Below are 57,671 nucleotides of genomic sequence, written 5' to 3'. Positions count from 1 at the left end.
GACAGCGACAGTCCTAACGCCTTTGCGACGGGTCCGACTAAATCCAGGGCCCTTGTGGCGGTGTCAACAGGTCTCCTGCGCAATATGCAAAAACAAGAGCTGGAGGGTGTGCTCGCTCACGAAGTGGCGCACATCGCTAATGGCGACATGGTCACGATGACATTGCTGCAGGGCGTGGTTAATGCATTTGTGATGTTCTTTGCCAGGGTCATTGGTTTCGCGGCAGGACAGCTGGTTGACTCCGAAAAACGGGGTCTAGTTCGTTACGTAACGGTGATCCTTTTTGAAGTCGTGTTTAGCCTCCTCGGTATGATGGCGGTAGCAGCATTTTCGCGTTACCGCGAATACCGTGCTGACGGTGGTGGTGCTGATCTCGTAGGACGCGGCAAAATGATTGCAGCTTTGCAGTCTTTGCAACGCACGGCAGAAGTGCCGGAGGGCGCACCACAGTCGATAGCTGCGTTTCAGATTTCTGCTGGAGGCCGCGCAGGAATACTGGCGCTGTTCTCGACGCATCCGCCGCTTGCTGAGCGCATCCGTAAGTTGCAGCAAAATTAAACGGTGTATCGAACTTAGATCAAACTCCTGCGAGATAGCATCTAATGTCTCGCAGGAAACCATGATTGCCTAGTGTGTCGGTATCGAAAAAAAATAAGTTACAGTTTTGGTTTTTTAACTTTTGCGGGAGCTATTGCTTTGCTACATCACCGCCACGTTTTAAAGAAAGGCGGTAAATCATGGTAAAAGATTTAGTTGTTGTGGCATCGATGGCGAGATTAGTTAAGGGCGCACTAGTATCTTCGGTCTTTGTGGCCGGGATGGCTCACGCGCAGGAATGGTCAGAAGAGTGCCTCTGGCCAGGTAGCTGGGATTCGGCCTACGTCCCATGCGTATCGGCAGTTGACTACGGTAACGGTCATGTAGATCCAGGTTGGACAGGCGGTGGGTCATCAGGTGGATCGTCAGGATCGGGCAATAACTGCTACGCTTACAACCGCGACGGCAGAACATGTTCCTTCGTCGGTTACTCCGAGGGCCAAGTTGGTACGCCGTGGGGTCAGGGTGCTGGAACATTCCGTTGCACCAATGGTTGTCTGCAGTACGTTAATCAGTGAGTGAAAGCGCCTCAGGGATGAGGCTTTGCCAAGCTCGTGGTCAATCGCCTCCTTTTTCGAGTGGTCTAAGTGCCCGAATTTTTGAAGAATTTTGAGTTTTCTGCAACCCTCTGACTTTGCTCGGACTTTATCTCTGGCCAAAACAATCCCTGCCTACAAAAACTAGCGATCGCAAACAGCGTTGTAAGCTGCTGAAATCATAGGGTCAAAAAAATACTTTTAAAGATCCGCTCAAGCAGCGTCGAACCCCGCTTTTGAGGGAAAAGAGGGACATTTCGTCCACCTCTCAAAGTGTTTGGTTGGATCGGATGGGCACTGTAAACGCCAAATCGCAGAGTACGATCGCTGCCGCTGCGCGCGGTATTGCGTGCCTCGTTGGTGTTGTGTTTGTTGCTCTCCTTGCGGAATCATCTCGCGCAGTTGGAGAAGAAACTTTTAGCATGAATTACGCAGGACGCCTCACGCAAGCCAACGGCGCTCCCGTTGAGGGCGCGGTAGATATCGAGGTGAGCTTCTGGAGCGCTGCCACTGAAGGCGAGCAGCGCGGGCGCAGCATCAGCAAGCCTGGCATCAATCTAAGCAACGGCCTCTTCGCCATCGATCTTCCCTTTTCAGGCCCCGATCTTGCTGCAGTGTTTGGTAACGGTACCAGCGCAGTCTATATCGAGATTAGTGCTGGCGGTAAAACTTATCCCCGCCAACGCTACATATACACGCCATTGGCGCTGCGCATCCCGGTGGACGAGAGTCATTTTGACTATAGTGACACGAGTGGCAAGCTCCGCATTAAAATGGATAGCGGAGCGACCGACGGCAGTGTCATGACTAGCGATGGTCGCGGTGGCTTTACTTGGAAAAAAATCGACGCCACCCAGTTAGTCGCCAAGAACGAAGCTAATGCTGCACCGACTGATAAGCAGGTACTTACATATAGCAACGGCAAGTGGATCGCCGCTGATGTTGCCCAGGCTACGGGCTTTGTGACCGAACTAAGCGGTGTCGCACCCATCACCGTCGCGGGGGCAGGAACAGCACCCAATATTAGTATCGCTAAGGCTAGCGGCACAGCTTCGGGTTATTTGAGTTCAGGAGATTGGAGTAATTTCAACACAAAACAAGATGCTCTTGGATTCACGCCGATAAACAAGGCTGGCGATACTCTCGGTGGCACAATCAATATGAACGGCAAGACCCTTACTGGTCTCGCCACGCCTGCTGACGCGAGTGATGCAGCATCCAAGAGCTACGTTGATACGTCAGCGCTCCGCCAAGATGGATCGGTGCCACTTATCGGAGCGTGGAATGTCGGTGGCAAAGACATCGTCAATAGCGGCAACTTAGGCATCGGCTCCACTGAGCCCTCAGCTAAACTCGACGTCATCGGTCAGATCAAAATCCAAGGTGGCTCGCCCGGTGCGGGTAAAGTCCTCACCAGTGATGCCAACGGTCTAGCCTCGTGGACTGCGCCTGCAGTTGGTAGCGTCACATCAATCAATACCGGTGTGGGTCTTACTGGTGGCCCTATCACTGGATCGGGTACCATCGAACTTGCAAACACTAACGTCACACCTGGCACCTTCAACCGAGCAACGATTTCCGTCGATCAACAAGGACGACTCACGGCAGCAAGTAGCGGCCCTGCCATTACGGACGCAGATATCGACGCAGTAGCGAACATCGCCCAGACAAAGATTAGCGGCCTAGGCACATCGCTGGCCAGCAAAGAGCCAACCATTGCCGGTGGCACGACGTCACAATACTGGCGCGGTGATAAATCTTGGCAGGCACTTGATTCTGACGCTGTCACTGAGGGGACCAATCAGTACTTCACCGCAGCCAGAGCTAAAGGCGTATTCACGGCCACAGCACCAGTGAGCTACAACTTCACCACTGGTGATATTGCGATTTCTCAAGGTAGCGGTACTACCAATGGGTATTTGAGCTCAGCCGATTGGACCACGTTTAACAATAAGCAGAATGCGCTCGGTTACGTTCCGCTAAACAAAGCCGGCGACACAATTTCTGGCAACCTGGTCATGGCCAGTGCCAAAGTCTTTGGTCTCAGCCCCAACGCCTCGGATCCAGCACTAAGTGGTGACGCTGACGAAGGCAAAATGTGGTTTAACAGCACCAGTAACGAGCTCAAGTATTGGGACGGAGCCACTGTTAAAACGCTTGGCGTAGCAGGATCAGGGCTGCAAAGCTTCAACGGGCAGACAAATAATAGCCAAACCTTGGCCACCGGGTGGTCTTCGGGCACTGCACCCAACTGGGTCTCCAGTGCTGGGACTCATACCTTAAACATCCCCCTTGCCTCAAGCGCTGGGGTGGCTGCAGGTCTTATTTCGACAGCAGACTATACGACGTTTAATACTAAAGTCGGCAATGTCACCGCTGGAAACGGCATGCAAGTATCCACCGTGGGTACAACGGCAACGGTAAGTCTGCCAGTCACCGGCACAGTAGGCACCTATACAAAGGTGACCACCGATGCTTACGGCCGTATCACCACCGGAACATCGCTCGCTGCGGCGGACTTACCACCTCACAGTGCAGGCCTCATAACTTCTGGGACTCTGAATGTCGCTAACGGTGGTACGGGTCTTAACACCGCGCCATCTAACGGACAGTTACTCATCGGTAACGCAGGTAACTTTGCTCTCGGTACTTTGAATCAGGGCGCCAAAGCCGGTGTTAGCATTGCAAGCGGGGCCGGGTCCATCACGCTGGATACGGCTCAGGATATCCGCACCTCAGCATCGCCTACGTTTAATAGCCTATCGGTCTCGTCACTGACAGCTCCTGTGATTTTGCAAGCAGCAAGTGCAGCGCCCAATTTGAGCGCTGCGGGCCAAGGCAAAATCTACTTCGACCAAACCGACAACGAATTCAAAATCTCGCAAAATGGTGGCGCCTACACCAAATTAGCCTCCGGCGGCACCGTCACCAATATCACTACAGGCACTGGTCTCACTGGTGGACCTATCACGGCAACAGGCACCATCAGCCTCAGTGACACTGCCGTCATACCAGGCAGCTACACACGCGCCAATATCACCGTCGATGCGCAGGGTCGGCTCACTGCGGCACAAAGCGCTGCGACCATTGTCGATGCTGACGTCGCCGTTGGTGCTGCCATCGCTCAGTCCAAGATCAGCGGACTCACCGCGGATCTCGCCGCTAAAGAATCTACTGTCGCTGCAGGCACCAACACGCAGTATTACCGCGGTGACAAGACCTGGCAGACGCTGAATACGACTGTAGTGACTGAGGGCACCAATCAGTACTTTACACCAGCGCGGGCCATATCTTCACTTTCTGGCAGTGCGCCGATCACTTATAGCACCGTCACTGGAACGATCGGCATTGGTCAGTCTAGTGGATCAAGCAGTGGGTATCTAAGCTCCGCAGATTGGAGCACATTTAACGCTAAGCAAAACGCTATTGGTTATACGCCGTTCAATAAAGCGGGTGATACCTTAACTGGCGCACTAAACGCTGGCGGATTTGATATTAACAGCACCGGTAATATTCAGATGGCTGCGTCGAAGACCTTGGCCTTTAGCAACAATACAACTGACCCGGTAGGCCTTACTGTCGCGGATAAAGGCAAAACATGGTTCAATGCGACATCTAACCAGTTGAGATACTGGGATGGCACTGCCGTCCAGACAGTCGGTGCCGTGGGTGCCGCTATCGCGACGCTCAACGGGCTGAGTGGAGCTAGTCAGTCCTTTGGGAACCCTGGTACCACTGGCACGGTCCCTGCCTGGGTATCCACGAGTAACATCCATACACTTAATATCCCGATGGCCTCGGCGGCTAACGTCACAGCTGGTTTGATTTCAAACGCAGATTACGCAGCATTTAATGCAAAACAGCCGGCAGGCAGTTATATCACCTCGCTCAGTGGAGATATCACTACCTCGGGTTTTGCCGCAGGAACTGCCACTGCGACTCTATCAACGGTTGCAGCCGCAGGTACTTCGACCAAAGTGACCTATGACGTCAAAGGGCGCGTCACTTCTGGCACTTCCTTAGTCGCGGCTGACATTCCGCCTCACAGCGCGGCGATGATAACGTCGGGGACTCTAGCCGTAGCTAACGGTGGTACGGGCGTGTCAAGTTTAGCGTCTAATTCAGTTGTTTTGGGTAACGGCGGAAGTGCATTGCAAACCGTTGCACCAGGCAACTCTGGCAACGTTCTGACCTCTAGCGGAGGCACTTGGGTAAGTTCTCCGGTTCCCTCAATCAACTGGGCGGCGCCAGGAGCGATTGGTGCCACGACCGCAAGCTCGGGCGCGTTTACTACCCTGACGACCAGTGGCAATGTAGGCGTCGGGACCACGGCATCAGCGTCGTCATTGCAAGTGGCCTACGATTACACCAGTACCAATATTGACTATGCTCAGCTCACGCTGACGGGGTCCACCAACTCTGCTCGTGGCCTGACTTTGGGGTTCGACACGACCAATAACTTTGGGTGGATTTACGCGAGAGAGAGCGGCATCAACGTCAGGAATTTGATTCTTCAAGGCCCAGGTGGGAGCGTAGGGATTGGGACCACGAATCCAGGAGCCTCGCTGCATGTCCAGAGAACAGGCACATCGAATCCCACCTTTGTCTCTGGCGATGCTTTAGTCGTGAGCAGCACCGGTGGAGCTGGCTATTGGAATGCGATCAACGTAGTGAGCGGCGATAGCGGTGCATCACAACTGAAGTTCAGCTCGGCAACCAATAACGGTTACGGTGTGATACATTACGACAATGCCAGTAACGATATGGCGATTAAGACAAATAATACCGAGCGCCTGAGGATTACCGGTAACGGCACTATCGGCATCGGTACAGCGACTCCCGGAGACTACTTGCATTTATACACCGGCGTGACCAACTCAGGTCTGACATTGACCGGGAACAACAGCGCTTTTGTTGCACTTCGCGCAAATCTTAGCCAAGGTGCCTTTAACAGCATGACTACCTTGGGTGACAGAGGTTTGATTTACGGCGGCGGTTCGATTGGGAATCCCGGTGGTGGATTTGTCATTGTGCCTTGGGCTAATGCCTCTAGTGGTATCAGACTGGATGCGAGCGGCAACTTGGGAGTCGGTTTTGCCTCTCCCACGGCCAAGCTCCATGTGTCCGGCCAGGTTGCTGTGGCAATGCCGGCCAATAGTGTACCAACCGCAACCACGCAAACATTAGATTGGAATGCAGGTAACCTGCAGGTAGTCGACCTCGCGAGTGCGACGGGTAATGTGACTCTCACGATGTCCAACCCGGTTGCAGGCGCATCATACGGTATTAAGATTATTCAGGGCGCCAATGCTCGCAATATTGTGTGGCCGGCTAGCGTAAAATGGCCTGGCGGAATCCCCTACTCCGTGAGTACGATTTCGGGTGCGGTTGATTTTGTGACTATGTTCTATGACGGGAGCGTCTACTATGCGTCTGCGGGCAAGAATTACCAGTAATTGGTGGCCGTCTCGGCGCTGGTTACTAGTTGCGCCGCCTTTGGTTGTGGCTGCCACCGCATTGGCTTTCCCGCAGCTTGGACTGATGCATGGCGCAAACGCGACTAATGGCGACAACTCCACTACGATGCCTGTACTTATGTTGCACATGGACGGTGCCAATAACGCTACGACTGTGCTCGATTCTGTAGGAGGGATGATCACTACCGTCGGTACGGCGAAATTGTCAACGGCCACGGCTGTGCAAGGGACGGCCAGTTTGAGTCTACCGGGCACCTCCGGCAATTACGTCAAGGCAAGCCAAAGCGATGTCTATGCGATGGGGACTAATGACTTCACTATCGAAGCCTTTATCAAGACCTCGTCAGCAACTAGTCAGACTATAGTGGGTATGTGGGACGGCAGCAATACGGCATCACATACCATATTTGGTGTGGAGAGCACAGGCAAGTTAGCTTTAGCTCTCGCAGATCTAAATTTGAATGATTTTGCACTCACTGGAGGTAGTGGGGTTACCGATGGTCGTTGGCACCATGCCGCTTACACTAGAATGGGAAATACCCATACTTTGTGGTTAGATGGCAACAACGTAGCAAGTATTGTATCGTCAGCGGCTCGCTTTGCAAGCAACGTCGACCTCTACATTGGGCAGTATCAGTGCTGTTACTACTATCCATTTAACGGCAATATCGACGATCTTCGGATTACTAAGGGCAAGGCCCTTTATACGACGTCATTTGTACCACCTGTGCAGCAATTTTACGATGTGGCGGGACCAGCTTCGATTCCAAATTTAAAGCTATGGTTACGTGCCGACGGCATCAGCGGAGTTGCAGATGGAAGCCCGGTTGCAACTTGGACCGATGCGAGTGGCAATGGATTTGCAGTATCTCAAGCCACCGGATCTAGCCAGCCTATTTTTAGGACTAATCAAATTAACGGTAAGCCAGTACTGCGTTTTAATGGCGCCGGACATTTTTTGCAGGGCAACTATACGGGCACGGTAACAGGAAAGACTATGGTGGTCGTCACCACTTTGGCCACGCTAACACCAACTGGCACGGCCAGTGCGGGATGTCCTCTGTCTGTGCAGAGTGCAGATGGCTTTGTGTTCGACGCGATTGACTACAACGAATCGGCAGCCAAGCGGTGGCACAATGGATCCGACTTTGGCTATAGGAATGCCGCCACGGTATCACCAGTTGATGAGACAGTGCTCGGACCTCACGTGATCGCCATTCGGTCCACCACCTCGAGTTACGTACTTTATCGTGATGGCTTGGTGCTTCAGTCGACTACAGCCTACTCGCCTCCGTCTATAAGCTCGGGTAAATTCAACGTGGCCTACCGTCATACGGGGGGTGGTAATCCCTATTATTACGGTGATATCGCCGAGGCAATCATTTACGACCGCGCTATCACCGATGCCGAGCGTCACCGACTCGAGTATTACCTTAGTAACAAATACAATCTTGGCATGCCGGCAAAAACCTGTGCCGAACTTCTCAACACCGGTAAATCTGTGGGCGACGGTGTTTATACCGTCGATCCGGATGGCATTACCGGTACCTTAGGGGCGACGAGCGTCTACTGCGATATGACGACTGATGGTGGGGGGTGGACGCTCGTAGCGGCCACAAACTCAAATGCATCGACCCCTGTAGCAAGTAGCCTGCTTGCGCCAACGACCCCTGGACTTTTAAACGCGACCATACTTCCAGCGCTCGCTCAAAATAGCAGCACGGTGCGTATCCTGGCACCAGCATACTCTGTAAACATAAAGAGTACCGATACATTTCCAATTTCAAGGCTTCGGAGCTATTACGGCCTGTCTGACGACGCAACTATGGGCAATGCTGGGGCACACTGGAGTCCAGGATACTCCAACCTTGCTTATACCTGTGCTTGCACCGGCAATCAGACGCTATCGGAGAATATATACCACGCGTGCTGTAACGGTACGAACGGCTTCCATTGGCATCCGTTAAGCACTGTCTCGAGGTGGTCTTGGCCTGATGCAAGTACGACGCTCACCCTGTGGGTGAAATAAGCAAATTAAACGTCTAAAACATCCATCCGGCGCGAAACGATAGAAAAGTTGGGTTTATACTCTTCGCTGATTGCTTTGCATCATTATGAAACTTATCCTCTTCAGCTGTATGGGCATCTGGATGTGCGTAAGTTTCCTTAATCACGGCACCGAACGGAACATACATCCTGATCCAGTCCACGGCCATGATAAATCCATTCTCCCATGACCACGCATTGCCAATCAAAGCTGACGTGTAAAGATAACGTCCAGCCACTTGACCTGACGCTTCATCGTTCGTAGTGCGGTAACTCGCTATTTCACTGGCGGCTCCGAATTCAAGGGCTATGTTTGCTGAGTTGCCTATAAAGTGACGCGCCTCAATCCTGGTGTCTCGATAAGAGAGGCGTGTGTCGGAAAGTTTAGCCGCACTTTCTGCGTCCAATATACCTCTGCGCGCTGCTTCTCCGCTGCTATCGTTTGCGGTGAATGCGAGGCCAATATTTGTTTGTGGCGTTATGAATCGCGTCAATAGAATTCCAGAATCGGAAGAAATGGAGACCGCAAACCTTTTTCCCTCGCGGGCCTTGGCGGAGCTTCCTTCATCTGGTTTGGTCTCTTCGGGAGATGGCTTTAATACTGAGAGGCTTCTCATAAGCGAGGCGTCAAGCGGCACATCAATTCCAAATTGAGCGTAAAGGCCACTGTCGTGTTCGCCGATGATGGTGTCATAATAGTATCCATCATTGCCGAGGACACCACGTTGTTGCCCGATAGTCTCGTCGCCGGCTTCGTTTTCGACACCGATATGAGCACGAGCTAAGTAGGAGTAACCTAGGGTCGCCGCGATTTTCACACGGTTTTCAATCTCGTGCTGGATGCCAAAGCCAATGTGCGTATAGAGCAGAGCGAAGTCGGTCTTACGGTCTAGGACTACTGGCGACACGCGGCACTCGATGTCATTGCATTTAGGGGCACCAAAACGACTTCGTTCCTCATCTGACAAGGTCTCATTGGTGCGTGTGTAAGCAATAGGTCGCTTGCCCAGACCTCGATGGTAGGATACTCCCCATTCGACGCGTCCAAAGCCAATGTCAACGGCTTGCATGAACACTGCGGGGGGCGAAAAAGCCCATACCCTGGGACCAACCAGACCCACGCCTAGCTCGACCGGCGTAAAGATGCCGTACTTCCAGCCTGCCCGTAACCCAACGAGAGTGTATGGTGCACGACCGATACCACCTGCGGTACCAATATAAAGGCGCGAGAGATTCTTAGCGCTCTTTGTGGGAGTCTTCAGCCTGAACCTGCATCGACGCGAGTAAAGCAGCAAAGATGACAAGTAACCTAAGGATGTCTTTTGCAGCTGTCAATTAGGCCACCAATCGTCGCAAGTCAGGGTTCCTTAAGTAAAGTCCTGCCCATAGTAGGATGCCAAATACGACGGGTAGGCTGAGTTCAAATGGGCCGTGGGCGTTGCGTAAGTGAATACACACAACTCCTCCCAGATAGCCCGTAAGTAGAATAGCTCCTATGAACGAGGTGCGCGGTACGAGATAAAGCAAGGTGCTTAGTAGGAGAACGACGCCCAAAGGTAGGATGGTGGATTCCGTCAGTCCCAGCGCTAGAGTTGCATCCACCACTTGCGCTGGTTTTACGAATTTCATCACAGCGTCAAGGAGTAATAGAATTCCGACAGAACCAGAAAAAAAACGTCCAACCCAAAGAGCCGGTCTTGAAATCTCAGCTGTCATTGCAGCTCCCGTATGTTTCCGAATTTTTTTAGATTAAAACATGGTGGGCCGGGATCATCAAGGCGCCGCTACGATAAACACCTTACCTGCCGTGATGTGATCATAAAGCATCGGACCGGCAAATGCTTTCGTTACCTGGAAGGTGACGGAAGTACCCGGCTTGATAGGATTGCGTGCATGCGGAAACGGGGCACCACCAGTGTGGAGCAAATGATCAACCGTATCCTCGTTGGTGATCTTTAGGCTCTGACCGACTTTGAGGTTTATCGTGGTAGCGGCATCGTTCCATGGTCCATTGCCGGTCCCTGCCTTAATTTTGAACTCTACGACATTAGGTTGCGTGTTGGTAGCGGGCGTAGATGGCGGCGGATTCATGGGTGTTAGAGTTTGTACTGTTGTCTCCGGTGACTTCTCTTTTTCTTTAAATCAACCGGAGCGTCGTCGTGCTCGTGCGGTTCGGCAATACTAGTCTCGACGGTATCGTCTACCGATTTCGAGGCATCTGACGAAGCCGGGCTGTTTACTTTGCGGCCGGAAGCACTGCGCTGCGGCGACTCGGTCTGGGATGCCTGGTCGTAGCAAGAGGACAAAACGGCAAGTCCTAGACTGATCGCCAAGATATGTCTCGTCATGATGCGCTCCGGGAATTGAAGCAAAGCCACCGAGGTCTGCCACTGAGTATATCGGCAAGGGAGAGCGAAAACCTGAGTTTAAGTTTGGGTTAAGTCGTATTGCCCTGTTCTGGATTGGGAGCTAATGTTTTTTCTTAGTGCTTATGGTATGTTGCCAAAGTGGTATCGGTGTACGGTGAATGCTTTTCATGCTGGTAGCGACCGCCGTGAGCCATGACTAAATCACTGATCGTGGAGTTAACATGTTTAGGAATTCGCTCGCCCCCCTGGCTCTAATGACGACTCTTTTCTTGAGTGGATGCGGCTGGCAGCAGATCCCACAAGCCAAGAATGACGTCGAGGCGACGACGGCGGAAATCACAAATCAGTACAAGCGCCGCGCTGACCTGATTCCGAATCTGGTGGAAGTCGTCAAGGGCTACGCTGGCCACGAGCAGGAGACCTTGACGGCGGTCGTTGAGGCGCGCGCCAAAGCTACCGCGGTGAACATCGACCCGAGTCGGGTGACACCACAACAGCTTAAAGAGTTTCAAGACTCTCAGGGTCAACTCAGTCAGGCACTCGGTCGTCTTATGGTGGTGACGGAACGCTATCCCGAACTAAAAGCCAACGAAAACTTTCGCGACTTGCAGGCACAACTCGAGGGTACAGAGAACCGCATTACGATCGCCCGGCAGCGGCACATTGAAACAATCAAGGCATTCAACAACCTAATTACCGTGCCGCCAACGAGCTGGACAAACGCGCTACTTTACCATTTTGAAAAAATGCCACAGTGGTCTCTCAGCGAGTCTGAACAAAAAGCAGTTGAGATAGCGCCGAAGGTTCAGTTTTGAGGGCTTGGTTTTTCTCCATAATGGTGACGATGTTCAGTCAAGTGGCTGATGCGTCTCCGGACTTTGTCGTGCCGCCGCTGACTGGCCCAGTGGTGGATACGGCGCATTTGCTTGAGCCCCAATCGGAAACTTTTCTGTCTCAGAGGCTACGTGCCCTGCGTGAGCAGGGCGGTAGTCAAATTGTAGTACTGACTGTCGATGAGTTACATGGTTTGCCCATAGAACAGGCAAGCATTCAGGTCACCGACGCGTGGAAACTAGGCTCAGCCACCAAGGATAACGGCATACTCTTACTCATCGCTGCCAAAGAGCGTGCAGTGCGTATTGAGGTAGGCCAAGGACTTGAGGGACAACTCACTGACGCCTATTCACGCCGCATTATCGATCGCGTCATAGTCCCCAGGTTTCGGGCATCTGATATCGATGGCGGTGTGATTGCTGGTGTTGGTGCCATACTCCAGTACACCGATCCAGACTTCGTGTTTGGCGGGGAGCCGCAACCCGACGCGTCTCGTCGTGGGTGGTCGATGCCATTTTTGATTTGGCTCGTCATTTTCGTATTTATTTGGCTGCGTTCCCTCAGTGGCGGTGGTCCGGGTGGTGGTTTGCGCTCTGGATATAGACGCTCAGGTCCCACCTCCTGGGGCGGCGGTGGCTTTGGAGGCGGTGGCTTTTCGGGAGGCGGTGGTTTTGGTGGTGGAGGATTTTCAGGCGGTGGCGGTGGGTTCTCTGGTGGAGGTGCGTCCGGGCGATGGTAACAAATGCAGTCCCAAGCATTCCCAAGTGGCTGAAATCAAAACTTGTGCATGATGACATCGACCAAGTGGTTCGTGCTATCCATCAGGCAGAAGCGGACACCGATGGAGAAATTGTACCCTTCATTGTACGGAGATCGGTTCCCGTTAGTCACGGCGGCTCCTTGTGTGTCCTAAGTCTCTGGCTTTTGGCGGCTCCAGTCGCCCTGATTGTGGGTTCGCAACATCACTGGCTCCTGTTGGCTGCCCTTGCAACGGCGCTAGCATGGCTTGGGTTGTGGCTAGGGACTACGGGTTTTGTGATTCGCCTGATTACCCCCAATCCCGAGATTGACCGCCTCGTGTGGCAGCGTGCTAAAGCTGAGTTCTACAATGAGGGTATAGGTCGCACCAAACGCTCCACTGGCATATTGATTTTCTTATCCATGGATGAACATCGTGCCGTGGTTTTGGCTGACCATGCGATCGGGGCGAAACATCCGCCGGAAACCTGGCAAGAGGTCTGTGATCTGGTCACTGGGGGACTACGTAACGGCACCCTTAAAGACGGCTTATGTCAGGCTATTGCGCGCAGCGGTGCTATCATCCGGCCGTACTTTCCCAAGGCTATCGATACCACCAACGAGCTCCCCGATCGGCTAGTGATTCGCGAGTGAACGATAGCGATGCCTGGATACTGCGAGCAAGGAAGCGCGTGTAGATGTTGCAGACCAGCGACTACCGATGGCATGCCAGCACTCATCAATCGTGCGCGCCGTTAGCGCCGGGGTCATAAAATGGAAAGTGATTACTGATATATAGTGCGGGTGGCGGAGAGAGTGGGATTCGAACCCACGTTACCTGTTAGAGTAAACACGCTTTCCAAGCGTGCGCCTTCAGCCACTCGGCCATCTCTCCATCGGAACTAAGTGGTTAATCCAGCAAGGGGCTTCTGCGCAAGTGTAAATCCGAGGCGGAGTCAAAAAGTGATGTCGCAGTGAATTATGTTGACGGTGGGGGGCGACAGGCTTATAAGTACCACCTACTGAGGTCACTACCGCGGGGTGGAGAAGCCTGGTATCTCGTCGGGCTCATAACCCGAAGATCGCACGTTCAAATCGTGCCCCCGCTACCAAAATACAGAAGTCCCTGGATGTGCAAGCAGCCAGGGACTTCTTGCGTTTGACCTCTCTGGTAATCGCCTCATTGGTGTGCGATCGTATCTAGCCTCAGGATTAGATTCTCCCCTCCTGTTCAGAGGAGTACCAGACGTGACTCACCCCAACTCAAATTTGCTTCGGGTTGCTACGAGTGGTGACTATCCGCCATTCACCATGACGACATCGAGCGGCTATCATGGGTTTGACATCGATCTGACCCAACTGATTGCTGCTAAGTTAGGTAAGGGCGTCGAATTTCGTGGTTTCTCCTGGAGCGAGTTCTCAGCACTCGAGCAGATCTGTGCACAGCCAGAGTTACCCTCAGATCTTGCTTTTGACGTCATCGTTTCCGGTATTACCGTCACATCTGAACGGAGAAAGTTTGGACTGTTTACGAGGCCCTATCTTAGGAATCGCGCTGTGGTGCTCGGGCCTAAATCGGTACCGAGACCAGTAGATCTTACGGAGTCGAAGCTAACCCTTGGCGTCAACCATGGTGGTTATCTAGAGGGACTAGCGCGTCGTAGTTTTCCTACAATGAATATTTTAACAACGCGCGATAATCTAAACCTAGCAACTTTAATCGATAACGGCGCTGATTGCATCATGACGGATAGTCTTGAGGCAGCGACGATACTGCGTCATGGTCAATTAGATCTTTGGGCCGAGCTCGCGCGCCATGATATTGCCATTTACATGCCTAAAGTACTTATACAGCTTTGTGCTGAGATTGATGCCATCCTGCACACGATGTTGCGTGACGGTACTTTGGTGAACATCGCTAAACGGCATGGAATCATTGAAAGTCTTTTGCCACAACTCTAAGTTGATAAACAAAAAATCATTATTACGAGGCCTTCCCGACACTCGGTTAGGCCTTTGAAGTTTAGCGAAGGTTAAAAAAATAAGTACATAGTATTTGATAGTTAGCGGCTTTGTGTCCTCGGCGTCTCAAGTCTAAGGCGCTGGCGACGATACCTGCCATAGCTCGCCCACATGTAGGCGGGAATTAAGGAGGCAGGGATCATGGCTGAGAAGAAGAAAAACGAAACCAAGGCGGTTGAGACCACCGAAGAGACTGTAAGCTCCACTCCAGCAGAGCATATGCGACGCGAGAAGAAAAAGAGTCGTTGGACGCTCGAGACCTGTCAGCGCGTGGCACGACGGTTTACCACCCGTGAGGAGTGGGCTTACGGTGCACCGTCGAGCTTTAAAGCCGCTACTGCCAAGGGCTGGGATATTCAGTGCTGCGCACACATGGCGCCGTCACACAAGGCAGCAGCACCGGCCAAGGCCAAGACTCCGGCCAAAGTGGCGGCGAAGTCCAAGGGCAAGTCCACAGGCAAAGTTGCTCGCTCAGCATGAGCCTTGTAGGCATCTGCCTGTAGACGCTCACTTCAAGCTCAGTTACGCTATATAAATCGTGCTTAGTTTTTTGACTAAGCGCGAGCCGCACCGTAAGTGTGGATGTTGGTCTTTCAGGTCCCCCCGCACCAAAGACGAAAGCTACTTGAGGAAGCTACGCTCTGAGGTCGGATGAGGTTGAAGTCTGCCATCCGCACTTGCTCGGTGCGTTTTGCTATCAGCCACCGACGCCTTTGCTCACGGCTGAAATTTAAACTGCTGCATTCTTCCTATCATTGGGACACCGTAGCGATTCCGTGGGGGCCAGTGAATACTGGTTGCGTCGGCACTACGGCCGATAATCGTCCTGCCGTCATCGAGTCTCAGAGCAAAAGACCCGGTATAGAAGTCAAAACTACCGTCTACAATATTGCGGCGGCGGGACTTTTCGTCCGGATCACGTGCCCAGCCAGTGACCTTTAGTGGGTAGAAGTCATTTGGATCTTCCGAAATATTCGCCGTCGTCATGACCTCAAACTCGCTATCTTTATCTTTGTAGCGACCCGAAACACGATTCATTAGGTGGCTACCTCGTGGCAGTGACGGTACGGTGCCGATCTGTAGCTCGATACTTCCAACGCGACCAAATGACTTGGCATACCAGTAGCCACTCAGAATGCCATCCGTCCATGAGTCTATGATCACGAGAGCCTCCCCATTACTATCCAGGATCAGTGGGGCGCGGCTCTCCCAAGTGCTTGGTTTAAAGTGGTAACTGATAAATTCATTGGAATCACCCTCGCCAAAGTAAAGAGTCCCGACCGCGCTCATTTTTTGCCCGCCGCTGACGGCCTGTGTGGCAGCGGCGTGCAGGTTAGCTGTAGGATTTAAATCTAGGGCTACTAGCTGATAAGTGTTGGTGGTCTCGTGATGAAGGAATCCATAATACTCACCAAATTGCGGCAAGTCGGGATCGTCGCCATTGTCACCTCTCGGCTGCACATGCGCCAATCGCGGATGGCGACTGTATTCACCTGAGCCGATGAGTTGCGCATATTGCGAGATAGGATCATATGTGGCTACACAGCCGTCACAAATCAGTTGATTATTGTTGAGGGAGCAGTGACGGCTGAGGCTGTTGTTCCCAAGAGAAACCAAACCTGCAATCGGATCGACGGATCCTGCGGCAAAACTTTCTTTGAGACAGATGCGATCAGCACCACAGACCTCGGTCTCAGGTTTACCGCTGCGACCGGCCAGGCGTACATCAGAGAACAATCCGTCGCCGACCTTTTTGCGCCATTTGCTCGCCTCTATTTGGATGGTGCTAAATTGCCCCGGACAATTAGCTGAGTAGGATCCCGTGATGGGAGGAATGACAGGTAGGCCGGCAAAAATTAAGTTACTTGCGTCCGGCCCTACCATCTGTTGCTCTGGTATGAGCTCGATGGCGACATCTCTTTTCTTATCGCTCATTTTCATCTGGGCACTAAGCAGCTGCTCAGTCGCAGTAGCGCCAGCAATTTCAATGTCGTCTGGACCACCTGAAAATATCAAGGTTCCTGTGACGGGATCGTGAGAGATATCGTTGAAATATAGGGTGTCGTATTCGTGGCCAGAAAAGCCGCCTAGGCTGAGCCGCATGATGCCTCGGTACTTACTGATGTTGCCACTGCTTTGCACCCGTGCCAGGTCGAGAGTTGCGGGGATTTTAACTTGCGCCTCAGCTGGCTTGGCATAGCCAAGCCAGCGCAAATGATCGCCTAGATTGACGCCGACGGTAGCTTCTACAGCCATAGGTTTGCTGGTTGTCGAGCGGCACCCATGAATCGCGAGGCTTAGGGCGCAAATGGCCAGACCACGAATGAGTGGCATCCGCATAAGTCCTGCTCCAACAATTAAAAGGAAAATAAATCCTGGGGATATTTTAAAGGCTGTCAGCCGTTTAGTCGAGTCGACCCGAGCCGATCTGACTTAACTGGACCTGGGCTCATGAGTTCAGCCACTCAGCTTAGCGCTGGTGGCGGCGACTCAAGCGAATCTTATCGATGAGGGCGCGGGCCTCGAGTATCTGTTGATGCTGCAAGATCCTAGCTTGTGCGACGAGGTCCATCTGCAGGTCAATGTGCTCAAGCTGAAGGCGCTCGAAGTACTTGTTTCTGACTTGCAGCTGTGCGACATAGTTTTCTACGTATTGCGCGCGGCTGTCCTGCATCCAGATACGCTTGAAGTAGTTCGGATCCGTAATGATCATCTTGAGCTTCATCTTGGTGTTATGAGTGAGGCGTGCGTCCTCAATCAGGGCCTGCGGGTAGGTCGGCATGTTCGGGACAGACTTCCATTTGACGTCCCAAGGTAGCACGATGGCGTAAGGCTGGTGTTGCAGGTAATTTTTGTTTGCCGCGAAGTCAGTCGCCGTTAGCGAGTGATAAACCTCAATTTCAGGCTCTGGCTCAATCTTTTCCGGTGGCAGTCGCTCGATCTTGTTCAAGCCTCACCTCCCTAGCGCAGGAGGTGCCTGCTGCTAAGGTCGGGTATCGGCAGTATTTATGTTGAACTTTAGCGATTTTTCCAAAGTCGGTCACAGGTGTTTAACCACCCAGAATTGAGGCCTTATTTGCCAGTGGCCGCGGCTTGCTTCGTAACAATGCCGACCGCCCTGCTCAGAGCATCGTTGATTATGCGCTTTTGCTCGGCTTCATGGGCCTTACCTGAGCCCTCAGCAGGTGTGCCGCTGTTCTTACGGCCGACGTAATTCAGCTTTTGATGGGGCTTAAGCACCTCGAGTAGCCTACCGCGGACAAAGTTCCAGCCGCCCATGTTTTGCGGTTCTTCCTGCGTCCAAATGATTTCTTGTAGGCGTGGATAGCTGGCGAGCAGTGATTCCATTTGGCCGTAGGGGAACGGATACAGTTGTTCCAGTCTGACGATGGGAGCGTTAGCAAATTGACTCTGTTCACTGCGGGCTTTGATAAGGTCGTAGTAGACTTTACCGGAGCAGAAAATGACACGCTCGACAGCGCTGTGATTGACCACTGTGTCATCGAGAATCTCTTTGAAGCATCCTGCTTCGAAATCGGCAAGTGCGGAGACGCAAAGCGGCTCCCTAAGCAAGCTCTTGGGTGTCATCACGATGAGAGGCTTGCGGAATTCACGATGTAGCTGACGTCGCAGCGCGTGGAAATGCTGTGCAGGAGTCGTAGGAATCGCCACCTGCATATTCAAATTGCCGCAAAGCTGCAAGAATCTCTCTGGTCGAGCGCTGGAGTGCTCGGGGCCTTGGCCCTCGTGGCCGTGCGGTAAGAGCATTACCAGACTACTTGTTTGTTTCCACTTCGCCTCGGATGCTGAAAGGAACTGATCGATCACGATTTGGGCGCCATTGGCAAAGTCGCCGAATTGAGCCTCCCAGATCACCAGTGACTCGGGTTCAGCAACGGAATAGCCAAACTCAAACCCTAGACAGCCTTGCTCCGAGAGTGGGCTATTGATGACATGAACTGAGGCTTGTTTAGCACCCAGGTGATTCAGCGATTCGTAACGCTGGTTGGTCTGGAAGTCGGTATAGACTGCATGGCGACTGGTAAAGGTGCCGCGCTGAGCATCTTGACCGGTGAATCGTACATGGCGTCCCTCGAGCGCCAATGACGCAAGAGCGAGTAATTCGCCGAGACCCCAATCGATGGCGCCTTGACCTTCGACCATCTTTTGACGGTTTTCTAGTAGCCTTACTAACTTCGGATTGAGTGTGAATCCGCTCGGGATCTTGGTGATGTCGGCGACGATCGCCTTTAGCAAAGCAGCCTTAACTCCCGTGGCTACCGGCTCGGCTACGTCTTCCCGGCTCGCCTTTTTGTAGGTCAGAGTTTTCTGCAAAGAGGCTGGAATCACAGGGGCCGGTACTTGCGGCGCTTTCTTGCCGTGAACAGCATCATAGGCTGCCTGCATACGGTCACGGAACTCGCTGACTTCTTTTTCTACGTAAGCAGCATCGACGGTCCCCTCTTTGATCAACTTATCAGCGTATTGTTTCAGCACAGTGGGATGTGCAGCGATGGTTTTGTACATCAGCGGCTGCGTGAACGCAGGCTCGTCACCCTCGTTGTGGCCGTGGCGGCGATAACCCACGAGGTCAATGATGATGTCACGCTGGAATTTCTGACGGTATGCCAACGCTATCTTGCCACACCATATGACTGCTTCTGGATCGTCAGCATTGACGTGCAATACGGGTGCGCGCACCATCTTAGCAATGTCAGAACTGTAGGTGGTCGAGCGGCTGTCCTGCGGATCCGTGGTAAAGCCAATTTGGTTATTGATGACGATGTGAACGGTACCACCTGTGGTGTAACCGACGAGACCCGACAAATTCAGAGTCTCAGACACCGTGCCTTGACCCATGAAAGACGCATCACCGTGCATCAAGATAGGCATGATTTTGTGGCGTTCGGCGTCATTGAGGAGATGCTGACGTCCGCGTACAAAACCCTCGACGACGGGATTCACAATTTCCAGATGGCTCGGGTTTGGTGATAAATAAAGCCGCATACGGTCGCCGTACATGGTGGCGACTTCGCTCGCGAACCCCATGTGATATTTCACGTCACCATCGATATCGTAGGCATTGTATTCGGTGCCTTCGAATTCTTTCAGCATGAGCTCGTAGCTTTTACCGAGGAAGTTGACGAGCACGTTGAGGCGGCCGCGATGCGCCATACCCAAACAGAATTCGTCAATGCCGGCCTTCGCTCCGTCCGCTGCGAGCAGGTCCAAAAGGGGAATAAGTGTGTCCGCGCCTTCAAGCGAAAATCGTTTGGTACCGATATAGCGACGCCCGAGAAACTGCTCGAAGCCTTCAGCCCGCGTTAATTTGTGCAGAATACGGCGCTTGACCTCAGCACTGACCGGAGGCTGGTTACGACAACCCTCCATCTGCTCCTGCAACCAGGTGACAATGCCAATATCGTTGATTTCGCGGTAGTCAGCACCAATACGTCGGCAATAGGTATCTGTGAGGAGGGTGTAGATATCTTTAAAAGACATCGCAGTTTGAGGCAAATTGGCAGGCGAAAACACCTGTGCTGTATCGACGTCCTTAAGTCCATGTGCTTCCGGTTGCATGTCTTTGGCGATGTCGGGAGCAGGTGCGAGTGGATTTAAGTGTGCCGAGAGATGTCCAAGCCGTCTGTAAGCGTTGATAAACGCCTCGACACGCGCAGTATAAGGACTTTCTCCACCGCCGCCGCCACTTGCGGCGCCTAATTTGTCACCAAGCACCGCAAACTCGTAGCCTTCAAAAAACTGCCGCCAGCTGGCGTCCACGCTCGCTGGATCCTTCTTGAACGCTGCGTACAGCTGCTCGATGTAAGCGATGTTGGTGCCAGTTGCGAAACTGAAGCGAGGTGAGCCCGAGGCGTCTTGTTGCGTCATGACTAAGGTCCTTTAACCCGGTGACGCCTCAGCTACAGGCGTCAGATATGGATACTTCGTTTATCGACACCAAGTGCGGCTTCTTTAATACACTCCGCTAGAGTTGGATGGGCGTGAGTGGACCGGGCAATATCTTCCGCACTGGCCCCAAACTCCACGGCGACAGCGAGTTCGGCGATCAGCTCGGAGGCGTTGGGCCCCAAGATGTGCGCTCCGACGATACGGTCGGTTTTGGCATCGGCCACAATCTTAACGAATCCATCCGTATTGCCAAGAGCTTTAGCCCTTCCGTTGGCTAAAAATGGAAACTTGCCAACTTTGACCGCTAGGCCCTGCTCTTTAGCAGCTTCTTCACTTAGGCCCACGGCAGCAATCTCTGGCCAAGTGTAAACTACCCAGGGGATGGCCTCATAATTGACATGTCCCGCCTTGCCAGCAATCCACTCGGCGACTGCAATACCCTCATCCTCGGCCTTGTGCGCCAGCATGGGTCCTTTGATCACATCACCGATCGCCCATACGTTGGGCACTGGGGTCCTAAGATGGCCATCTACCGGCACTTTTCCACCGGCTTCTAGGGTAACACCAAGGTTCTCAAGTCCGAGACCCTCGGTGTTGGCGCGTCTACCGACCGCCACCAGCATTTGGTCGCCTTTGATTTCTAGCGTAGAACCATCGGGTTTTTGGCAGGTTGCAGTGACACTGTCCTTACCGGTCTTCGTCCCAGTGAGCTTGGTATCCAAATGGAAGGTCATCCCTTCTTTTTGGAGAATTTTCATCAGACCTTTGCCAAGTTCGCCATCCAGCCCCGCTAGAATTGAGCTAGCTGCCTCGATAACCGTCACTTTGGCTCCGAGGCGCATCCACACACTACCCATCTCAAGCCCGATGACACCACCGCCAATGACAATTAGGTGCTTAGGCACTTGCGGGAGCTTCAAGGCGCCCGTAGAGCTTACGATGAGTTTCCGGTCAAATTTAGCCGGTGAGATCTCAATCGGCTTACTGCCCGTTGCAATGACCACGTGTTTGGTTTTGTAATCTGCAGTGCTACCGTCGGCGGCCGTCACTTTGACGGTGGATGCATTGACGAAGCTGCCGCGGCCTTTCAACCAGGTCACTTTGTTCTTCTTGAACAGTCCAGCGATCCCTTGTGTCAGGCTCTTGACGACATCGTCCTTGCGCCCGAGTAGCGTCGGCAAGTCGAGTGTGACGTTGTCAACTTTGATGCCATGCTTACCGAGCTCGTGCTGCGTGTGGGCAAAATGCTCACTAGACTGAAGCAATGCCTTACTGGGAATACACCCAACGTTGAGACAGGTTCCGCCAAGTGTGGCTTCATACTCAACACACGCTGTTTTCAGTCCTAGCTGCGCTGCTCTTATCGCACAAACATAGCCACCCGGCCCTGAGCCGATTACGATGACATCAAAGTCCTGATCCGCCATGGTTCTTTATACTCCTAAGAGGAGACGGGTCGGGTCCTCGACCATCTCTTTGATTTTGACAAGGAACTGAACCGCTTCTTTACCGTCGACGATGCGGTGATCATACGACAACGCTAGGTACATCATCGGCCTAATCACAACCTGACCGTTGAGGGCGATCGGACGCTCCTCAATCTTATGCATACCTAGGATCGCGCTCTGCGGTGGGTTGAGAATAGGCGTGGAGAGCAACGAGCCAAAAGTTCCGCCATTCGAGATGGTAAAAGTGCCGCCGGACAGGTCGTCGACCGAGATCTTGCCGTCGCGTGCTTTGCCCGCATAGTGGGCGATCGACTGCTCAACTTCAGCCATGCTCAGCTTGTCGGCGTCACGGATCACCGGCACAACTAATCCCCGATCACCCGACACGGCAACGCCGATGTCGTAGTAGTCGTGGTAGACGATTTCGTTACCCTCAATCCAGCCATTGATAGCCGGGAAAGTCTTTAGGGCCTCGATCGCCGCCTTGACGAAGAAGCTCATGAAGCCGAGGCCGATCCCATGTTTGTCCTTAAAGCCGTCCTTATACTGCTTGCGCAGGTCCATGACGGCCTTCATATCGACCTCATTGAAGGTGGTCAAAATTGCCGCCGTGCTCTGCGCTTGGACTAGTCTTTCGGCGACGCGACGGCGCAGCATCGACATGGGTTCGCGGCGCTCACCGCGACCATGAGCGGACGACTTAGCTACGGGTAGGTGAGGTGGGGGGGCCACCGGAGCCTTAGCTAAGGTTGGTGCCACTACTTTAGGAGCACTCGCTCCCGATTCCATGTGCTGTAAAACGTCACCTTTGGTCACGCGCCCACCCTTGCCCGTACCGGGGATGGTGTTGGCATCTAGGCGATTTTCCTCTACTAAGCGTCGAGCTGCCGGCATCAACGGGGGCTCTCCACCACTTGCAGCAGTTTGGCTTGGAGGTGGTGTCGATGCTGGCGCACTTTTCACAGCGCTAGCCGCCTTGGTAGGGCTAGCACTAGCATCAATACGTGCCACCACCTGGCCGATAGCTACGGTGTCGCCCTCTTTGTTGAGAATCTCGATCACGCCGTCCGTCTCAGCCGTGACCTCGACGGTTGCTTTATCAGTTTCAAGCTCCATCAGCACGTCATCGCGTTTGACTGCCTCTCCCGAAGCCTTGTGCCACTTATGGATCATCGCCTCTTGAACCGATTCGCCTACTGCTGGCACTTTAACATCGACTGCCATGATTTCTGCTCCGGGAAAAAGTCCAGGCCTTTATTGCCCTGCTGCCTTAGCTACTTAGAGGAGTGTACCGGAGTACATGCGCGTTGCAAAGGCTGCTGTGTTAGCTATAGTCAAACGTCATGAACTCGGCTCGATCTAGTGAGAAGGGTGCCGCTCATGGCTGTTGGTATGCCGCAGAATTTTGCTGAGATCAAGACGCTGCCTGAGACTATTGCACGTCTTTTCGATATCGACTTGTCGAGTCGCTTGCCTTGGTTTGAAACCGAGGTGATGGGCAACGCTCTTGGTGCCTACCTTGTGGCTGCGGTCACTTTCGTCGTCTATGCTCTGATTCTCTATGTAACCTGGAAGCATTTTATCAAACGCTGGGACACCCTGGCCGAAGATCATCCGCGTAGCCTTTGGGCTCACGGTATGCCGCTTGTGCATCGGATTAAGCCGCATTTACTACCATTACTGGCCTTTTATCTAGCAGCTCAGCCACTTGAGCTCAGCCCAAAACTGGACCACTGGATACTCCTGATCACCGTGGGAGCGATGACGCTGCAGGGTATCCAGCTGACTAGTGAGCTCGGCAGGATTTTGATTGAATTCTACCGTGGGGGATTTCGCTCCGATGACCCCGTTGTACGTAATACTAACAACAATCTTGCCACATTAGTGCGCATCGGTGTGTGGATTGCTGGGGTTCTGTTCTTCCTCGATAACGCGGGCTTTAACGTCTCCACTTTTGTCACTGGACTTGGCATCAGCGGTGTCGCTCTGGCGTTGGCTGCCCAAGCCATTCTTGGAGATACCTTTAGCTCCTTTGCCATTTCGCTTGATAAGCCCTTTGAGACCGGTGATTTCATTACGGTCGATAATTTACGCGGTACGGTGGAGCATATCGGGCTAAAGACAACGAGAGTGCGGAGCGTCGGTGGAGAGTTACTTGTTTTTGCCAACTCGGACCTAACGAAATCCCGAATCCGTAACTTTAAAAAGATGCAGCAGCGTTACGTCGAGCTGAAACTGGCGGTACACCCACACACGCCGCTGAGTTTGCTGCGCGAAATCCCTGCACTGATCGCTAATGTCATCACGGCGCAGCCGAAGGTTAGCCTCGATAGCTGTCGTCTAGCTCACATCAGTAATGCTGGCCTGATATTTGATGTGTCATACTTTATTCACAGTCCGGCATTTAACGATTATGCAGATGCAAGGCAGGCGATCAATTTTGCTATATTAGAGTCATTCGCGGCGAAAGGTGTGACCTTGCGCATGGATTCGAATATGCCGATTTCCCTGGTCCCAGGCTGAGTGTTTAGAGGGGGTGTGGTCAGTGATGAGCCGATTTTTTGCATTAGTTTTCGGTGTGACCTCGTTGACAAGCTGCGCTAGTTTGCCCAAGGGGGCCAACCAAGAATTAGAGGTCAGAGATAAGATCAGTGACAATATTGCACCGGTGCCTTTTGTAGCCGGAGGCAGTGTCGTCCCATTTACCTACAAGGGGCAACTGGCCCGTGGCGAGTGGATATCGTGTAAAACCGAGGGTGCCAAGGCCACAGCACTTTTGATGCACTCCGACCGTGCCGGGTTTGCGAAAGAAAAGCTCTGTTCGGGATGGATTGCGCAAACTTTTTTAGCATCTGGATACGACGTCGTGACGGTCAACAGACCTGGCTATGGAGGATCCGACGGTGAGCCCGACTTTATCGGTGCTGAGTCGCTACTTAGCCTCAGTGTCGTGCTCCCAGCGGCGTTAACCGCAGCAGGCATCCCTAACCCTATTAGCGTGGTTTGGGGTTACGATACAGGTGCCACGGCTGCGGCGCTCGCGGCTAAGAGGCTGGGCGGTATTAAAACGGCAATCTTAGGCGGCGGCGTGTACGACTACGACGAAACGCTACGCACCACTAGTGACGAGTACTTGCGCACTGACTTAACGGCAATCAAGCGGGCCGGTGGCGATAAGGCCTTTGAAGACAGGTCGGTGGCCTACGACCTAAACGGTTTACCTGGCAACATTGTCATCTACCACGGGATGAACGATAAAGCGGTTCCGCTAGCCCAGGCTAAAGCTTTTCACGACTCGCTTGTCAGCAACGGTCACTTCCGCGTGACCTACCAGGTCGTTGTGGGGCAAGGACACGACCTGCCGTGGCCTTATCATCGTCATCTGATCGAGGCGATGCTAAAGCAGCCAGTTCAGTAGCTAGGGGCGGTGGCGGCGGTTTTAATCCGCCGCTCGGCTGAATTAATCCTCGTACGGGTTTTCATAGAAGACGTAGTTGGTGGAGTGATCACTCACTTCAAAATAAATGCGCTTCTCGTCTTCGTCCTGCTTGTAGTTGAAATTCTTATCAAATACACCGTACCCAAAGCGATATGGTCGTGACGTTGTCGGGTCATTCGTCGCCGTCGCAGTTGTGAGCTTGTCAATTTTGACAAAACGGTAGAGCACCTTGCCCTCACTGATCACGTCTAGGACGCCATTAGTACCGGTCCAGTTCTGAAAACTCTGGGAAATCCGATTTTGCGTCTCTTTAGTACATGCCAGAGGCAAGACTGCCAGAAATGCAACCAAGGTCAGAGAATGTCGTGTCATACGGCCATGCCTCGTTATGGAAGATTATAGTGTGCGCAATATTTTATAAACCAAGAGCCCACTTCATGCCAGCGCTGCCCGGTACAGTATCAGCGCTGTTAGACCCCAAATCGTGCCTCTAGGTGTTTCGAACATCCAAGAACTACGCCAGTGACCAAACAGGTTGAAGTCGAAAGATTTTGCAGCTTTGCGAGAAACTAGGGGCCAGGGTACCGTAAACACCTCAGCTACCTCGGCCGCCGCAGGCACCAAATGGTTAGGCTGGACGTTCGCCGAGCCAACCACCGGATAAATAGCGGCGCCGTCCAACCCAGTAATAGGCGGTAACATGCCGTGCACCTTTACCAAGTCGGGTGCAAGGCCCAGTTCTTCGTGAGCCTCTCTGAGCGCCGTCGCAGATGGACTCACATCTATCGGATCACAGCGGCCACCGGCGAAGCTAATTTGACCTTTGTGCGACCTCACTGTGGTGCTGCGCCGCGTGAGTACCAACGACGCTTGATCGCGTGGATTTTGTCCGGCAACAAAGAGTGCCAATACAGCACTGGGTCCCCTAGGCGCAGGACTTAACGCTAATCCTGACCAGGGAAGCTCGGCCGACTCTAAATTCCAAATGGTACTTGGGAGAGATTCCGGGGCAAGCCCCGGACCACTGCCCGAGTTACCTTTAGAGGGCTCTAACATTGACTTCCGGAGTTGAGTGGACAGGGACCTCGATACGGGAGTCAGTGTTTACGTCGGGGGTCACGCCATCCGTTTTTTTGTTGGTTCCCTTGCCGCCATTACTCGTGAGCGGGCGCAGCTGTTTACCGTTTCCCGAGACCGGAGCCTCGCGTTTGATCATGGCCGAGTGTCCGTTGAACTGTGCTCCTTCTCGAACCACTAGCACTGGGGTACTGATATCACCGGTAAAAAAGCTAGTCGATGCCAGCTCGACGCGACCCGTGGCTTGCAGTTTGCCCTCGACGCGACCCTGAATGATCACCTCTTCAGCCTTTATTTCAGCCGTTATGATTGCCTCTTCTTCAATAATAAGAAGCCCTTCCGATACCACTTGGCCCTCAATGCGCCCTCCTACCCTAGAAGCGCCGCGGCAGTAAAGTTTACCTGAGAAGTGACATCCGCTTGTCAGAATGGTCACGGCGCCAGTGTCGCGGCCGGTGACAGGCTTTTTGTTGGCCTTGGCAATTGCGGATTTGTCGACCTTGAACAAGGGAGCCTCCTTTGACAAGCTGCGAAAACTCGGGAACGATTGGTCTTGAGATAGATGGTAATACGAAGGTGACTTTAAGCCAATCTATGGATCGGGGTATCAGGAGATAGGATTGCATCCGGATTGGATAGGTTGACATAGCCTAAACTGGGGGTACACATATCTTACCACAAGAAACGGTATTAGGAGTATCTCTCACCACCCGTGACTTCAAGTGGCTACATCAGGAGGCCTGGGAGCCATCGGCAGTTGTTGCCTACGAGGCGCTCAGTCAGTCTGCGGCACTGGGACTATTCGCTCCACCTGCTTTTACACGACGACGAAAAACCGTGAGTCAACTGACTCATGTCGGCCGGTGGGTACTGTGCGGATCTGAAGAACAAGTCCTGGCAGCGGCTGAAGCACAGATGATCGCGACTAATTTTCGGACTGTATGGCTTTTTGTCGGAGCCCACCAGGCTGGATGGTCTAGCCCGGCGGGACAGACGCAACTTAGTCTACTCATTTCGGGTCTATTGCTTTCGACGCGGGCCGATCGCCTATTCCTTGCCAGCTGGGATCAAGAAAGCGGCAAGGAATTAGTAGGTTATTCTCAACCGTCGGAGGCTAAGCTTATTTGGACGCCTCTGCAAAGTTTATGTCGGCTTATGGGCCCGCAAGATGCTGCTAAGGTCCAAACCGTTGTGATCGACCCTGGTGTATGGTGGGTGAGCCAACATGGTGCATCCGATCGCCAACAACTTGGTTACCTAGAGCGCCGTACAGCTGCTGGCGAGGCTCGGCCCGGTAACAAAAAAAACACCCCACGGCGGCGGTCTCTTTTTCGTCCGTGGGGGCGTTAATTGCGGTAACGTCGCATCTTGTTCCGATTAGATGTCGGACTGCTGGGTAAATTCCTCGTCGTCGTCTTGATCATCGGTCTCATCGGTCTCGGGGCCGTTGTGCGCCGGCGCCTGAGCTTTGACCGCCTTGGGTTTGCGAGGCTTCGCCTCGTCAGAGCCCTCAGGGAACCACTTCAGCAATATGTCTGAGATCTCGCGAGCCTGCTTTGCGCTCGAGATGTTGAATTTACTCTGTTGCTTATAGATGCCACCGCGTTTTTGGTAACGACGGATCGACACCTTGGGCGCCTCGTATTCGTTGGTCTTTTTATTCAGTTCCTGAAACAGGAACATAATAGTGGTCCAGTTGCCTCGCGTGAGGACCACTTTGTCTATCTCTTTCAGTACGTTGCGATCGTCTTGGTAAAACGAAATCGTCAGGTCATCGATGTTCTCAGACATGAGAAGTACCCCAAAATTTAAAAAACCGCTCCCCGAAGGGAGCGGTTTTTGATTCGCTATTAGCGTTTGCTGTACTGGAAGCGTTTCCGAGCGCCAGGTTGACCAGGCAACTTACGCTCTTTCTTGCGTGAGTCACGAGTGATCAGGCCGGCTTTCTTCAGAATCTTGCGAGCCTCGCCATCATTATTAGCAAGGGCTCTGGAGATAGCATGACGAATCGCACCTGCTTGGCCCGAAAGTCCGCCGCCCATGACGTTGACGCGGATATCGAACTGGCCAACACTGCCCGTCAACTCTAGTGGCTGAAGAATCACCATCTTAGAGGTTGCGCGGAGGTAGTATTCATCGAGAGAGCGCTTATTGATGGTGATCTCGCCTTTGCCGGGCTTCATCCAAACCCGGGCAATCGCCGACTTACGCTTTCCGACTGTGTGGATATATTTGGCTGCCATGCTATCGTGTCCCTTTACCGTTCAGGAGGAAAATCTACAGTTATTTCTGTACGCTGGACGCGCGGTCCAAGTTAACCTTGACCGGCTTCTGTGCGTCTTGGCCATGCTGATCGTCTGCGTAGACGCGCAGGTTAGTCGTCAGAGCCCTACCCAGCTTAGTCTTTGGAAGCATGCCCTTGACAGCAATCGCTACGAGGCGTTCCGGAGCCTTAGCTAGGATCTCCTGAGCGGAGGCTTCTTTGATACCGCCCATGAAGCCGGTATGGTGATGGTACACCTTGTCCGTCCACTTTTTGCCGGTCAGTTTAACCTTGGCGCAATTAACGACGATGACATTGTCACCGGTGTCGAGATGAGGTGCGTAGGTTGGCTTGTGTTTGCCGCGGAGCACGTAAGCTACCTGCGATGCTAACCGACCTAGAGTCTGGTTTGTCGCGTCGACAATTACCCACTTTTTCTGAATATCTACTGGTCTAATGCTATGTGTCTTCATGTCTCTGCCACTCCCAGAATCATAGACGGCGGACTATATATGAATAAAATTGAAACGGTCAATAGCGTATCTGCCTCAAGTCGCGACTTGTCGGGCGCGAAAGGCTTGACTCTTAATCAGAATCATCGCTTACTAAATGTTAAGACTTAAATTTTTTGTCAAGGCCCAGCCTTGCCGCCCACGGCTTAAGACAGCCCACCCACTCTGAAGGGAACGACGCGCTTGGACCGAAGTCTGCGCATGATTATCGCTGGTTGGCTTCTTTTGAGTCCTCCGGCCTGGTCCAAGACTGAAGCTGTCCGCCCGGTACCAGAGTATGCCCCGACCCCGGCACTGATGCTGTCAGCCGACTTATTTGCGGCCTCATACCATGCCCCAGAACTCATGCAGGCCATCGTTAAGGCTGGAGCGGCCGTCGTCCTGGCAACAACCGCCCCCCAGAGTCGGCGCCAGTTAGCAGGCGCCTTGTTGGCGCAGGGTGTCGACCGGGCCACTGTAGCGCGTTCCTACAGTACGTACCTGCCACACGGGAACATCTGGTTGCGCGACTACGGGCCCATCATCCTGGCGGCGGCGGGCTCTAAGACCGAGTTCGAACTTGCCAGTTTTCGCTACGATGACCCATCAGCTCAGGTGAACAATCAGTTTGCCCAATCCCTAGCAGGTGCGGCGCATTTCAACCTCTTGGCAACACCTTTGGTTTTGGACGGCGGGAATTTACTAGTTGGGGGGGAATACTGTTTTACTTCGACTCAGGAACGGCAGATAACAAATCGGGATGATATCCAAGCGCAATTGACCAGACTTGGCTGCCGGAAGACCGTAGTGATCAGTGACGCCCCCCACGCCCATCTCGATATGTGGATGAAGATCGTTAGCGATCAAGTCGCATTAGTTAACCAGATTGATGATGCGACGATGACGGCGGCCAAACAATTTTATGGTTACATTCCTGATGAGGTAGTGCGACTAAAGCGGCTGCTTGATGCAAAAGCAGACGAATTGAGTCGTTACTTGCAGATTGTCCGTGTGCCCATGCCGCTTCCCTATCGCGGTGTATTTCGGACCTATACAAATGCCGTATTGGTGAATGGACACGCCATCGTCCCAAGCTATCGACGCTTCGGTTGGAACTACGATGACTATCCGGATGCCAGATTACTCTCTGGGTTCGAAAATAAAGTTAAAAAAATTTACGAAAAAGTTGGCTATCGCGTGAGCACTATTGCTGCTGATGGTCTGATTTTCAACGGCGGTGCGTTTCATTGTGTGACGTTACCGTTTCCCTTAACTAGCGGAATTTCGTCACCGCAATCAAATGATCGGAAAGGAAACTGACTGTGGCAGAGCATTGTAACCTCTACGACCGTGCCATGTACTACGATGTGATCTTTAAGCGTGATGTCAGCTCTGAAGTTAAGTTTGTCAACGACGTGTACACTAAATACCACGGGGGGGCTATCAGCTCCGTACTCGATGTTGCTTGTGGTCCTGGTTACCATGCGCGCGGCTTTGCTCGTGATGGTGTCAAGTCTTGGGGCCTAGATCTGCGCGCAGAAATGCTCCGTTATGCCAATGACGAGGCAAAAAAAGAAGGCGCCGCGGTCAGCTGGATTGAGGCCGACATGAGAACTTTCAAGTTGTCTGCACCCGTAGACGTGGCTTTCTGTATGTTCGACGGTCTGGATTGTTTACTCACTAACGATAATTTGGTGAAACACTTCCAGGCTGTTGCCGCCAATTTAACGCCCAAGGGTCTGTACATAGTTGATTTGTCCCACCCGGCAGAAGTGTCGTTTAGCCATTACAAAAAATTCCACTATCACGGTCAGCGTGATGGCATTTCCGTTGATATCCACTGGGCGACCAATGATCCCAAATATGACTTAGCGACGGGCATTGCGCACGTGGCACTCGAACTTCATGTCGATGATAACGGCAAGAAAATTGTCGTCCGTGATGAAGCGGATGAGAGGCTTCTATTTCCGCAGGAGTTAAGTCTCCTTGCCGCTCAGTCCAAGTCCCTAGAGGTCGTAGGCTGGTATGGTGATTTCGCCATTAATCAACCTCTCGATCACTCGCCTAAATCACGGCGCATGATTGGCGTCTTCCAGAAAGTCGGGTGAACACCATGCGGGCGACGAAAGGCAAGACCGCTGTAGCTGCACTAAACACGGAAAAGGTGCATTATGTATCACCGAAGCTTGTCCGTAAGGTGCGCCCACAAAAAGGCGGATACGGTGTCTTTGCTGCTCGTCAGATCAATGCAGGCGAGTTGATGGTGGTTTGGGGAGGGGGAGTTGTCTCGAGAAAAGAACTGGCTGCAATGAACCCCCTGACGCGCCGTCACGCCATTCAAGTTGAAGAAAGTCTTTATTTAGTGTCGCAGGATGGGCCTGAGGTTGGTGATTTCGTCAATCACTCGTGCGCGCCTAATGCGGGTCTTTCCGGACAAATGTCGCTGGTTGCTTTGCGGTGTATTCGCGTCGGCGAAGAAATTTGCTACGACTACGCCATGTCTGATGGTAGCGATTACGACGAATTTTCATGCTCGTGTGGGGCGGAGACTTGCCGTGCCAAAGTTACTGGGCGTGATTGGGAATTACCGGAGTTGCAAGAACGCTATGCCGGGTATTTTTCCCCTTATCTGCAGAGGCGATTGCTTGCACAGAGATTAGTCGAGACGGCTGTTACTGATAAAGTCGATTTGACCGTGGTACCAGACCTTGCAAGTGATCCAGCCTGAATACGAGCCCTTCGTGGTCAACCTGTTGGTCGGTTGATCTTTCAGTCTGGAGATGGTCATGTCTGGCTTTTATACACTCAATCCCTATAGCGCCGAAACTATAAATCATTACGACTACATGACATCTAGTGCTCTGGAGCATCATGTGGCAGTGGCGCAAGCAACCTTCGATAGATGGTCTAAGGAACCACTCGCTAGACGAGTTGAGTTCCTAAAGCGGCTCGCGCAGCTTCTACGAGTCCACAAAACGAGGTTAGCGACTCTCGCCACGACGGAGATGGGTAAACCCATCGCGCAGGCTGAGGGAGAGGTTGAGAAGTGTGCGAAGACTTGTGACTTTTACGCAGCAAACGCTGAGGTCATGCTTGAAGATGAGCTCGTTCGTACCGAACACGCGCGTAGTTTAGTGTGCCATCGCCCCTTGGGAGTAGTGCTTGCCATCATGCCCTGGAACTTTCCCTACTGGCAGGTCATCCGATGTGCTGTACCAGCGACCCTAGCTGGGAACACGGTAATCCTAAAGCACGCCGACAATACCACGGGGTGTGCCCTCGCTCTGGCGGAGCTTTGGCGTGAGGCAGCCGGCCAAGAGGGTCTGCTCTCAGTCTTGGTTGCTGATCACTCGGTCTTGGTGGAGGTCATAGCCGATTCCAGAGTCCGCGCCGTGAGCTTGACCGGTAGTGAACGTGCAGGTTCGGCAGTGGCTGAGCTCGCCGGCAGGCACCTAAAAAAAGTGGTGCTTGAGCTCGGTGGTAGCGATCCCTACTTGGTTTTGAAAGATGCCGACGTAGGCCTGGCCGCGCGTGTCGGCGTTGAGGCGCGGTTTGTCAACAGCGGCCAAAGCTGTGTCGCGGCTAAGAGGTTCATTGTAACATCCGAGGTTTATGAGGAGTTCGTTAGCTTATTCGTGCGCGCAACGAAAGCGCGTAAGGTCGGTGACCCCCGAGATCCCAGTGTCCAAATTGGGCCCATGGCTCGTGATGATTTGCGGCTTAATCTTACCAAACAAGTAGATGAGAGCGTGGCACAAGGGGCCAAGGTAGAACTCGGTGGAAGATCCGAAGGGGGCTCCGGTTTTTTCTATCTACCAACGGTAATGACGGGAATTAAGCCGGTCATGCCTGTTTTTAACGACGAGGTTTTTGGCCCAGTTGCGCCGATCATTAAAGCCGAGGACGAGGCGCAGGCCCTGGCACTAGCCAATCAAACGCGCTACGGACTTGGGGCGGCGATTTTCAGTCGCGATGTAGAGCGAGCTCAGAGCCTAGCGCGCTACGAATTGGATGCCGGATTTGTTGCAATAAATGGCATGGTGGTGTCGGATCCGCGGCTGCCATTTGGCGGTGTGCGCGCATCGGGATTTGGGCGTGAGCTGGCGCGACACGGTCTTTTTGAGTTCCTAAACGTCAAGACCATGGTTGTTTCCTGAATCATGGAACCGTTTAAGCCAAACGTTGCGATTTTCCTAGGATATTGAAAATAAAGGGAAAATAATTTCAAATCGGGCAGGCCACCTACGTGAGCTTGGGCGGTGATGGAGACGGCTACTGAATTAAGTTACAATTTATAAGATAATCATATATCCGGTATGAAGGCGGTCATCGTGGCCACCACCGGGTACCCACAGCGGCATGCTGACGGGTCAGGACGTAAGGGGAGTGCATGGTCGCTAGCCATGCCGATGAGAGGAGCGAGTCAGGATGTCTAAGAAGCTTTTTGTGGGTGGGTTGAGCTGGGGTACGGACGATGAAGGTCTGCGCCAAGCGTTCGCGAAGTTTGGTCAGATCAGCGAAGCAAAGGTCATCACTGACCGTGAAACTGGTCGCTCCCGCGGATTTGGATTTATCACTTTTGCCTCCGATAGCGACGCCCAGTCGGCTATGAGTGAGATGGACGGCAAAGAACTTGATGGCCGTACCATCAAGGTCAACGAGGCGCAAGAGCGTCCGCCACGTAGCGGTGGCGGCGGCGGCGGCGGCGGTGGTTACGGCGGCGGCGGCCGTGGCGGTGACCGCGGCGGATTCGGCGGCGGTGGTCGCGGTGGCGATCGCGGCGGCAATCGCTGGTAATCCAGACACTAAGATAGCGATGAAGGCGCACTCGTGATGGGTGCGCCTTTTTTAATTCCGGCATTTTACTTGCTTTTTGCCGAGTATTTTCGCCATAATCCGCCAACGGTGCATCTGACGAGCCGCGCAAACCTGCCGTATTCGCGGAGTGCCAAGTTCTTTGACGTTTCTTAGAGTCATCAATTTAGATTCAGGAAGAGTGAGGAGACGACGTTATGGCAGCAGACAGTATTAATAATTTTGCCGGTACATCAGGTGCTAAAGATGCTCTAGCGCAGCCTATTTCCGAATATTTCGGCGAGCTGACATTTGGTCTTGGTGAAATGCGCGAGCGGTTGCCGCGCGATGCGTTCAGTGAGCTGATGAAGACGCTTGAGCACGGGCGTAAATTGTCTAAAGAGACAGCCGATGCTATCGCTAAGGCCATCATGGACTGGTCGGTTCGTAAAGGTGCCACCCACTTCTGCCACTGGTTCCAACCGATGACTGGTTTGACCGCGGAGAAGCACGATTCTTTCATTTCGATTCAACACTCCAATCACTCAGAGCTCAAGGTGATTGAGCGCTTTACTGGCAGCATGCTCATCCAAGGTGAGCCGGATGCATCCAGTTTCCCCTCGGGCGGCATGCGCTCAACTTTTGAAGCTCGTGGTTATACAGCGTGGGATCCGACGTCTCCTTTATTTATCGTAGAGAATGCAGCTGGAGCACGCACGCTGTGTATCCCCACGGTATTCTTTGGCTACCATGGCCAAGCCCTGGACAATAAGACGCCGTTACTCAGGTCGGTTCAGAGTTTGTCTCAAGAGGCTTGCGCCTTTCTAAAGCTACTGGGCGATGTTGACGTCAAGTCAGTGATGGCGACCCTGGGACCAGAGCAGGAATACTTCCTAATCGATCGTGAAGTAGCTGCCAAACGTCCGGACTTGATGATGACCGGTCGTACGCTTCTTGGTGCTCCTACCGCTCGAGGGCAGAAGTTGGAGGACCACTATTTTGGCTCCATACCTAGCCGTGTGATTGCTTACATGGAAGACCTAGAGCGAGAACTTTACCGTCTCGGCATTCCGGTCAAGACAAGGCATAACGAGGTGGCTCCCAGTCAATTTGAGATGGCGCCGATCTTTGAGAGCATGTCGATTGCATCGGATCACAACACACTCGCCATGGAGACGATGAAGCGAGTGGCTGCTCGTCATGGTTTTATGTGTCTACTGCACGAGAAGCCATTTGCTGCAATCAACGGCAGTGGTAAGCACTGCAACTGGTCGATGTCCAACGACAAGGGTGAGAACCTTCTTGACCCGGGTCACACGCCACACCAGAATTTGCGCTTCCTTGCGGTTGCAGCAGTAGTGATCCGGGCTGTCCATAAGCATGCGGCCCTGCTCGCATCGTCGATCATGAGTCCGGGTAATGACTTGCGCCTCGGTGGTAACGAGGCACCACCAACTATCATTTCTATCTTCCTTGGCTCTATGCTCGAGAAAATTTTCGAAACGATTGCTCAAGGAGAAGCAGCCCGCGGCTCTGAGCGTGAGATTATCAACCTCGGCGTGAGTCATATTCCCGATATTTCAAAAGACTACACCGATAGAAACCGGACTAGTCCGTTTGCTTTCACCGGTAATAAGTTTGAGTTCCGCGCAGTTGGAGCCTCGGCTAACGTGGCAGTGCCCATGTCAGTCCTTAATGCAGCTGTGACTGATGCGTTGGGGGAGGCTTCGACCCGTCTTAAAGCTCTGATAGCTAAAACTGGTACGCGCGATGAGGCGGTGATTACGCTGGTTCGTGAGCTTATCAGCGAGAGCAAGCATATCCTCTTTAGCGGTAACAATTATTCTGCTGAGTGGCGCGAAGAGGCTAAACGCCGTAGCTTGCCGATTATTGATTCGGCCGCAGATGCCTTTGCGATCTGGAACGATGAAAAAGCGACGGAATTCCTAGTCGCTGCTAAGGTTCTAAGCCGCGAGGAGATCGTCTCACGTTACAATGTACAGCTTGAGCGATACATCAAGACCATGGAGATCGAGCTTGATACTACGGTAGCACTGATCAACGAGTATGTGGTCCCAGCGGTGGAAAAGCAACTGGAGCGAACCTACAACGTTCAACGTGACGTTAAGAATGATAATTTGAAGTCGGCTCTAGGCCGTCGGACTGCTACGCTTGAAACTGCATTTGCGGATCTTCTGCAGCAGTGTGACGCACTTAAGCGTTCGCTCGATAAGCTTGCCGACACGCATGACGAGGCAGCCAAGGTTGCGCACATTGTCAGAGAGTGCAAGCCAGCGGCTGCTAAGCTTCGCGCTGCAGCAGATCGGGCGGAGCAGGAAGTGGCCGATGAGCTCTGGACCTTACCTAAGTACCGCGAGATGCTATTCCACCATTCGGTGAAATGAGCAGAACTCACTAACTAGAGGAATCTCCCGCGGATGGTTGCAAAGCTCTCTGCGGGAGGTTTTTATTTGGCGGCTTTTTCTGCGGTACCCGCGGTAGAGCTAAAGTGGACATTTAACTTTGCCACAGCTCCTTTGTCGTCTGTCATGGTAAAAGATTGATCGGATGATGTGACTCCCGCCCCCGTTTTGACCAAAGGTGTAAAAGAGACGGTGGCGATGACTTGATCATCATTCAGTACGTAGTATTTTTTGCGCTTTGCGATCAAACTGATGTCTGTCTGTATGGCAACTTGATTTTCTGAAATTTGCAGCTCAGACATAGTTTTTGCTACTAGATCGCGCACGGCTTTACCGTCGACGCGTAGCTGTTTAAGGTCCTTGACCTTGCTGTCTTGGCGCCAGTAGGCCAGAGGGTCTAATTTAGTTTCACCGAATGTCCCTAGTTCCGCAGTGACCTTTTTCCTTTCTTTTAGGTCTTTGGCTTTTTCCTCTGGCACATTGCTCAGACCATAAGCCGTAACCTTGAACACGTAGTTATTCGGCTTTTCTCCATTATGGGCACCCGCACGTATGACTGTTACGTCGAGATCGTGACTAAGGAGTGTGTAGTCGGTTGGTTCAGACGGTGACGTTGTTCCCGCTGTACCTGCAGACGCCTCGGAGTCTGGTAGGAGGCCAATCAATATCCAGCACAGGGTTAGTACGAAAACTTTGTACTTAGAACTAGCCAGAAATCTCATAAGGCTCATCCTTAGTGACTGATTGAATCGCGTCCCCGTTTTTCAGCTGCATTCACGATGGCTGCCAACATAGCTTCCAAGAGAAGCCTGGTGCGGGGATCTTCGTGTTTTTGCCTTTGCTCGAGGCACAGGCGACTGACTGCCTCGTGTTGGATGACATGGGTTGCTAGGCTCATCAGAGCTGTTTCACCAATTTCTTGAGCGCTCGGGTCGTCAGCACCAAATAGATGAATCGTATCAACGACGCGCTGCGCGTAGCGAAGATCGCCTGTAGCATTAAAACCCGACCAAAGTAGACTGATTTGGCGGCTTGTGACGACTTCGGCCGTCAACGGGTCTAACGTATGGATGTCGGTCTTGCGTAGACTTATGAGTCTTTGTTGATGGTCACGATCGACTTTATTGAGATTGTCATTCAATAGGCGCATTGCCTGTGGCCTGTCGGCCATGCGCAGGCTGACCAGTATGACGTACCATTCGTTTGGACCCAAGTTTTGCCAGCTTTCCGACCATCTGCTTAGCGATTGATCGTTTGCCGCAAATATCTGTCCCAGAAAGATGCTAGCAATCACTGGTATATCACCGTAGCGTTTTGAGTTCTCGTTGAGGTAACCGTGCCTTTTCATGAAAGACAGAGCCGCGGTGATCCGCTCCGGGTGTGGGTCTTTATAATAGTAGGCGAACCAGGAGCGAAATTCGTTGTCGGTTACGAACGGAGTTGGATCCTGTTTGGCCACAGTCGTGGTGACGCAAGCTAGCAGCAGGCAGCTCAAAAACATACTTGTGATGAGGCGTATATAAATCAGTTGCGGCCCTCTTGGTGAAACGCGCGCAGCTCGTTAGTGGCCCTACTCCCCTTCTTTTTATCGGATTAGATCTGTCGCGCTTGATTTGATGGTAGAATTAAATGGTAGTTTTACTGGCCGATCGAACTAAAAGGCAGGGATTATAGTCACATGCACGCGATTAAGCCGCCGACTGCATTTCGTCCCGTACCAAGAACTGGGGTCATCTATGTGACTACCGAAGCACAGGAGAGGGGATTTCGGCCGCATGACCCGCTCTGGTGCAATCTCGGGCAGGGTCAGCCTGAAACAGGTGCCCTTGCAGGCGCTGCCAAGAGAGTCGAAGAGCTTACGGTGCGCCCCGACGATCAGGAATATGCTCCAACGGTCGGTCTTTGGGAGCTTCGCGATGCCGTTGCGTCCCTATACAATCAACTTTTTCGTCGCGGTATGAGGTCCCAATACAGCGCTGAAAATGTATGTATAGCTGGAGGTGGGCGTACGCTTTTGACGCGAGCCGCCGCCAGTCTTGGGCAGGTAAACTTGGGGCACTTTCTACCCGACTACACGGCCTACGAGGAGCTCCTAGACATCTTCAAGGCTTTTACCGCAATTCCGATATTGCTTGAAGGTGCCAACAAATACGAGTTTTCCTTGGCGGATCTCCGCCGCGAAATCGTTGGTCGTGGCTTATCCGGTTTACTCTTTTCTAACCCATGTAATCCCACCGGTAAGCTTGTCGATGGTGAGGTCATGGCTGATTGGGTGCGGTTATCTCGAGAACTAGACTGTACGTTACTCATCGATGAATTCTATTCGCACTATGTTTACTCGCGCCCAGCTCAAGAGGCCTACATAGCGAGTGCCGCGCGCTACGTCGAAGACGTTGAACGCGATCCCGTGTTGCTATTTGATGGGTTCACCAAGAATTGGCGCTACCCAGGGTGGCGTGTGTCTTGGGCTGTGGGTCCTCGTACAGTTATTGAGGCCTTAGCAAGCGCCGGTTCGTTTTTGGATGGTGGCGGATCGAAGCCACTGCAGCGTGCAGCGTTACCCTTACTCGATCCGACTGTGGTCTACGCCGAGACCTCGGCGATCCAGACCGTATTTAGAGCCAAGCGAGATTATCTACTGAAAGAGCTGAGCCGTCTTGGTGTGCAGTTTGATCACCAGCCCGAGGCCACCTTCTACGCTTGGGGATCCGTAGCCACATTGCCCACCTCGATCAGCGAAGGCATGAGCTTTTTTCGTGCGGCACTAGACCAACAAGTGATTACAGTTCCCGGTGAGTTTTTTGACGTAAACCCTGGCAAGCGCCGCAAGGGAGGCGCTTCCAGGTTTAAGAATTATGTGCGGTTTTCTTTTGGTCCGCAGCTCGAGACGCTGACCCTAGCGATTAATCGTCTCGAACACATGATTGGCACAGCGCGCGGCTAGGGCGCTGGCCAGACCCAGTAGTTCATTTGGGCGGCTTGTTGACGAGGTATTTCGTGGTCAGATAATGCCCGGAGTCCGTAAGTTTAGCCCATTCGCCATTGAGTACGACCTCAACCTTGTCACCTTGGGCGACCCATCCCACGACGGGAGCATCCTTGGATGGGGCCGCTCGGACTTTGATGGCGACGACGCGGACATAACGTGTGACAGTTGGTCCATCAAATCCAGGGTACACCTTCGGTGCGGGCGGCGGTGCGGGAGCCGGCAGCGGTGCTGGAGCTGGGGCCGCAACTGCGGCCGCGGGTGCTACTGCCGCTACGGGAGCAGTGGCTAGAGGTTTTGCAGCAGCAGGTTGCACCGCAACAGGTGCCGCCGCGATTGGTTTAGCCACTGGAGCAGCTGCCGCTGCTGCAACTGGCACGGGTGCAACTGCTGCAGGCGCTGCGACTGGTTTAGCGACTGGAGCTGCCGCCACAGCTGGGGCAGCCGCTGCAACGGGTGCGGTTACCGGTTTTGGCGGTGCAACTGCAACGGGTGCTGCAGGTTTAGGTGCAGCAGCTGGAAATGTCACAGGTGATGGTGCTTTGGGTGCAGCCGGTGGCGGTACTGCGACGGCAGCGGGTGGCGGTACTGGAGCTGGAGCTGGCGCCGCAGCAGCGGCTTGGTCCGATGACCCATCGCCGCCTGACTCAGAGCTTTTATCTTCGCCGCCAGCCTCTTCACCTTCTTTGCCCTCTTCCTCTTCCTCACCGTCCTCGTCGCCTTTTTTGGTGGCGCAACCGGGGATAAGAGCAAATGCTGCGACGAACAGCAAAGCTTTGGTCAACCTCATGGTGGAACTCCTTTACAGCTTTCACCAGCATCTTGGCACAGTCTCTATTGTAAACAAAATCCTTTGGTTGGCACAAGCAAACGCAGAGGCTAATTGGTCGACCAAGTTCTGGTATACTCGGAAGTATCCAAGCAATTGTAAATAATTTGAAGAGGACTCGTTGAGAGCACTGATCAATGACTATCTTAGATCGCCGAGATCTTTAGCCTTAGCATGTTTTTTTGTGATAGCGATGGATGCGGCGCATGCATTTGCGTCTGAGTCGATGCCAACCAATACTAAGTCTGTGGCAGGTGTCCTGGCCGACGTTTTCCAAATCAAGATCGCTACCGATGCTAACTCGCCAAAAGCTGCTTACGGATCTTGCTTTGTTGTTGATGCAGCCGGGATTTTGGCAACTAATTTCCATGTTGTTGCCTATGCGTTGCACGACCCAAAAAAATATCACTTATATCTAATCGATGGAGATAGATCGATTCCAGCGGAAGTTGTGGCTATTGACGCCGTTAATGACCTGGCTCTGGTACAAGTTGACCGTACATTCAACAGGGCGGTTAAGTTTGCGCATGGACTACCTGAAAGTGGTGACAAGATTTACTCCATTGGCTGGCCAGAAGATCTAAACAAAGCCGTTAGCGAAGGCAATTTCAATGGACTGATGCAGGCTGGTCCGTATCGCAAAATTCAGATGTCGATTCCCCTTAATCCGGGGATGAGTGGTGGTCCGACCATCAACGACGCAGGCGAGGTGATTGGTGTTAACGTGTCCCTCCGAGCGGACTCTCAAAGCTTAGCGTTCGCTATACCTTACGAATCACTACGGACTCTCATGCGCGAGAAAAAAGCTTCACTAAGTAGGCCTGAAGATCATGACGATTTCGATGAGACCATGCGAGCACAACTAGAACGAGTACAAGAAGAGATCGCGACGAATGTTTTGCGGGAGAGTGATGCGACGCTGAAAATTGGTAGCTGGAACATCTTCAAACCAACTAAAATTGTCAAGTGCTGGCATTCGCAAGAGAGTGGTCCTCGCGATCAGACGCAGGTCATCACGGAGCAATGTTATTTATCTGGCTCGATGCCTATAAAACGAGATCTCGATGCGGGAACTTTTAGACTGAGATATCAGGCTATAGAGAATAGAAATCTGAATGCATGGCAATTTCTACACCAATTGAACGACGAACTTGAGGACCAGCCTTTTGCCATCGCCGATAAGGTCGAAAGATTTACTACAAGTTTACGCTGCCGCCAGTTAGATCTCGTCAATCCAAAAAATGTTGGTCTGAGAGTTCATTACTGTGTCAATGGTTTTGTGCCTTATGCTGAGGCCTATAACCTTGAGTTCGAGCTTGTCGCGTCCTCTGCTCAGCGCACTGCCCTACTGGTATCCGGGAGCTTCCTCGGATTTTCGGCTCATAACGCTCTCGCTATACTGCGAACGATCATCAATAGCATTGCCTGGGATCACAAATGATACTCGTTAAAGTGCATGGGTCTGATCATGTGGAGACACACAAAGTCGAGGTGTTTCCCTGTGTTATTGGCAGATCGATGCATTGTGGTATTAGGGTTGACGATCCTAGTGTGTCTGCCCGTCATGCCGAGGTGCACCAAACCAGCGACGGCTACATACTCAAAGATCTTTTCAGTACTAATGGCATCTGGCAGGCGGGCGGTAAAGTAAAAGAAGTTAAAATCGGAGCGCGTGAATCGATAGTGTTTGGCGATGTGCAGATCGAGTTTATAACCGCGGATATTCTAGAAAGAACGCATGACAGTAAACTCCTGCCACATGAACACAGCGAACCAGCTCATTGGCTAGCTCTCAAAATAGCTGCCTCGCTTTTAATCGCACTCTTAGTGGGTGTTTTTGTTCCAACGATGGAACAGTACCTGTGGTACTGGCCACCGGAGAAGCTAAGTGAGCTAGCAGGGAGAGCGATCTTGCTGTGGCTACAAATATCTGCCGTTGCCCTGGTGATTTCTGTTTTCTGCAAAGTAAACGTCAAAAGATTTAATTTCCATAAGGTGCTATTGCTGATTAGTCTTAGTCTAGTTGCTGAGAGGTTGGTGAGTCACTTCATGCCGTCTGTGGTTTACAACCTACACAATCTCGCTGGGGCTAAATTTCTAAAACATCTTGGCTACGGTGCCATCATTTACATCCTGCTATTGCGACTGCAGCGGTACGCCTTTCCGAAATGGCAATTGCGATACCGTCGTTGGGTGGCGATAGGTGTCAGTTTGATCAGCATCACGATCATTGAGCTTGTTATCGAAAGGCAACTGGGTGAAAGATCACGCATGGCTGACCTAGGCATGCCGTCATCTGCCCTGGCTCCCGCGCAAAGTAGTGATGACCTTATGTTTGCAATCGGACTGACGATTGCCGCGACAGATCAGGAGCGGATCAGGCAGCTGGAAAGACTGGAGTCGGGGGACGACTAAAGTTTGCCGTGAACACCCTGGCTTATGCAGCTAACTATCTGTAATCGCGGAGCTAAGGAGGTCTTTGGGACGAGAACCGTGGGGGTTTGGCCCAGGGTCAGCGTTTCGAGCATGGAAACGCGGGTGATGGCACATGCATTGAGGGGTGTCTAACCAAGGTGTTCACGTACATTTTGACGACTAACTATCGAATAATATCTGCTCTTCTTGTGTTGCCACGGGGGGCTCGTTAACGTCAAGGATGGTGGTGCGATCACCAGAAGATTAGCCGCCATGGCGTCAAATTGTCGCCACCGTGGTTAATTCGTGCTTGGTATTTTTTTTAAAAATCTGCAAAGTATTGTGATGACTTGAGCAAAGATTTGGATTTATGGTAGTCAGACTAACAGAGGACATTCCAATTCAAAAGTGAGGGGCACCGTGACGACCACGGGAGAGCTTTCAGAAAATTTACGGAATGTTATTGACCGCTACCTGAACGGTCATCGGAGCCGCTCGTTAGCGACCTTGTCAAGAGCCTCGGGTGTCAGCTATACCACGTTGCGTCGATTATACCAGCGGGAAGGTAACCCCACGGCAGAGCCTGTGTTAAAGATTATTGACGTGGCCCTGTCGACTGAGGAAAAACTCGATTTCATTAAGAGGTATTACCCAGAGATCGCAGTTAACCTCAGTGGGATTCAGGCTGATGCCTATCTGAGCGCGGCGCCTCGACAGGAGATACTTAAGGCATTTTATGTACGGGACCCTCACAACTATATTCTCAACTTGGCCCAGAACGACAAGGGCACAACGCGCGAGACCGTGCAGCGGATCACTGGTGAGCGCGGTCTTGAGGCCCTTGACGAGTTGGTGGAGCACGGGATTCTGGAGGTCGAGCGAGTCGGCGGGGACACCGTCTATCGCTTGCCGGCGATGCTTTCGAGTGACTGCGATATGGCTTTAGCGCAAATGAAGCTGTCAGCCGACCACTTCGACCGCAGCCTCATTGGAACGAAAGCAGCCAGGCTATTCCACGCCACTGCCTCGATCGATCAGCGGACATTGGAACGGATTCACGACGTTCTCTCTGGCGCCATCAAAGAAATTATTGAGCTTAAAGACGACCCCCGAAATAGCGGTGACATTCCGCTATTTGTAGACATGATGATGAACATCTACGATAGATCGCCATTGAGACGCGATAGGAGCGATGCATGATTCGGAATTTTCACTTGGTTGCTGGCATCGCAACCTCGATATTTTTCATGATTTTGGCTAGCCCCCGCGTCGCTTTAGCTGACGACCTGTCGCCTCGTGAGTTCAGTGCTGCAGGCTTGACCGAGATTGGGATTGAAAATGGTGGAGTGATCATTCTCCACACCATTTACCGATCATGTGATGGCGAGTGCGGTAAAGGTAAGTTTGTCATGGTTGCGCCTGAAAGTGAGATTGCCGCTCTGCGGGCGGAATTCGCTAACGAGAGCAATCTACGGATTCTCGTCAAGATCTCGGACGAGGATCGTGACATGTCTTTCGATGCTCAGATTACAGCATGTCCTAATGAGCAGGCATTCACGGGCAGGATTATCTCTTCCGGTGAGTCCTTTTACGTCGTCGGCGAGAAATATGCCGTCGAGCGCGGTTGGATTTGACCTCCTTTTGATCCAATTAAGATTTGCCTGTGGCTATGCTATCGCTTGAATACTGCGGTATGATAGAGAGATGCAGGCACATAAGATAACACTCCTGAGGTTGCGCAGGGCGCCGCTAGTAGTCGCATTGGTGACTACTGCGACCATTATGTCTGCGTGTAAACCTCGCTTAGGAATTCGGAGTGAATCAAGCTCCCTTGCATCTGGACCGGATAATCATGCGATTAGTCTCGCGGGTGTTGATTCTCGTGATCGGGAGCAGGTTCATGAGGAACAAACGATCCGCCTAGCGATTGCTAAGACGATCATGGGGCTCGATCCTAAATCAGATGACCGCCATGATCACATAGGACTGATCAACATAGCCGAACTGATGGGATTTGAGTTGCCATTCAATGACTGCGGAAGACCGTGGATTTTCCGTCAGGATGGTGATCAGGTGGTTATCTCTAGCCAACATAGTCGCGGTGTTGGTGCGTCTTGTCGGGTCCGAGACTCAGCTGCGCCTGTAAGTTACAGTTTTAGCCACTGGAGTCTCGAGCCAGAGGCCGTCTATCCGGTGTCGCTGGGTGGAGTGCCTGAAGCAATGGCGTGGCCCAGGGCAGCATCTAGTTCCAACGCCAACACATCCAGTGCGGTGACAGCATCACTAGATGATTCCGGAGCCCTAAAGTTTCTGACGCGAGAGACGGTGCTTGCCAGCGTGTCGGCAACGTCTGATGTCTTTACCCATCGCGTTAATTATGAGCGCACCATTCCCCTGGATCCCAGTTTTACCAAATTGTGGCAGGATGCTGCTCCAGGGTTACAAATAATGCCGGGAGACGGTGGCGGCGCAACTTTTAACTTCGGACCATCGGTGGCAGCCAAGCCACGTATGGCACGCGTCTCTTGCAGCGCCTCAGTGTTGCAAAATCCGGGCTGCAATTACCGTGTATACCTTACGGCCACGCATCTGATTCACCAGCAAAAATATCGTGCCATGGTCAATTTGTATCCCAAGATCGTGAATCTTACAGGACGTTTGAGGGGCGATACGCGATCTATGAGGAAGCCAAACATTGACCGCCAAAGTGACGGTTCTAGGGAAGGTGCTATCGTATCGGAGACTTTCGGTAAAGCTGAGGAACTTGATTTTATCGATGACCTGACGGAGCAGGTAACTACTAGAAGCGGCAATTGGTCCTGGGAGCAAATGCGTGCATTACCTTTAGCGCAAAAAGATGGCGTACCTACTTTAGACTGGGCGCTTCGCTATTTTACTGGTCAAGAATTTGGTGGACTAAGCTATGACTTTCTCCGTAGCGCAGAATCAGTTCAGACCTGTGTCTTGCATGTGGAAGTAATGCCGGACAGTAAGAGTTCGTGTCAAAGCTTGCAAGACGGTGCTGTAGTCGAGCCAAATGTTGTCCCGATTCTCTAGGTTGGTTTTTTGACCTAGACTGCATTTTGCGTTATACATTGGGCATGCTTCATCAGTCCTACGAGTTTTATAAAAATCTATTCTTAAGTCGCAGATTACCACTCGCCTTTGTTGATCTCGATCAGCTAGATATCAATGCCAGCGCACTTCAAGAGCGGGCGGCAGGAATGCCGATGCGGATAGCGACGAAATCGATTCGCAGCGTCGCCATCATCAAATACATATTGGATCGTTTTCCTGGCTTTCGAGGAGTCATGGCCTACTCCCCTGCAGAGGCGTGTTATCTGGTTGAGCAGGGCATAGACGATATTCTGATCGGTTATCCAAGCGTCGAAGCCTCTGAGCTGACGCCTTGCTTGAATCATGTCAAAGCGGGCAAGCAGATCACTTTTATGGTCGATCACCACCGACACGTGGAAATTCTTGGCGCCTTAGCCACGCAGATTGGGACTAAGGCGCCACTGTGCCTTGATATAGATCTATCGACGGTGTTCCCCGGACTGCATTTTGGCGTTTACAGGTCACCGATAACCTGCGCCGATGACGCTCAGCCTCTGATCAAGCGCATTCATACTACGGCCGGAGTTCGCTTAATTGGGGTTATGGGCTATGAGGCGCAGTTGGCAGGAGTGGCAGATGCCGTACCTGGAGCGCCACTCAAGAATATGATCATTAAACTGCTCAAATGGTATGCCAGGCGGGAATGTTTTCCGCGGCGCCGGCAGTTAGTTGATGAACTAGGGCGCCAGGGTTTTGATCTCAAATTTGTGAATGGGGGGGGCACGGGAAGCATTGAGCTGACAAAGCTTGATACCTCGGTCACCGAGTTGACCGTGGGATCTGGGCTTTATGCTCCAGGTCTATTCGATCACTATGCTCAGTTCCGCCACCAGCCGGCAGCGGGTTTTGCGCTACCAGTGGTGCGGATCGCCAGGCCCGGAATCTATGCCTGTTCAGGTGGCGGTTACATAGCCTCCGGTCCAACTAGCGAAGATAAACAACCCACACCGATACTGCCCAAGGGCACACGGCTGATTAAGCTTCTCGGTGCCGGGGAGGTTCAAACCTCGCTTAGGTCATCGGTCCCGTTGCAAATTGGAGATCCAGTCATCTTCAGGCATGCCAAGGCTGGAGAGCTGTGCGAGAGGTTTAACCATTTAAGCTTGGTACGTGGTGATAGGATAGAGGCCGAGGTTTCGACTTACCGTGGTGATGGCCAGTGTTTTTGTTGACCAGGTTAGAACTTCCTCAAGCCCACGATTTTGCCGTGGACACTAAAGTCCTGCGCTATGAATTTGAGCTCCAGGCGAAAGCCCCCGCCTTTGACCAATGGTTGAGCTTGGGGGATGGTCACGCAGCCGCCCCCAGCTGATAGGTCATCTACAAAGCATTTAAAGCTCTGCTCGGGTAGGGTTTTGCCTGGTTCGGTGATCATGGTGCACTCGACATTTTGGAGCTGCACGCGAACGTCCGAGCGCAAGTCTTTGACCCCTTCGGTCAAGGGTTGATCGACCTGGACGTTGCGCCGTATTAGCTCTTCGTTGACCCATTTGCGAATCTTGGCTGATTCATCCTCGGACACAAGAAACTTGAGGGCAATTTGCTTTGTCGTTTGTTGTTCGTCCGCCACGCCAGCATCTCTCGAGTTCATCTCGCATTTTATTTCAAGGGGATAGCCTTCATTTTACCTTTGACCCGCGCGAGCGTCTACTGCCTGCCCCATGCAAAAGCCTATGGCCTAGTGTTTTTGTTATATGATGAAGAAGTTAAGTGCTCATAATTTACGATTCATGAACTCACTAAGCATAAACAATGAGGGCTACAGTGGGCATCAAGTCGCAGGATATACTGATTGTTTTGAAGCTTGTTGCGCTAGGCGATAAACCTTGGAAGCAGGGTGACCTTGCAGATCAACTGGGCCTCAGTCGTGCCGAGGTTTCCAACTCGCTTGCGCGGTCTGTAGCAGTGGGATTTCTGGACGAGCAGAGGCAGCCGCAGCACCAGGCAATTTTAGAATTCCTATTATTCGGCCTCAAATACGTTTTCCCTGTCAGAAGAGGAGCACTCGGGCGCGGCATTTTGACGACACCGTGTGCGGCCCCGCTGTCTGGCAAGCTCGTCGTGACCACGGAAGACCTATCCGTGTGGCCGTGTCCGGACGGACCGGCCAGAGGTCAGGAGGTAGAGCCCCTCTACCGTTCCGTTCCGGAGGCAGTTAAGAACGATCCTGGTCTCTACGAGCTTTTGGTACTGGTCGACGCCCTGCGCCTTGGTCAACCTAAAGAGGTGAAGCTAGCCACAGAGGAACTGCGGCGTAGATTCAAGCCTGAATCTAGGTTTATCAAGGCTTTTGCCTGGTAATTGGACAGAAGCCAAGACTTCAGTGCCGGCCGAACTCTTCAAAAAAGTGAGCCTTGCCCCCAACTCCAAGGGACACATAAAAGCCATCAAGGTCGTAACCTAGCTGTACCACCATGCCCCGAATATGCTGCCGCATCACTTCCTCAGGGACGGCCAACACATAAGGAGCCGGTGGGGCGATGAATCCCGTAACAGCAGTCGCCGGCTCAACGTCGCCTGGTAACAGGATAAAGGTCAGTTCCCCAATGTCTTCAGTCGACGGGGAGCCGTCGCGCGTGATCCCGCGCACGGTCCAGACTTCGGCCTCGTTTGTGAAAACAACGCGAAAGCCCAGAGCGATCCCGATGATCTCTTGCACTGGACCCTCAGACTTGGTGTTATCTCGACCCTGGCTACCGATGGCTCGTAGATTGACGACTCGTTCTCTGGGTTGGCTTTTTCGATCCATGGCGACATCTCAGCTTCTTTAGGGTGATGCCATCCGCGATGCGGATCTGACAATGGCGCGCACCGTACCACGTGCGGCACAGTGCGCAAATGCAAAAGTCAGCCATGCTCTCAGTGGAAGTGAGCACGCCTTTTGGAGGGTCTACCTTTGCCCCTTTGTTTGCCTTGCCTTAGGTCAAACCTTTGATCTTGGCGCTGGTCTCCCCGTTGCTCCAAGCGTTCAGCAACCACGGTGGCTTCTTGGCGGGTTTTCTTTGGCGCTGAATGTGAGTGGACAACTTTCACGGCAGCCAGGGCAATTTGTTTGAGCGTAAGGCCTGTTGTTTCGCCTTCTTTCAGCATGGCATCGATCAGTGCCTCGTAGCTTGCCAAGTGCTCGTCACCTAGTACCGCCATGAGTTTGGACTTGGTGTCATTCCGTCGTTTGTCTTCAAGGTCAGCTGGAGTCGGTAGTCTGCCGACTGGGATCTTTTGTTTTGTAAGTCGCTCGATATTCAGCATCAAGCGCTTATCGCGAGGTTCTGACATGGTGAGGGCGGTACCTTCACGACCAGCGCGACCTACGCGACCGATCCTGTGCACGTAGGCTTCGGGTGCCGATGGAACGTCAAAATTGACCACATGCGAGAGGTGTTCAATGTCAAGGCCGCGCGCTGCCACGTCGGTGGCAACCACTAGCTCAGCATGACCCGCTCTGAGTTTATGGAGCACTCGTTCTCTTTGTTGCTGGCTCATGCCGCCATGCAGCGATTCTGCTCTCATCCCACGCTCTTTGAGTGTGTCGGCCAGCAGATCCACGTCTTCGCGCGTGCGGCAAAAGATGATGGCAGCCTTGGGAGTCTCAAGCTCGATAAGAGAACAAAGTGCCTCAAGTTTGCGTGGACGCGGAACAACAAAAGCCGTTTGTCTGATCTTGGGTAAGGTCGCCGTATCCTTAGCGTCTTTGGCGATACTGACACGTGCGGGATCTTTGAGATGACGTTGAGCAATCGCTGCTATTCTTGGTGCCATGGTGGCCGAGAACAGCATGACTTGACGCGTTTCAGGGGTCAGATCGATGATGGATTCGATATCTTCTAAGAACCCAAGGTCGAGCATTTCGTCAGCTTCATCAAGCACCAGCGCCTTGATCGCGCTCAAATCCATAGTGCCGCGCTCAAGATGGTCTAAAGCCCGACCCGGGGTCGCGACGATCACGTCAGTCCCGCGTTTTAGGGAACGAATTTGCGGATCGTAGGACTGTCCACCATAAATCGCGGTAACGCGCAGGTTGATTCCCTTGCCGTAACGCAGCAAGGACTCGCACACTTGATTGGCAAGTTCTCTGGTTGGGACCAATACAAGCGCGCGAGGTTGATTGGGACGCGATTTCTCTTGGCCAATCATATGCACAACAGGCAGGGAGAATGCGCCGGTTTTCCCAGTGCCTGTGGCAGCCTGACCAACCATGTCGCGCCCAGCTAGTAGGAACGGTATCGCCGCTTTCTGAATAGGGGTAGGTTCTTGGTGTCCGAGACCCTGAAGGATAGATAGCAACCGACTGTCGAGTCCAAGGGATGAGAACCCCGACTGTTGGTCGGTATTTATTTGATTAAGCATTACTATCCTTCCTTAAAAAAATTAAAAATTCGGTCCGGAGCATCATTAAGGTGGGCCTTCTTTATCTTTTAATGTCGCCAATTGCCAGGTTTAAAGTGTATGTATGGATTCTTCTTTGTTTTTTAATTATGAGGCAGCCATGAAAGCTTCTGATTTAATCAGAAAATATAAGTGGGATCTGATACTTATCGCGATCTTCAGTGCGATTGCCATAGCTTTGGCAATCTTGGCTCATGGACAGGTCAAGTGGTATACCGGCCAGGTTGCCATGGTGTCTCCCCTTATTTTCGCCGCACTCATTCTTTTAGGTCTGACTCTCGTTGGGGTGGCGGGGAGCGCCAGATGGTTCCCTCGGGTACTTCGGGTGTTGTTGACCAGCGCGGCCGTTGTTCTGGTGGCCCCAACGCTATTTCTTGAGTTAGAAAAGCTGGTTGCGCCTATTGAATGGGGTCGTGGTACGACGCCTGCCGCGGTGGTTGACCTGATCAAAACTGATTGCGATAGCGACCGTATCAGGGCTTGGGCGAGGATCCTCACGCTACCCAAGGAGCAAAAGGACGACGTGGCTGCCGCATTGGCACCGGTCCTCTTAGGGACTGATGCGAAAGCCCAGCACTCGGCAGCCTTGACACTACAGGTGTCACTCAGAAAGCACACGCTCGCTGCCATGGCAGCGATGCGCAGCGACCTCCGAGAATATTTGGCGACCGTCGCTCAGCACGGTGAACTGAGCGAACGAGAGCGTCGCGCGGGATCGTTCGCTCGGGATTTTATCGGGTCGAATTTAACGGCAGTTCGCAAAGCCTTGTCAAAAAACAAGCGCAAATACCTGCCTGAGGGTGGCCTTGAAGCTCTTTTCCTCGCCTTGGCCGCAGACCCGGGAACGGGTAGGCTATATCTGGAAGAGTTAGCCCGTCATGGTGATCAAACAGAGAAGCCATTGGCCGAAACGGTGATGCGGCTCGCGGCGATTCCACTCCCGACGGCAGCGTCCCATTAACTGAGCCACGTTTAGAGGGTGCCATGAATGCATTAAACTGCAGATTAAATCGAAAATCGTGGCGCACTCTGCGACAGTTGGTATTTGCTCTATCTACGATTGCGTGCTCAGTGATGTCAGTGATGAATGCTGCAACTGCTGTGGCAGCACATGATGGCACTAAGAGTTGCGAAGGTTACTTAGTGGGCGCGGCGCATGGCGACATTACCGGACCTATCGTGGGCGTAGGTATGATGGGATATGCTGAGCTTGGTCAAATTGACGAGGGGATTCATACTCGCCTTTGGTCACGTGCTCTGGTCGTTAGTGATCGCTGCAAGAAGCAGACTGTGGCCTTTATAAACGCCGATCTAGCAATGATTTTTGACGGCGTCAGGCGTGCGGTGATTGAACGCCTGGCCGTGGCCTTGCCAGGCGTATTCGATGAAACGAATTTGATGATAAGTGCCACGCATACCCATGCGGGTCCCGGTGGATTTGCTCATCACGCTCTTTACAACATAACGACGCGAGGATTTAATCCGCAGAACTTTCACGCCATAGTCGAAGGTATCGTAGCATCTGTCATACGCGCTCATCGTGAACAACAGCCGGCACAGCTCTCCATCGCCACAGGACATCTGGTTGGTTATCAATTCAACAGATCTCCCGAGTCATTTGCACGTAATCCAGAATCGGAGCAGCAGTTATTCCCTACTAAAGCTGACACCGAGATGGTTCTGATCAAGGCGATATCTGATGATGGTCGGCCGATCGCTGCGTTCAATTGGTTCCCCGTCCATGGCGTATCTTTACCGATTAGCAACAGGCTAGTGAGTGGTGATAATAAGGGTGTTGCAGCGCAATTTTTTGAGCGTAAGTTTGGTACTACTTATCTACACGATCATGAGTTTGTTGCTGGATTTGTCCAAGCTAATTCAGGCGACATTAGTCCCTATGATGTGTCCCATGGTCCCGACAGCGAGAAGGACGGATTTGGTCGCAACGAGTGGTCTGCTCGCGGCCAATTTCAAAAAGCTTTTGAACTGTACCACAGGCCCGACTCCGAGGTGATGACTGGTCCGGTTGCAGCCGTGCATAGGTACGAGGATCTTGCTTACCGGCAGATTGATGCTGCGTTTACCGGTGACGCGAGCGCCACTACCTGCCAGGCGGTATTAGGTGAGAGCTTTGCTGCAGGCACGCCTAATGGGATGCCGTTTCCAATCTTCAAATCGCACGCAATTTATGGGCAGACCTGGCCCAAGTTTACTCTGATGCCTCGGGAGCAGGAGTGTCACCAAGAGAAGGTCCTGCTGCTGCCAACGGGATTTGTTAAGCCCAATCCGTGGACGCCACGCATAGCGCCCTTCCAAATCATTCGCATTGGCAGCCTAGCCATCATTGGCGCACCATTTGAAGTCACAACCGTTGCTGGCTATCGTCTGAAACAAGAGATCAAGCGGCGACTCATTGCTGATGGAGTGCGCCATGTGGTCTTGAGCGGTCTGACAAATGAATACATTCATTACGTGACCACGCGCGAAGAGTACCAAGCACAGGCCTACGAGGGGGGAGCCAACCTTTACGGGCCGTGGTCGTTAGCTGCATATACGGAAATTTTCGTCAATCTAGCGGATGATATGGTTTCCGGTCGCCAACGTCCGCCAGCTGCTCGGCCGCCAGATTTGTCGTCAAAGCAGCTTGTGATTCCCAAGATCCCCATTCACGACATTGCGCCCCAAAATAGTCGGTTCGGCGATGTGAGGGTGGATGTGGCAGATGAATACCGCGCTGGCGACACAGTAACTGTGGAATTTTGGGGGGCTCACCCTAACAACGCTCACCGGCCTGGATTTTCTCATCTGACCGTGGAGACCCTCAAGGGTGACACTTGGCATCCGGTCTATTTTGATTGGGATCACGAGACGAGAATGCACTGGCATCGGTATGGTGTTGGTAAATCGATCATTCAGATTGCCTGGAGCCCTGCGGAGGACAGCGTTTCCGCAACGTACCGTATCTGTCATCACGGCAAATCCAAATCCCTATTTAGTCAGGGGTTTACGCCGTACAGTGGATGTTCGCGTGCGTTCCGCGTGCTTGCCCGCGATTTAGACATGTAGCTACGTCTTTTTAGACAGTTTTGGCGGTAAAAGCGAGACCATGGCACGATCAGCAAGTCAGCTGGATTTACCGTGCGTACTGAGATATAACCAACACTCAAGAATTCACGTAACGACCCAAAGCATTCAAGAGATTGGCACATTGCCTGCAAAGTCGGTAATTTGGATGTCGGTTGTTTTTGGAGGTACTCTGATGCGGACAGCGCTCTTCCCTCTCGGAATAATGTCATTACTGCTTGCCAATACTTCGTGTGGCAGCCTCAAAAAAGACAAGCCGAACAAAACTATCGCTCCCTCAGGTCAAGAGATCCGCTCGACCGACGCATCTGTCACGACTGGCACCCAAAATCCTTACGCGGGCAGTCATTTTTTCGTCGACCCTGCTTATGCAGCCAAGGTGCGGGGGACCATCCCATTAGCTCCGGATCTGAGCGACAAACTAGATAAAATCGCTAGTACCAGCACCGCGTTCTGGGTCGATCGTAAAGCTGCCATCGCGGGCCTCAAGACTTATCTCGATGCCGCATCGAGCCTGGCCGCGACCCTTGGATCGCCAGTGGCCGCCACGGTTGTGGTTTACAATCTTCCCGATCGAGACTGTGCCGCTGCCGCGTCGAATGGTGAACTAAGTGGTCCGAACGGCCTGGACGAATACCGCGTCTACATCGATGAACTCGCGGCAGTAGTAAAGAGCCACACCAATGTACGGATCGCCGCAGTGGTTGAGCCGGACTCGTTGCCAAACATAGTGACAAATCAAGGTCAGCGTAAATGCACCACTGAAGTTCTGGCAAATTACGAGACAGGTACCGTTTACGCCATTGAGAAGCTGCAGGCAGATCATGTCAGCCTCTACCTCGATGTAGCTCACAGTGGTTGGCTCGGTTGGCCGAGCAATCGCACCGGTGCAGCCCAGGTTATGGCAAGGGTGTTACAAAAAGCGGGTGGCCTGCATAAGATTCGCGGCTTTGCCACCAACGTTGCTAACTACAGCGTCCTCCAGTTTGATTTCAGCCGACCGTCACCATGGTACGATCAATCCAACCCGGCTCGTGACGAATTAACCTACGTTCAGCTGTTAAGCCAGGATCTTACTGCGGTCGGTATTAGCAATCCTCGGTTTATTATCGACACTGGACGCAACGGATCCCAAACGGCACGTCAAATCTGGGGCAGCTGGTGTAACGTAGCTAACGCGGCGATTGGTAAATTCCCTCAAGCAGAGCCGATGACTGGCATCGACGCATTCGTCTGGATCAAGCCGCCAGGGGACTCCGATGGCACAAGCGATAGCGCGGCGGCGCGTTTTGACTATATGTGTCGTTCGGGAGATTCTCTTACGCCAGCACCTGAGGCGGGCGCGTGGTTTCCGGAGGCACTGATCAGGTTCCTACGTAATTCCTAAGGCGCTACCGGAGTGGTGCCACTGTAAAAATAGCTGACCCATGTCCGCTTGTGGTATTGATCGTCGATCATGAACTTAGTACATGATCATTCAGGTACCACCACCACGGAGGCAGTCATGGATCGCAACTTGGCGCTCGAATTTGTCAGAGTCACGGAGGCAGCCGCCCTCGCGTCCGGACGTTGGGTAGGTCGCGGTGATAAGAATGCGGCTGATGATGCAGCAGTCACGGCCATGCGCAGCGCTTTTCAATCTATGGACTTCGACGGTCTGGTCGTCATAGGTGAAGGCGAAATGGACGAGGCGCCGATGCTCTACATCGGTGAGACGGTGGGACGAGGTAGTGGTCCACGCATAGACATAGCTTGTGATCCACTTGAGGGTACCACCATCACCGCAAACGGTGGTAGCGAGGCAATCGCCTGTATCGCGGCGGCGGCTCGCGGCTGCTTCCTCGCTGCTCCTGATATGTATATGGATAAGTTGGCGGTTGGACCCCAGGCTAGAGGGGCCATCGACATTACCAAAAGTGCGACCTGGAACATACAAGAGGTAGCTAGGGCCGTCGGCAAAGCCGTTGAGGATTTGATGGTAATCATTCTCGATCGCGCGAGGCACAGTGAGCTCATAGCAGAAGTTAGAGCGACAGGTGCACGTATCCGTTTGATTAGCGATGGTGACGTGTCTGCGGCTGTGGCTACAGCACAGCCAGAGTCCGGTGTGGACGTGATGATGGGCTCAGGTGGCGCCCCTGAGGGGGTTATTGCCGCTGCCGCATTGCGTTGTTTAGGTGGCGATATGCAGACCAAACTGCTATTTGGCTCGCAGGAAGAGGTGGAGCGAGCCAAAACCATGGGTATCACGGATCAAAACAAAATTTATCAACTCGAGGACATGGCCCGAGGTCATGTGATGTTTGTCGCGACCGGTGTGACCAATGGTAGCTTTCTCTCCGGAGTGCGCTATAGCGGCCGCGGGGCGTTCACACACTCTATAGTCATGCGGTCTGAGACCGGCACAGTTCGGGAAATCAGGACGCGGCATCACTTTGATCGCAAGCCACGCTACGGATGGTAATGTTGGCGGCATGAGTAATGGCGATCTTGATAAGTTAAGCCGCTGGACTAAGTTTAAACCAAGTCTATGTCGCGGCTGTTGGGCGGGTTGTTGTCGTCTACCTGTTGAGGCAAACGCTCAGGACTTAGTGCGGCTTGGATTAATTAGCGCCGATGAAGCAGAGGGTTCACTTAAAAAGATCGCGCGCGTACTCATTGCCGCGGGACTTGTGTATCAGTATCGCGCCTCAACGGGTATCTTTACACTGGCACAAAAGCCAAATGGTGATTGTCAGTACTTAGGTGAAGACCGTTTATGTCAGGTTTACGAAAATAGGCCCGAGGTTTGTCGCCAATTTCCCAATGTTGGGCCACGGCCAGGTTATTGTCCCCATCGTAAATTAAGTAAAAAACTCACATGATGCGAGGTTAACCATGGTTAAGATGAATGTGGTGTATGAGGGAAAAAAACATTGTTCGCTCCGTCACGAACCATCGCAGTCCGTGATTGAAACTGATGCTCCCCGTGATAATCAAGGGTTGGGTGAGCGGTTTTCGCCGACAGATCTGGTAGGAGCCGCACTTTGTAGTTGTATACTTACAACGATGGCATTAGTGGCTGAAAGAGATGGTCTCAACATTGAAGGCGCCACTGGAAGTGTGGTGAAAGAGATGGCTTCGAGTCCCCGACGTATCAAGAGCCTTACCGTTGCCATCACTCTGCCCGCAAAATTGACCGAGCCCCAGCGCCAGAAGCTAGAGCACGCTGCTAGAGCATGTCCGGTCCATGCAAGCTTGCATCCCGACGTAGAGAAGCCAATTAGCTTTAGCTACGCATGATCTGGGGCGGCGCCTCGCGCCGCTTTTACTTTTTGCCGTGAGATCAGTCTCAAACTATGCGGCAAGCTTCATCAAAGCTGAGTCTAGGTAGCCGCGGGTGAAGTTTACCTACGTCACCGTAACCAAGGTTACAGATAAAGTTGGAGCGCCAGCTCGTCCCGGCAAAAAATGCCCGGTCAACTTGCTCGTGATCGAATCCTGACATCGGTCCACAGTCGAGGCCGAGAGATCTTGCTGCTATCATCAGGTACGCCCCTTGAAGCGAGCTATTGCGGAATGCCGTCGACTCGATGAGCGGTTGATTTCCGGCAAACCATGATCTGGCATCTGCATGTGGGAATAACTTGCCTAGGTGTTCGATAAATTCAAGATCATGGGCGACGATCGCAGTGACCGGGGCAGCCTTGGTTTTCTCAACATTTCCGGAAAGTAGACATGGCAACAGCTTAGCTTTGGCGGCGGCGGTCTTAAGGAAGACGATACGACCAGGGTTGCTGTTAGTGCTTGTCGGTCCCCATTTGGCGATATCATAAATTTGCCGCAATAGTGCGTCAGGCACATCTTTGTTTAGCCAGCCGTTATGTGTACGTGCTTTGGTGAAAAGTTGCTCAATACTCTCTTGTGAAGTCTGACCCATCACTTATCCCCGGTAACAGTTGCAGTTGTGAAAAAGTACGGCCGCAGATTAGGCATACTATAACTTTGGTGCCATAGTGTGGAGAATTCTTCGTTTCCTGCAGGTGACAGCTGGCGATTGGTATGCGAAAATTGATGTATCAGCCAGTGATCTAAGGGGAAATTGATGAATCAGCAACTGATGCGGCGGCTCGATGCTTGGGTTGGCAAACTGATTTGTCTGCTACTCACTATGCACAGGCGGTTCACCGAAAGATTCAACGGCGCGAGGCCGCTCGATTCCATCTTATTCATAAAGCTCATCGAGCAGGGTGCCTCGGTATTGGCTGTTGATGCATTTGAACGAGCCATCGATTTAGTGGGTCGAGATAAGGTTTATCTCTGTGTGTTTGTAGAAAATCGCCCCATCATCGATGTACTTGGCCAGATGGAAAAGGGTAATGTTTTTGCCTTACGCAATCAAAATATTTTT

At 52.6% G+C, this 57,671-nt stretch carries 54 protein-coding genes, 2 tRNA genes and 1 pseudogene (2 of these 57 cut by a window edge); 34 read left to right on the top strand and 23 right to left on the bottom strand.

Annotation, left to right across the window (positions count from 1 at the left end; translation table 11 throughout):
- From htpX to FJ146_02355, 4 genes are all read left to right on the top strand, one after another.
- A protein-coding gene (gene htpX, locus FJ146_02370) for a protease HtpX (GenBank protein ID MBM4250793.1) crosses the window boundary here: on the top strand, positions 1–558 show its 3' portion. 330 nt of this gene lie to the left of the window's left edge; 558 of the gene's 888 nt are visible here — the last part of the coding sequence; its start codon lies off the left edge, out of view; its stop codon occupies positions 556–558.
- Between the two features lie 179 nt (positions 559–737).
- Complete coding sequence (locus tag FJ146_02365) at positions 738–1,115, top strand: hypothetical protein (GenBank protein MBM4250792.1); 378 nt, start codon at positions 738–740, stop codon at positions 1,113–1,115.
- 308 nt (positions 1,116–1,423) lie between these two features.
- Positions 1,424–6,589 (top strand): hypothetical protein, encoded by a 5,166-nt coding sequence (locus FJ146_02360; GenBank protein ID MBM4250791.1) that lies wholly within the window; start codon positions 1,424–1,426, stop codon positions 6,587–6,589.
- Positions 6,543–8,639 carry a hypothetical protein gene (locus tag FJ146_02355; GenBank protein ID MBM4250790.1) on the top strand — a complete coding sequence of 699 codons (2,097 nt, stop codon included), beginning with the start codon at positions 6,543–6,545 and terminating at the stop codon, positions 8,637–8,639. Before FJ146_02360 ends, FJ146_02355 begins: the two co-directional genes overlap by 47 nt.
- 13 nt (positions 8,640–8,652) lie before the next feature.
- Here the strand turns inward: FJ146_02355 and FJ146_02350 are convergent, their stop codons facing one another.
- The 4 genes from FJ146_02350 to FJ146_02335 form a co-directional block, all read right to left on the bottom strand.
- The gene (locus tag FJ146_02350; protein ID MBM4250789.1) at positions 8,653–9,726 is read right to left on the bottom strand and encodes a hypothetical protein; all 1,074 of its coding nucleotides are present in this window, start codon (positions 9,724–9,726) and stop codon (positions 8,653–8,655) included.
- Between the two features lie 265 nt (positions 9,727–9,991).
- On the bottom strand, positions 9,992–10,372 hold the full coding sequence (locus FJ146_02345) for a DoxX family protein (protein MBM4250788.1): 381 nt from the start codon (positions 10,370–10,372) through the stop codon (positions 9,992–9,994).
- Positions 10,373–10,429: 57 nt separating this feature from the next.
- Entirely contained in the window at positions 10,430–10,747 is a 318-nt protein-coding gene (locus FJ146_02340) for a hypothetical protein (protein MBM4250787.1), read from the bottom strand.
- A gap of 5 nt (positions 10,748–10,752) precedes the next feature.
- Positions 10,753–11,004: a hypothetical protein gene (locus FJ146_02335; GenBank protein MBM4250786.1), complete on the bottom strand. Its 252-nt coding sequence runs from the start codon at positions 11,002–11,004 to the stop codon at positions 10,753–10,755.
- 242 nt (positions 11,005–11,246) lie between these two features.
- Between FJ146_02335 and FJ146_02330 the strand changes: the two genes are divergently transcribed.
- From FJ146_02330 to FJ146_02320, 3 genes are read left to right on the top strand one after another with little or no spacing between them, the layout of a single operon-like run.
- The gene (locus FJ146_02330; protein ID MBM4250785.1) at positions 11,247–11,840 is read left to right on the top strand and encodes a LemA family protein; all 594 of its coding nucleotides are present in this window, start codon (positions 11,247–11,249) and stop codon (positions 11,838–11,840) included.
- Positions 11,837–12,598 (top strand): TPM domain-containing protein, encoded by a 762-nt coding sequence (locus FJ146_02325; protein MBM4250784.1) that lies wholly within the window; start codon positions 11,837–11,839, stop codon positions 12,596–12,598. Before FJ146_02330 ends, FJ146_02325 begins: the two co-directional genes overlap by 4 nt.
- On the top strand, positions 12,592–13,251 hold the full coding sequence (locus tag FJ146_02320; GenBank protein ID MBM4250783.1) for a hypothetical protein: 660 nt from the start codon (positions 12,592–12,594) through the stop codon (positions 13,249–13,251). Before FJ146_02325 ends, FJ146_02320 begins: the two co-directional genes overlap by 7 nt.
- A 151-nt stretch (positions 13,252–13,402) precedes the next feature.
- Here FJ146_02320 and FJ146_02315 read toward each other — a convergent pair.
- A tRNA-Ser gene (locus FJ146_02315) sits at positions 13,403–13,492 on the bottom strand.
- A gap of 140 nt (positions 13,493–13,632) precedes the next feature.
- On the opposite strand from FJ146_02315, the gene FJ146_02310 reads away from it, so the two are divergent.
- The 3 genes from FJ146_02310 (at position 13,633) to FJ146_02300 (ending at position 15,099) form a co-directional block, all read left to right on the top strand.
- A tRNA-Met gene (locus tag FJ146_02310) sits at positions 13,633–13,709 on the top strand.
- A gap of 136 nt (positions 13,710–13,845) precedes the next feature.
- Positions 13,846–14,559: an amino acid ABC transporter substrate-binding protein gene (locus FJ146_02305; protein MBM4250782.1), complete on the top strand. Its 714-nt coding sequence runs from the start codon at positions 13,846–13,848 to the stop codon at positions 14,557–14,559.
- A gap of 201 nt (positions 14,560–14,760) precedes the next feature.
- Complete coding sequence (locus FJ146_02300) at positions 14,761–15,099, top strand: hypothetical protein (protein ID MBM4250781.1); 339 nt, start codon at positions 14,761–14,763, stop codon at positions 15,097–15,099.
- 237 nt (positions 15,100–15,336) lie between these two features.
- Here the strand turns inward: FJ146_02300 and FJ146_02295 are convergent, their stop codons facing one another.
- The 5 genes from FJ146_02295 to odhB form a co-directional block, all read right to left on the bottom strand.
- Positions 15,337–16,959 (bottom strand): hypothetical protein, encoded by a 1,623-nt coding sequence (locus tag FJ146_02295; GenBank protein MBM4250780.1) that lies wholly within the window; start codon positions 16,957–16,959, stop codon positions 15,337–15,339.
- Positions 16,960–17,089: 130 nt separating this feature from the next.
- Complete coding sequence (locus FJ146_02290) at positions 17,090–17,569, bottom strand: hypothetical protein (GenBank protein ID MBM4250779.1); 480 nt, start codon at positions 17,567–17,569, stop codon at positions 17,090–17,092.
- A gap of 122 nt (positions 17,570–17,691) precedes the next feature.
- Positions 17,692–20,508: a 2-oxoglutarate dehydrogenase E1 component gene (locus FJ146_02285; protein ID MBM4250778.1), complete on the bottom strand. Its 2,817-nt coding sequence runs from the start codon at positions 20,506–20,508 to the stop codon at positions 17,692–17,694.
- Positions 20,509–20,549: 41 nt separating this feature from the next.
- Positions 20,550–21,956: a dihydrolipoyl dehydrogenase gene (gene lpdA / locus FJ146_02280; protein MBM4250777.1), complete on the bottom strand. Its 1,407-nt coding sequence runs from the start codon at positions 21,954–21,956 to the stop codon at positions 20,550–20,552.
- Between the two features lie 6 nt (positions 21,957–21,962).
- The gene (gene odhB / locus FJ146_02275) at positions 21,963–23,201 is read right to left on the bottom strand and encodes a 2-oxoglutarate dehydrogenase complex dihydrolipoyllysine-residue succinyltransferase (protein ID MBM4250776.1); all 1,239 of its coding nucleotides are present in this window, start codon (positions 23,199–23,201) and stop codon (positions 21,963–21,965) included.
- Between the two features lie 156 nt (positions 23,202–23,357).
- Between odhB and FJ146_02270 the strand changes: the two genes are divergently transcribed.
- A complete protein-coding gene (locus FJ146_02270) occupies positions 23,358–24,500 on the top strand; it encodes a mechanosensitive ion channel (GenBank protein MBM4250775.1) in 1,143 nt (380 codons plus the stop codon).
- Between the two features lie 25 nt (positions 24,501–24,525).
- Positions 24,526–25,395 carry an alpha/beta fold hydrolase gene (locus tag FJ146_02265; protein ID MBM4250774.1) on the top strand — a complete coding sequence of 290 codons (870 nt, stop codon included), beginning with the start codon at positions 24,526–24,528 and terminating at the stop codon, positions 25,393–25,395.
- A 42-nt stretch (positions 25,396–25,437) separates the two neighbouring features.
- Here the strand turns inward: FJ146_02265 and FJ146_02260 are convergent, their stop codons facing one another.
- The 3 genes from FJ146_02260 to FJ146_02250 all read right to left on the bottom strand — a co-directional run bounded on the left by FJ146_02260 (position 25,438) and on the right by FJ146_02250 (position 27,085).
- Entirely contained in the window at positions 25,438–25,788 is a 351-nt protein-coding gene (locus tag FJ146_02260; protein MBM4250773.1) for a hypothetical protein, read from the bottom strand.
- A 63-nt stretch (positions 25,789–25,851) separates the two neighbouring features.
- Positions 25,852–26,472 carry a CoA pyrophosphatase gene (locus FJ146_02255; protein MBM4250772.1) on the bottom strand — a complete coding sequence of 207 codons (621 nt, stop codon included), beginning with the start codon at positions 26,470–26,472 and terminating at the stop codon, positions 25,852–25,854.
- Entirely contained in the window at positions 26,456–27,085 is a 630-nt protein-coding gene (locus tag FJ146_02250) for a polymer-forming cytoskeletal protein (GenBank protein MBM4250771.1), read from the bottom strand. Before FJ146_02250 ends, FJ146_02255 begins: the two co-directional genes overlap by 17 nt.
- A gap of 245 nt (positions 27,086–27,330) precedes the next feature.
- Between FJ146_02250 and FJ146_02245 the strand changes: the two genes are divergently transcribed.
- Positions 27,331–27,843, top strand: coding sequence for a hypothetical protein (locus tag FJ146_02245; protein MBM4250770.1), 513 nt, complete (start codon positions 27,331–27,333; stop codon positions 27,841–27,843).
- A gap of 177 nt (positions 27,844–28,020) precedes the next feature.
- Here FJ146_02245 and FJ146_02240 read toward each other — a convergent pair.
- From FJ146_02240 to rplM, 3 genes and pseudogenes are all read right to left on the bottom strand, one after another.
- Positions 28,021–28,284: pseudogene (locus tag FJ146_02240) on the bottom strand (hypothetical protein).
- 59 nt (positions 28,285–28,343) lie between these two features.
- Positions 28,344–28,736, bottom strand: coding sequence for a 30S ribosomal protein S9 (gene rpsI / locus FJ146_02235; protein ID MBM4250769.1), 393 nt, complete (start codon positions 28,734–28,736; stop codon positions 28,344–28,346).
- Positions 28,737–28,776: 40 nt separating this feature from the next.
- The gene (gene rplM, locus FJ146_02230) at positions 28,777–29,229 is read right to left on the bottom strand and encodes a 50S ribosomal protein L13 (GenBank protein MBM4250768.1); all 453 of its coding nucleotides are present in this window, start codon (positions 29,227–29,229) and stop codon (positions 28,777–28,779) included.
- A gap of 222 nt (positions 29,230–29,451) precedes the next feature.
- On the opposite strand from rplM, the gene FJ146_02225 reads away from it, so the two are divergent.
- The 6 genes from FJ146_02225 to FJ146_02200 all read left to right on the top strand — a co-directional run bounded on the left by FJ146_02225 (position 29,452) and on the right by FJ146_02200 (position 36,446).
- Entirely contained in the window at positions 29,452–30,567 is a 1,116-nt protein-coding gene (locus FJ146_02225) for an agmatine deiminase family protein (protein MBM4250767.1), read from the top strand.
- A gap of 2 nt (positions 30,568–30,569) precedes the next feature.
- On the top strand, positions 30,570–31,355 hold the full coding sequence (locus FJ146_02220) for a class I SAM-dependent methyltransferase (protein ID MBM4250766.1): 786 nt from the start codon (positions 30,570–30,572) through the stop codon (positions 31,353–31,355).
- Positions 31,356–31,360: 5 nt separating this feature from the next.
- Positions 31,361–31,975 carry an SET domain-containing protein gene (locus FJ146_02215; protein ID MBM4250765.1) on the top strand — a complete coding sequence of 205 codons (615 nt, stop codon included), beginning with the start codon at positions 31,361–31,363 and terminating at the stop codon, positions 31,973–31,975.
- 58 nt (positions 31,976–32,033) lie between these two features.
- On the top strand, positions 32,034–33,404 hold the full coding sequence (locus tag FJ146_02210; protein ID MBM4250764.1) for an NAD-dependent succinate-semialdehyde dehydrogenase: 1,371 nt from the start codon (positions 32,034–32,036) through the stop codon (positions 33,402–33,404).
- Between the two features lie 271 nt (positions 33,405–33,675).
- The gene (locus tag FJ146_02205) at positions 33,676–34,044 is read left to right on the top strand and encodes an RNA-binding protein (protein MBM4250763.1); all 369 of its coding nucleotides are present in this window, start codon (positions 33,676–33,678) and stop codon (positions 34,042–34,044) included.
- A 215-nt stretch (positions 34,045–34,259) separates the two neighbouring features.
- The gene (locus FJ146_02200) at positions 34,260–36,446 is read left to right on the top strand and encodes a glutamine synthetase type III (GenBank protein ID MBM4250762.1); all 2,187 of its coding nucleotides are present in this window, start codon (positions 34,260–34,262) and stop codon (positions 36,444–36,446) included.
- Positions 36,447–36,508: 62 nt separating this feature from the next.
- On the opposite strand, the gene FJ146_02195 is transcribed toward FJ146_02200, so the two are convergent.
- Both FJ146_02195 and FJ146_02190 read right to left on the bottom strand, forming a co-directional pair.
- Positions 36,509–37,186 (bottom strand): hypothetical protein, encoded by a 678-nt coding sequence (locus tag FJ146_02195; GenBank protein ID MBM4250761.1) that lies wholly within the window; start codon positions 37,184–37,186, stop codon positions 36,509–36,511.
- An 11-nt stretch (positions 37,187–37,197) separates the two neighbouring features.
- Positions 37,198–37,959: a hypothetical protein gene (locus tag FJ146_02190; protein MBM4250760.1), complete on the bottom strand. Its 762-nt coding sequence runs from the start codon at positions 37,957–37,959 to the stop codon at positions 37,198–37,200.
- A 183-nt stretch (positions 37,960–38,142) separates the two neighbouring features.
- On the opposite strand from FJ146_02190, the gene FJ146_02185 reads away from it, so the two are divergent.
- Complete coding sequence (locus FJ146_02185) at positions 38,143–39,408, top strand: pyridoxal phosphate-dependent aminotransferase (protein MBM4250759.1); 1,266 nt, start codon at positions 38,143–38,145, stop codon at positions 39,406–39,408.
- A 22-nt stretch (positions 39,409–39,430) separates the two neighbouring features.
- On the opposite strand, the gene FJ146_02180 is transcribed toward FJ146_02185, so the two are convergent.
- Positions 39,431–40,240, bottom strand: coding sequence for an SH3 domain-containing protein (locus FJ146_02180; GenBank protein MBM4250758.1), 810 nt, complete (start codon positions 40,238–40,240; stop codon positions 39,431–39,433).
- Between the two features lie 160 nt (positions 40,241–40,400).
- On the opposite strand from FJ146_02180, the gene FJ146_02175 reads away from it, so the two are divergent.
- The 6 genes from FJ146_02175 (at position 40,401) to FJ146_02150 (ending at position 46,983) form a co-directional block, all read left to right on the top strand.
- A complete protein-coding gene (locus tag FJ146_02175) occupies positions 40,401–41,720 on the top strand; it encodes a serine protease (GenBank protein ID MBM4250757.1) in 1,320 nt (439 codons plus the stop codon).
- On the top strand, positions 41,717–42,694 hold the full coding sequence (locus FJ146_02170; protein MBM4250756.1) for an FHA domain-containing protein: 978 nt from the start codon (positions 41,717–41,719) through the stop codon (positions 42,692–42,694). Before FJ146_02175 ends, FJ146_02170 begins: the two co-directional genes overlap by 4 nt.
- A 420-nt stretch (positions 42,695–43,114) precedes the next feature.
- Entirely contained in the window at positions 43,115–43,894 is a 780-nt protein-coding gene (locus FJ146_02165) for a hypothetical protein (protein ID MBM4250755.1), read from the top strand.
- The gene (locus FJ146_02160; protein MBM4250754.1) at positions 43,891–44,328 is read left to right on the top strand and encodes a hypothetical protein; all 438 of its coding nucleotides are present in this window, start codon (positions 43,891–43,893) and stop codon (positions 44,326–44,328) included. The genes FJ146_02165 and FJ146_02160 overlap by 4 nt, the downstream gene beginning before the upstream one ends.
- A 70-nt stretch (positions 44,329–44,398) precedes the next feature.
- Positions 44,399–45,751, top strand: a complete 1,353-nt coding sequence (locus tag FJ146_02155) for a hypothetical protein (GenBank protein MBM4250753.1) — start codon at positions 44,399–44,401, stop codon at positions 45,749–45,751.
- Between the two features lie 44 nt (positions 45,752–45,795).
- Positions 45,796–46,983, top strand: coding sequence for an amino acid deaminase/aldolase (locus FJ146_02150; protein MBM4250752.1), 1,188 nt, complete (start codon positions 45,796–45,798; stop codon positions 46,981–46,983).
- Between the two features lie 5 nt (positions 46,984–46,988).
- Here FJ146_02150 and FJ146_02145 read toward each other — a convergent pair whose 3' ends face one another.
- Entirely contained in the window at positions 46,989–47,402 is a 414-nt protein-coding gene (locus tag FJ146_02145; GenBank protein MBM4250751.1) for a hypothetical protein, read from the bottom strand.
- 179 nt (positions 47,403–47,581) lie between these two features.
- On the opposite strand from FJ146_02145, the gene FJ146_02140 reads away from it, so the two are divergent.
- Entirely contained in the window at positions 47,582–48,112 is a 531-nt protein-coding gene (locus tag FJ146_02140; GenBank protein ID MBM4250750.1) for a hypothetical protein, read from the top strand.
- Between the two features lie 19 nt (positions 48,113–48,131).
- Here FJ146_02140 and FJ146_02135 read toward each other — a convergent pair whose 3' ends face one another.
- Positions 48,132–48,560: a hypothetical protein gene (locus FJ146_02135; GenBank protein ID MBM4250749.1), complete on the bottom strand. Its 429-nt coding sequence runs from the start codon at positions 48,558–48,560 to the stop codon at positions 48,132–48,134.
- Positions 48,561–48,670: 110 nt separating this feature from the next.
- On the bottom strand, positions 48,671–50,158 hold the full coding sequence (locus FJ146_02130; protein MBM4250748.1) for a DEAD/DEAH box helicase: 1,488 nt from the start codon (positions 50,156–50,158) through the stop codon (positions 48,671–48,673).
- Positions 50,159–50,297: 139 nt separating this feature from the next.
- Between FJ146_02130 and FJ146_02125 the strand changes: the two genes are divergently transcribed.
- From FJ146_02125 to FJ146_02100, 6 genes are all read left to right on the top strand, one after another.
- Complete coding sequence (locus FJ146_02125; protein MBM4250747.1) at positions 50,298–51,158, top strand: hypothetical protein; 861 nt, start codon at positions 50,298–50,300, stop codon at positions 51,156–51,158.
- 23 nt (positions 51,159–51,181) lie between these two features.
- Positions 51,182–53,263, top strand: a complete 2,082-nt coding sequence (locus tag FJ146_02120) for an alkaline ceramidase (GenBank protein ID MBM4250746.1) — start codon at positions 51,182–51,184, stop codon at positions 53,261–53,263.
- 40 nt (positions 53,264–53,303) lie between these two features.
- Positions 53,304–54,668 (top strand): cellulose 1,4-beta-cellobiosidase, encoded by a 1,365-nt coding sequence (locus tag FJ146_02115; protein MBM4250745.1) that lies wholly within the window; start codon positions 53,304–53,306, stop codon positions 54,666–54,668.
- Between the two features lie 117 nt (positions 54,669–54,785).
- On the top strand, positions 54,786–55,745 hold the full coding sequence (gene glpX / locus FJ146_02110; protein ID MBM4250744.1) for a class II fructose-bisphosphatase: 960 nt from the start codon (positions 54,786–54,788) through the stop codon (positions 55,743–55,745).
- On the top strand, positions 55,717–56,145 hold the full coding sequence (locus FJ146_02105) for a YkgJ family cysteine cluster protein (protein ID MBM4250743.1): 429 nt from the start codon (positions 55,717–55,719) through the stop codon (positions 56,143–56,145). The genes glpX and FJ146_02105 overlap by 29 nt, the downstream gene beginning before the upstream one ends.
- Before the next feature lie 13 nt (positions 56,146–56,158).
- Entirely contained in the window at positions 56,159–56,563 is a 405-nt protein-coding gene (locus FJ146_02100) for an OsmC family protein (protein ID MBM4250742.1), read from the top strand.
- Positions 56,564–56,612: 49 nt separating this feature from the next.
- Here the strand turns inward: FJ146_02100 and FJ146_02095 are convergent, their stop codons facing one another.
- Positions 56,613–57,200, bottom strand: a complete 588-nt coding sequence (locus FJ146_02095; protein ID MBM4250741.1) for a malonic semialdehyde reductase — start codon at positions 57,198–57,200, stop codon at positions 56,613–56,615.
- Between the two features lie 165 nt (positions 57,201–57,365).
- Between FJ146_02095 and FJ146_02090 the strand changes: the two genes are divergently transcribed.
- Positions 57,366–57,671, top strand: partial view of a glycosyltransferase family 9 protein gene (locus tag FJ146_02090; protein MBM4250740.1) — the beginning only. Its footprint extends 1,005 nt past the window's final position; 306 of the gene's 1,311 nt are visible here — the first part of the coding sequence; its start codon is at positions 57,366–57,368; its stop codon lies off the right edge, out of view.

The organism is Deltaproteobacteria bacterium, from assembly GCA_016874735.1.
Taxonomy (GTDB): domain Bacteria; phylum Bdellovibrionota_B; class Oligoflexia; order Oligoflexales; family CAIYRB01; genus CAIYRB01.
The sequence above is the reverse complement of the archived record's forward strand: the minus strand, read 5'-3'. Positions and strand labels throughout refer to the sequence as shown.

Coding starts and splice junctions, on each gene's coding strand:
- FJ146_02180 (MBM4250758.1), bottom strand. CDS start 40,240: ATGAGGTTGACCAAAGCTTTGCTGTTCGTCGCAGCATTTGCTCTTATC.
- FJ146_02345 (MBM4250788.1), bottom strand. CDS start 10,372: ATGACAGCTGAGATTTCAAGACCGGCTCTTTGGGTTGGACGTTTTTTT.
- FJ146_02210 (MBM4250764.1), top strand. CDS start 32,034: ATGTCTGGCTTTTATACACTCAATCCCTATAGCGCCGAAACTATAAAT.
- FJ146_02200 (MBM4250762.1), top strand. CDS start 34,260: ATGGCAGCAGACAGTATTAATAATTTTGCCGGTACATCAGGTGCTAAA.
- FJ146_02260 (MBM4250773.1), bottom strand. CDS start 25,788: ATGACACGACATTCTCTGACCTTGGTTGCATTTCTGGCAGTCTTGCCT.
- FJ146_02145 (MBM4250751.1), bottom strand. CDS start 47,402: ATGAACTCGAGAGATGCTGGCGTGGCGGACGAACAACAAACGACAAAG.
- FJ146_02120 (MBM4250746.1), top strand. CDS start 51,182: ATGAATGCATTAAACTGCAGATTAAATCGAAAATCGTGGCGCACTCTG.
- FJ146_02330 (MBM4250785.1), top strand. CDS start 11,247: ATGTTTAGGAATTCGCTCGCCCCCCTGGCTCTAATGACGACTCTTTTC.
- FJ146_02255 (MBM4250772.1), bottom strand. CDS start 26,472: ATGTTAGAGCCCTCTAAAGGTAACTCGGGCAGTGGTCCGGGGCTTGCC.
- FJ146_02195 (MBM4250761.1), bottom strand. CDS start 37,186: ATGAGATTTCTGGCTAGTTCTAAGTACAAAGTTTTCGTACTAACCCTG.
- FJ146_02265 (MBM4250774.1), top strand. CDS start 24,526: ATGAGCCGATTTTTTGCATTAGTTTTCGGTGTGACCTCGTTGACAAGC.
- FJ146_02095 (MBM4250741.1), bottom strand. CDS start 57,200: ATGGGTCAGACTTCACAAGAGAGTATTGAGCAACTTTTCACCAAAGCA.
- FJ146_02155 (MBM4250753.1), top strand. CDS start 44,399: ATGCAGGCACATAAGATAACACTCCTGAGGTTGCGCAGGGCGCCGCTA.
- FJ146_02295 (MBM4250780.1), bottom strand. CDS start 16,959: ATGCGGATGCCACTCATTCGTGGTCTGGCCATTTGCGCCCTAAGCCTC.
- FJ146_02135 (MBM4250749.1), bottom strand. CDS start 48,560: ATGGATCGAAAAAGCCAACCCAGAGAACGAGTCGTCAATCTACGAGCC.
- FJ146_02185 (MBM4250759.1), top strand. CDS start 38,143: ATGCACGCGATTAAGCCGCCGACTGCATTTCGTCCCGTACCAAGAACT.
- rplM (MBM4250768.1), bottom strand. CDS start 29,229: ATGAAGACACATAGCATTAGACCAGTAGATATTCAGAAAAAGTGGGTA.
- FJ146_02270 (MBM4250775.1), top strand. CDS start 23,358: ATGGCTGTTGGTATGCCGCAGAATTTTGCTGAGATCAAGACGCTGCCT.
- FJ146_02205 (MBM4250763.1), top strand. CDS start 33,676: ATGTCTAAGAAGCTTTTTGTGGGTGGGTTGAGCTGGGGTACGGACGAT.
- FJ146_02355 (MBM4250790.1), top strand. CDS start 6,543: ATGACGGGAGCGTCTACTATGCGTCTGCGGGCAAGAATTACCAGTAAT.
- rpsI (MBM4250769.1), bottom strand. CDS start 28,736: ATGGCAGCCAAATATATCCACACAGTCGGAAAGCGTAAGTCGGCGATT.
- FJ146_02285 (MBM4250778.1), bottom strand. CDS start 20,508: ATGACGCAACAAGACGCCTCGGGCTCACCTCGCTTCAGTTTCGCAACT.
- FJ146_02160 (MBM4250754.1), top strand. CDS start 43,891: ATGATTCGGAATTTTCACTTGGTTGCTGGCATCGCAACCTCGATATTT.
- FJ146_02365 (MBM4250792.1), top strand. CDS start 738: ATGGTAAAAGATTTAGTTGTTGTGGCATCGATGGCGAGATTAGTTAAG.
- FJ146_02350 (MBM4250789.1), bottom strand. CDS start 9,726: ATGCAAGCCGTTGACATTGGCTTTGGACGCGTCGAATGGGGAGTATCC.
- FJ146_02150 (MBM4250752.1), top strand. CDS start 45,796: ATGCTTCATCAGTCCTACGAGTTTTATAAAAATCTATTCTTAAGTCGC.
- odhB (MBM4250776.1), bottom strand. CDS start 23,201: ATGGCAGTCGATGTTAAAGTGCCAGCAGTAGGCGAATCGGTTCAAGAG.
- FJ146_02100 (MBM4250742.1), top strand. CDS start 56,159: ATGGTTAAGATGAATGTGGTGTATGAGGGAAAAAAACATTGTTCGCTC.
- FJ146_02115 (MBM4250745.1), top strand. CDS start 53,304: ATGGCACGATCAGCAAGTCAGCTGGATTTACCGTGCGTACTGAGATAT.
- FJ146_02130 (MBM4250748.1), bottom strand. CDS start 50,158: ATGCTTAATCAAATAAATACCGACCAACAGTCGGGGTTCTCATCCCTT.
- FJ146_02215 (MBM4250765.1), top strand. CDS start 31,361: ATGCGGGCGACGAAAGGCAAGACCGCTGTAGCTGCACTAAACACGGAA.
- FJ146_02335 (MBM4250786.1), bottom strand. CDS start 11,004: ATGACGAGACATATCTTGGCGATCAGTCTAGGACTTGCCGTTTTGTCC.
- glpX (MBM4250744.1), top strand. CDS start 54,786: ATGGATCGCAACTTGGCGCTCGAATTTGTCAGAGTCACGGAGGCAGCC.
- FJ146_02340 (MBM4250787.1), bottom strand. CDS start 10,747: ATGAATCCGCCGCCATCTACGCCCGCTACCAACACGCAACCTAATGTC.
- FJ146_02360 (MBM4250791.1), top strand. CDS start 1,424: ATGGGCACTGTAAACGCCAAATCGCAGAGTACGATCGCTGCCGCTGCG.
- FJ146_02170 (MBM4250756.1), top strand. CDS start 41,717: ATGATACTCGTTAAAGTGCATGGGTCTGATCATGTGGAGACACACAAA.
- FJ146_02320 (MBM4250783.1), top strand. CDS start 12,592: ATGGTAACAAATGCAGTCCCAAGCATTCCCAAGTGGCTGAAATCAAAA.
- FJ146_02300 (MBM4250781.1), top strand. CDS start 14,761: ATGGCTGAGAAGAAGAAAAACGAAACCAAGGCGGTTGAGACCACCGAA.
- lpdA (MBM4250777.1), bottom strand. CDS start 21,956: ATGGCGGATCAGGACTTTGATGTCATCGTAATCGGCTCAGGGCCGGGT.
- FJ146_02125 (MBM4250747.1), top strand. CDS start 50,298: ATGAAAGCTTCTGATTTAATCAGAAAATATAAGTGGGATCTGATACTT.